Genomic DNA, 47,611 nt, shown 5'->3' on the forward strand with positions numbered 1-47,611 from the left:
TTTGAAATTTTGACAATATGTTCGACGAAGATAGAAAAAACAAAAAGATACTGACCCCCGGTCAGGCTAAGCTAAAAGCTGAAAGCTATTGTGCTTATCAGGAAAGATCCCAGCAGGAAGTAAGGGACAAACTCTACAGCTGGGGGCTACACGAGGCAGACGTTGAAAATTGTATAGCGAATTTAATCGCAGAAAACTTTCTGAACGAAGAACGCTTTGCGATAGCCTATTGCAACGGTAAACTACGCATGAAAGGCTGGGGAAAAATTAAAATCAAACAAGCTTTAAAAGGAAAGCGTGTTTCGGAACAGCTGATAAAAATTGCCTTCAAACAGATCGCCCCAGATGAATATGAGCACATCTTGGAAAATACTATTGACAAGAAAATTCGGGAGATCAAAGACAAAGATTCGTTCATCATCAAGAACAAAGTCTATCAATTTGCTTTGTCCAGAGGATTTGAAAGCGATTTAATTTTTTCTATACTGAATTCAAAGGAGTTATAANNTGGTAGAGCACAACCTTGCCAAGGTTGGGGTCGCGAGTTCGAATCTCGTTTTTCGCTCACCTGCCTAGGTGGTGGAACTGGTAGACACGCAGGACTTAAAATCCTGTTCCCGTTAAGGGAGTGCGGGTTCGATTCCCGCCCTAGGTACAAGAAAGCTCATCAGTCGATGGGCTTTTCTTGTTTATGGCAACAGGTACAGTAAAAATCCGTAAATGAGGCTCAAAAGTATAAGCTGCAACATTCCGATCCGATATCTAAATAAGAGGAAAATTGAAATAGCTACCCAAAGTAACGCCTTCCAGTCCAAATTTGCCAAACCGGACGTTGTTGGAAACAAAATTCCCTGCCCTAGATAAAAAGCTAAATTAACAATCACACCTACTACAGAAGCGGTGACCAAGGAGAGTACATACTGGATGGCTTTATTTTTTTGAGAGCGTTCGATAAGCGGCGCACCGATAAAGATCAATGCAAAATTGGGCAAAAAAGTAAAGTAAGCTGTAGCCGCCAAACCTACCATAGCCATTGCATAGGAGTGGTCAAAATGATTAAATCCGGCCATAAATCCCACATAAGCCAACACGATAACCAATGGCCCCGGCGTTGTTTCGGCCAATGCGAAACCGTCTATCATTTGTGTCTTTGTCAGCCAGAGAAATTTTTCCGTCACCAAATTTGCGACATAGGGAATAACAGTATAAGACCCCCCGATTGTAAAGTACGCCGATTTTGTAAACAAGAAGGAGAGATCTTTCCAAAATGTAGCATCTGGCATAAACAGGTATAGCGCCATAAATGGGCCCAACCACAACAAAAAAAATGCAAGAAACTGAACACAAATCTTACGTACGGAAATTGACGGTACTGTCTCCAGGGAATTGACATGATAAAACCGCTCTTTATCGACCTCTTCTTCCTGTTCAGATTTACCCTTTTCCTCCTTGGGGTTTAAGAAATAAAGTGAAAATCCCAGAACGATAACCCCCAAAATAATCCAGGGCATAGGGACTTTGACAAAATAAGAAAGCAAAAAAGCAAGCAAAGCGACGATATAATGCCATGTACCCAATAATGACTTCTGTCCCACTTTGTAAGTTGCGAACAATATAATCGCCAGCACTGCGGGTTTTAAGCCAGAGAATAGTGCAGATAGAAACGCAGAATTGCCAAAGTACACATACACCAGACTAAGTCCCAATATGATACACAGAGAAGGTAATATAAAAAACAGTCCCGCCAGTACTCCACCCTTTAGACCATGTAATTTCCAGCCGAGATAGATGGTCAATTGATGTGCTTCAGGTCCCGGTAGCAGCATGCAGGCATTCAGCGCCCGAAAAAATTTTTTGCTGCTTACCCACTTTTTCTTGTCCACCAGAAAATCATGCATGATCGTTATATGCCCCGTCGTTCCACCAAAACTTATCCAGCCCAGGATAAACCAAAACCGGATAGCTTCCCGAAAACTAGGCTTAAACAATTCATTTCTCTCAATGGCGACAGGTTTTTCCAAATCTGATTTATATTTATATTATGACGATTATAATTGCAACGATAAGGGTATGAGCTACCCGATTAAACCCGTTAAAAAAGCCGATCAGCTTCCATTTAAGGCATAAAAAAAGCGATATATTTATAAAATATCTCGCTTTCCATTCAGGAAAAAGACCCTGATAATTTTATTTTTTATCCAAGATGGTTACTTCTACTCTTCTATTTTTTTGACGTCCCTCCGGTGTCTTGTTATCACCAACAGGATTTGACTGGCCAAAACCTTTTGCTGTAATACGAGACTCTTGTACACCCGAATCTACAAGGAATTTTTTTACGGACGCAGCACGTTTATCAGAAAGCCATTGGTTATACTCGACGGTACCGGTAGCATCTGTATAGCCGTCAACTTTAATTTTATTGTTGTTCTCTTGCAGGATTAAGGCCAGCTTACTTACTTCAGTCTTTGCCTTTTCAGATAAATAGGAAGAATTTGTTGGGAACAATAGATCCGACGAAATACTGAATTTAATTCCCTCGTCAGTCCTTTTCGCATCATTAAAGTCCTTTTTCACATTTTTCAAACCATCATCAGTTCCATCTTTTGTGACAACAGCTCCAGGATTTACTACAATAGCCTGTTGTTTACAAGAAAATAATGATAAACCTGCACATACGGCCAATAGTCCCAAATTAATTTTTCTAAGCATCGTTTTTAACGTATTTAATGTCGATTTAAACAGGGTAAATATAAGGAAAAAAGACCAAAAAAGGTGCTCCTTTCCGTTCATCGGATCGTAACAAATCTATTTCTTCAAATATACCATATCCAATGTCTTTTTAATTTCAGGAATTTGCTCATACAGCTTCCAGATCATGCCTGAATTGGCATTTTCAATCATTACAGCTATCGTGGCCTGATTTCTCGCCCGGTAACTTTCAGAAACATCATTATTTTTGAGATCGATCCAAGCTCTAAATCCATATTGTGTAAACAGGACATCTGCATACTCCTCATAAAATTTACGCAAAGCTTTCAAACCGATTTCCTTTTCAAAGGGATAAGAGGCTATTGAAATGGCCGGATTCACAAGATATCCCTGGTCCTGGTAAGCATTATCCGCTTGTTCAACACCCCAGATATCCGTAAATCGTGTTCCGATATTCAACTCATTATCTCTTCGTTTATAGGCAAGTATATAGTCTGAGAGATACTTTTTATAGTCCACAAAATTATCCACTTTCCCTTTCGGATTCATGATCAAAAATGGTCTATAAACAGACATCAACGATTCCGTCAGATTACCTCCAGCGATACTTTTAGCAAAAATAACCTTATCGTCCGAATAAATCGAAACGGGTACATTCTCTATGTTACCGATCAGGGGATTGCTACTTATCGTTTGCGCAAGAGAATCATTCAACTTTGTCCTTATCTCCGGTACCAAAGCGTTCAATTCATCACTAAAATCTATTCCGTCCGCATGTTTAGTTGCAAATCCATTTGTATAAGCCGAAGCAGCCAAAGGATGTGTTGGAGACGACATGGCAAGCACATAAGTACTAAGGCTCTCGTTAAACCCGCCCAATTGGCGGGATCTCGCCGTAGTATCTATAGGAGACCACTTGTTCCAAAGGACATCCGAGTTATTTGGATCAGTAAAATACCTCCAATTAATTCGTTCCCATAATGCCGTAATTGATTTCCGTAGCGATTGCTCCTGTGGATCATCTTTGCTAAAGTATTCACGGGCGATCAATAATGACTCCATCAGATGTGAAGTGCCTCTTACATCATAGGTCGGTACAGAATCACGATAGTGAGGTACTCCCGATCTCCCATCATAGAAGGCAGTAAACACGCCCTGATGATTTTGCGCCGCGCTCAAAAATTTCACCATCCGTGTCATCCGGGCCAACAAAGCTTGTCTAGACATCAGTTGGTTTTCAGCAGCAACAAGCAAACCCAGGATAGCATAGCCAGTTTCATTGGTTGAAACTATAGCCTGACGATTCCCACGGTCAGGAAGGTACATCCCACTGTTCACATCATAATTATCAATAAAATAATTCACGTGCGCATTCCGAATAAAACTTAACATTTCCGCATCGGTTCCCTTTTTGGTCTGTATTTCCTTTACATCTGAAAATGGGGATTCTACGTAGTTGTAATCTACCCAGGCTATTTTATAATAATAACTCTTGTTATACTCGTTCACCCTATCGAGACATTTCTGCACATAAATCGGTAAGACTGCGATTGGCTGATAATTCAGCTTATCTTCCGATCTATAAATTTTCACGTAGCGAATACTCGGAGTCAATGGCAATTGCCATACAAGTTCAACCTGCTTGTCCACTGCACCTATTTTAGACAAAATAGCAGCCGATGACAGCTTAACCTTTGGGTAGTTTTTCGGGAGGAACTCGATTTGATCTATAAAAAGCTGATGCGTAATTGTACCGGTACCATTTTGTTCAAGTAACAACGAAGACACAGCCTTTCCTGTGACAATTCCTTCAAATTTTGACACGGGAATAGAAACATTGAGCCAGGTATCATATGCAAAGTCATCAATGTAATAACTAATATCCAATGCATTGGAGCGTACATCATTTTGTTGTAGGGCAACTTTAGGCAACTGCCCCTTTTCAGTATTACTTTGAATGAACAATTTAAAGGTTAAATGATCATCCTTGGCAATCATATACTGAAATTTCTGTTTATCATTTAATATACTGGCCTCCCATTTTCCATTTGGAGAGGAAACGTAACGCAGGGAAAGAGAATTCCCCGGAGTAAAAAACAAGCTATCTGAAACCGGAAGGCTGTGATTCACATTTTGTATCCAGGACTCACCTGTATAATGTGCCATGCTTTTCGCATAACTTCCATTGATTATACTATTATCAAACAGTACCTCCGGATAGCTTTCTGATCTGGCAAGTATAGGTGAAATCAACAGAAATAGAAAGTAAAAGTATTTTTTCAGCATAAGTCAACATTTTTCACAGGCTTACAATCAAAAACTAAGCCACCACAATGATTATAACGCAAATGTAACAAAGGATTTCCAATGATATTGTATGCTCAAATTTTAATTTCGGAAAAAATGCGCTAAATTAGCCCCCTGAATATTTTCATAAAATAGATATATGAAAACCACTTTTGATTTTGAAAAGCCAATTGCAGATTTGCAGTTGCAGATTGAAAAGGTAACACAAGTTGCCGAAAAAACTCAAGTTGATATGAGCGCAACCGTTCGTGAACTTGAGGAAAAACTTGCTTCTACGGAAAAAGAAATATACAGCAATTTAACAGGATGGCAGAATGTTCAAATGTCACGTCATCCGGATCGTCCACAGACCTATGATTATATCGAAGCAATCTGCGATGAGTTTATCGAATTGCATGGTGATCGTACGGTAAAAGATGATAAGGCGATTGTAGGCGGCATGGCCTCCATCGATGGCAATCCTGTCATGATCATTGGTCATCAGAAAGGTAAAAACACCAAAGAGCGTCAATACCATAATTTTGGCATGGCCAATCCGGAGGGTTACCGTAAAGCATTGCGTCTGATGAAAATGGCTGAAAAATTCAATAAGCCCGTCATTACATTAATCGACACCATGGGTGCTTATCCGGGTTTAGAAGCTGAGGAGCGTGGACAAGGTGAAGCTATCGCACGCAACCTAATGGAAATGGCAGTACTTAAAGTTCCTATCATCTGTGTGGTCATAGGTGAAGGTGCTTCGGGCGGGGCCTTGGGTATCGGAGTAGGTAACCGTGTATATATGATGGAACATACTTGGTATTCCGTTATTTCGCCAGAATCTTGCTCTTCGATTTTATGGAGAAGCTGGGATCACAAGGAAAAAGCAGCAGAAGCGTTAAAACTAACTTCCAGTGATATGTTAGGCAATGGATTAATAGATGGAATCATTCCTGAGCCATTGGGCGGTGCTCATCAGGATCCAGCACAGGCAGCCGCTAATCTGAAAGAGCAACTATTGAAAGATCTTGCTGAATTGACGGCAAAAGACAGCGATACATTGATCAAGGAACGCATTGACAAATTCAGTAATATGGGCGTTGTGACAGAATAATGTCATCTCCATATTTATCAAAAATATAAGAAAAGTCGGCAAGGTATGCCGACTTTTCTTATTTAACAGCAACTTATTTTTAAAAAAGGTAAACACTGCCTACACAGAATCGCTCAATTCACGATCAAATTCCTGCCTTTTCAAACAAGAAGCCGTTCTTCTAAAAAAAATAAAAGCGTAATTTATAAACCGTTACAAAATATTTAAACAAAAAGAACAAAAACATTTGGACACAATCACATCTTTTTATACCTTTGCATCACTTTCAAAAACAGAAAGGATTCCGTAGCTCAGCTGGTAGAGCAATACACTTTTAATGTATGGGTCCTGGGTTCGAATCCCAGCGGGATCACAGAGGAAAAGCTAATCGCAAGATTAGCTTTTCTTGTTTAAGGGATTAGGATTCGAACGGAGGGCCGGCCGGGTTCGATCCGTCGGAGGCTCAGGGATGTGAACGGGGACTGTGGGGCTGAGCCAATCCCAGCGGGATCACAAAGGAAAATCTAATCGCAAGATTAGCTTTTCTTGTTTAAGGAATTAGGATTCGAACGGAGGGCCGGCCGGGTTCGGTTTTTAATCATGTGTCAGAACAACCTCCAAAAACTTAACGGCCTCTGCCCCTACAATATTTTTCACATGGAGTTCCACTGATTGCTTTCCGACAGGCAGATCTATTTGTCCGAGCATAAGGGAGTTTCCATGGCTGCTTTTAGGCGATGCCGGATCAATGGCGAAGTTGATTTCTTTTCCGGCTATTTTTAAAACCATCTCCCCGCCTGTGTTTTCCACATCTTTGACATAGCGTACCGAGACTTTAAACCGCGCAGGTTTCAATGCATTGATATCCCATCCAAGATACTGATTGCTATTTCTCCATCCCGATACATAGTAACGGTCTCTTTTTCCATCCCCGAATTTCATCGGTTCTCCATATTGTTTTGCGTAAAATGACAATAAACGATTTTCCGCAATTTGCACATCAACATAAATCAGGTTATTAGATTCAGGCGCAACGCTATCCCGCTTTAACTGAACAGCAATAACTTCGTCTGCCAAATCATCCCCTATTTGATCCAATGGAATATGGAGTCCGGTGGTATCTGAAGAATAACCTTTGATCCTTTTTTTTGAAGACAGCAGAGAAATGGATTTAACCGCCATCGTAAGTCCGCCTACAGTTAATTTCTCTCCTTTCGGCTTTTTAAAGACATGCAAATACAAGGTGCTGTTTCTTTTTGTGATCACTCCCCATTGTTGACGCGGTAAGGACGAAGGCGTCACATCGATGACACTTTCCTTATTCTTTGCCATCCATGTGGCTATTCCTTCCAAAATAATCGCATCAGCTGCATCAATACTACCATCGCCTTTCGGGCCAATATTCATTAAGATATTTCCACCCATAGCAGTCGCTTTGGCCAACAATTGGATAAAATGTGCTGTAGGTTTGTGATTTTTATCCGTCGAGGAATAGCCGTATGAATCATTCGTTGTGGGAATAGCCTCCCAATAAGCTCCTGCAGGGACGGGATAAAACTCTTCCGGTCGGTCAGCAGTATTCAAATAATCACCGTAATTCCGGTCACCTGTACGCGCTAATCGTCCATTAACAACGATAGCGGGGTCAGTATCCCGGATTGCTTGCAGAATTCTTAAATTTTCGGATAAAGGCAGCTTATGTGGTGTATCGAACCAGAGCAAATCGGGATGATACCTATGGATCAGCTCTTTTATTTGAGGAATCGCCTTTTCATCGACGTAGCGTTTTGCTTTAGGCAACCATTCCGGATGACTGTCAAACCAATTTACTCCCCCAAGCAATTTGTCCCCACCCGGGTTATTATAATCCCAGTCATTTCCCGGTGCATCGGGATGCTCCCAGTCAAATGCATGTGAATAATAAAATCCGAATAACAAACCATGTTTATGGCAAGCTTGCGCCAGTTGCATCAATGGATCCTCTTTTAATGCAGTACTCTTTATCGAATAAACACTAGCATATTGTGATGGATACATTGCGAAGCCATCATGATGTTTCGCTGTGATCATAAAATACTTCATACCGGCATTTTTCGCCAAGATTACCCATTCTTCAGCGTTAAACTTTTCGGGATTAAATCTGGCGGCAGAATCCAGGTATTCCTGACGAGGAATTTGCATGACACGCATGAGATGTTCGGCATACCCCCCTCCTTTTTTTCCCTTCCAGATATTGCCATATTGCGAATAAACACCCCAGTGGACAAACATGCCAAAGGTGGCCTTTTTCCATTTTTGAACACGCCGTTTTTGTCCTGTTGCAGCTTGCTTCCACCAGCCGGTCTCCGCAGCCGATATCGCAAGACTATCCCTTGCAGTAGGATCATTAAACATCGCTGCGGCTTCATTTCCCCTATTGGCATTTTTAACCTGCCCTACGCTCACCATAGCAGCTGCCGAAAGCATTAAAACAAGGCAATACCTAGTATTGATCATAAGTTTCGATTTATAATTGTCTCTTTAAGCCGAACGCAAGCACAGAGGTGCATATGGTTCAACTATAATAATGTATACTATTTTCAAAAATAGCTTAAAACGAAAAGAATAAGGTGTAATTTTTGTTCATTTTAGGGTAATAGCACATAAGTCAAAAAAGATAAAACCTATCCAGCCCTGCACTGTTTATCTTATATTATAAACTTAAGGACACATGAGCAATTCTTCAGATTATTGGCATGTTCAAATCGGATCGAAAGTCAACAGCAGTGAAATCTTTATCGAAGTCACCAAAGACGGTCCGTATATTTTACACGGACAAGTACCCTTTCATTTGCAATACATCATTCCGGATCGTCAGGGTGCGAAACCGTCAGAACCTTTGCCATTGTGGGCAATCGGCCAACAAACCATTTTGCGATGGTAAACATGCTTCCATGGAATTTCAGGATGGGTTCAGTAAGTACGCGCAAAAATAGCATCTTGACATTTACTGTTCCCAAGATGCCATCTCATTGGCCTATTTTTATTCCAAGGAGCTACAAGCTATCGGTATTTATATAATATTTGTTTAAAATTTATTTTAAATTCATGGAAAAGCTAACTGCAAAAGCAAGCATTCAGATTCAAAAACCCGTCCGTGAAGTTTTTGAAGCCATTGTTGACCCGAATAAGATGAATCATTATTTTATTAAGTCCGCAACTGGACGATTAGAGACGGGAAAAACCGTAGAATGGACTTTCCCCGAATTCCCTGACAGTTTTCCCGTAACCGGAAAAACAATTCACCCGGACAGTTATATTTCGTTTGACTGGAGCGGTGGGATCGCCAACCAGTTGGTTGAGATCAACCTCTCTGCCTTCGGGGAAGACGCTACCGTCGTCAGAATTACGGAACACGAAATGAACAACGATCAAGATGGCATTTTGATCATGATGCGACAAACGGAAGGATGGGCAAACTTTCTAGCTTGCATGAAGGCCTATCTCGAATATAATATCAATCTTCGAAAAGGTGCGTTTGATTTTATGTTTTAATAGCAATTAGGGAAATGGTGGTAAACAAAACTTCCTACACAGAAAAGAATGTCAATGACTTTATTCAAGAAATATCGGATGTGCAAAAAAGAGAAGATAGCTTCCAGCTTATCCATCTGATGCATTCCGTCTCAGATGAAACCCCAAAGATGTTTGGCGGATCCATCATTGGCTTTGGACAGTATCATTATATATACGCGAGCGGACACGAAGGCTATGCCCCTTTGATAGGCTTCAGCCCACGAAAAGCGGCGATCTCGCTTTATGTGTATACCGGACTCGACGAACATAGGCCATTGGTGGAAAAATTGGGTAAATTCAAACAGGGAAAAGCCTGTATTTACATTAAAAAACTAAGTGACATCAATACGGATCATCTGACCACATTAATGCAGCAGACTATCCAATTTTTATCAACAAAATACACACGGATCAAGGATAAGGAATAATCGTATGACAAGCAGCTTTTCAACAATTGACGCGTATATAAACCAATTCGAGGGAGATAAGAAAGCATATCTCATCCAAGTCTACAAACTTATAGCCGGGGTGGTCCCCACCGCGGCCACAGAAACCATTTCCTACCAGATGCCTACCTTCCGATTGAATGGCAATCTGATTCATTTTGCCATGAATAAGCAGCATCTCGGAATATACCCCGGGCCGGACGCCATTGAACATTTCGCTCCTCGGCTCAAGGCTTTCAAAACAACAAAAGGTGCCATTCAGATCCCGATAGATCAACCCATACCCGAAAAAATCATCCTGGATATTGTTGCATTCAACATCGAAAAACTCAAAGATAAACAAGGTCCCAACTGGCATAAAAACCGTGGAAATTGGCTGGAAGCTGAAGAAATGATGCAACAGATCATGTTAAAAACCACACTGAAAAAAGAATTCAAATGGGGAACTTACGTTTATACACACAAGGGAAAGAATGTTATCGGATGGGGCGGTTTCAAAAACTTTTTCTCCCTCTGGTTTTACAATGGCGTATTTTTAGAAAATAAGGAAAATGTTCTGATCAATGCTTCAGAAGGAAAAACCAAAGCACTTCGCCAATGGCGTTTTAAGGACGTGAATGAGATGGATAGTGCCAAAATTGAAGCATACATCCAAGAATCTATTCAAACTGTTGACGAAGGAAAAGAAATTAAACCAGCTAAAAAAGAAGTTATCCCCCCATCGGGTCTGTTACTGGAAGTTCTTCGTTCAGATGAGGTATTTCATGATCATTTCAATGCCTTAACTCCCGGAAAACAAAAAGAATATATCCAATATATCGACGAGGCAAAGCAGGAAAAAACTAAATTATCCCGTCTCGAAAAAATCAGACCGATGATTATCGCCAACAAAGGACTAAATGATAAATATAAATAATAAATTTCAACTCAAAAATCGACGCTCATGGAAAATTCAATTATACCCGCCATCTGGTTTGATCAAAATGCGAAAGAGGCTTTTGATCTATACTCTCAGACCTTTCCAAACAGCCGTGTAACCCGCAACTCCCCGATCGTTGTCGAGGCTCAGCTCAATGGCGTAAAATTTATCGGCATCAACGGCGGTCCGACGTTTAAACCTAACCCATCCATATCATTTATGGTGATCTGCGAATCAAAAGAAGAAGTTGATCGCATCTGGAGTGCATTTACAGCAGGTGGCAACACATTAATGCCCTTGGACAGTTATCCCTGGAGTCCATACTATGGTTGGATAGCGGATAAATATGGTGTAAACTGGCAATTATACCAAGGCAAACTCAGTGATACGAATCAGCAAGCTATTGTCCCTACCCTGATGTATTGTGGGGCCCAGCAGGGTAAATGTGAAGCCGCGTTAAAGTTTTATGAAGATATGTTCGACGACTTTCATAGCAACGGTATCATGCGTTATGCAACAGGTGACTACGAAGGTTTGGTTCAGCATACACAATTCCTTGTCAATGGATTTACACTAATGGCAATGGATAGTGGTGTCACGCAGAACTTTACTTTTAATGAAGGAATTTCTCTTTCCGTCTTATGCAAAGATCAGGCAGAAATTGACAATTACTGGAATAGCATTACCGCACGGGGACAGGAAGGCTTGTGTGGTTGGTGTAAGGACGAATTTGGAGTAAGCTGGCAAATTGTACCTGCCCAGATTGCCACATATCTTCAAAATCCCGGAGCCGGAGAAGCGCTGATGAAGATGAAAAAAATCATTATAAAAGATTTAATAGGATAAGCTTGTTAGCCGATAACCAAGCGCTTATTGCTTAAAAGATGCATAAAAAAAGGGGATAACGATCATCCCCTTTTCATTATCAGCTAAGCATTGACCTGCAATGCCAGTGCATATAATTTCATTTGTTTGATCATCGACAATAAACCGTTAGCGCGGGTCGGCGACAAATGCTCTTTTAAGCCTATTTCATCAACGAAATACAGGTCTGCATCAACAATTTCTTTTGCCGTATGTCCAGACAATACTTTGACCATCAGACTAACCAGACCTTTGGTGATAATTGCATCGCTATCAGCTGTGAAATACACTTTCCCGTCTTTAACCTCAGGATACAGCCATACCTTGGACTGGCAGCCTTTAATAATATATTCTTCTGTTTTATATTGCTCATCAATTAAAGGAACCTCTTTCCCAAGCTGAATGATGTATTCGTATTTTTCCATCCAATCGGTAAAGAAAGCAAAATCCTCAATTAATTCATTTTGTATTTCATTAATTGTCATAACCATTTTTATTACACCAACATATTGACAGCACGCTGAATGCCCGCTACCAAGATATCTATTTCTTCTTTTGTATTGTAAAGTGCCAATGAAGCCCGGATTGTGCCCGGAATACCAAAACGGTCCATCACAGGCTGTGCACAGTGGTGACCGGTTCGCACCGCTATTCCCAATTTATCCAAAATTACACCTACATCATAGGGGTGCGTACCTTCGATAATGAATGAAATGACGGAACATTTTTGGTCGGCGGTGCCAATAAATTTCATCCCGGGAATCTGGGACAATTTTTCCAAGGCATAGTCCAACAGCTCGTGCTCATAAGCTTCGATATTCTTCAAGCCGATTGAATTGATATAGTCAATAGCTTCATTTAAACAGATTCCAGCTTCGATATTAGGTGTTCCAGCTTCAAATTTAAAAGGCAATTCATTATAAGTTGTCTTTTCAAAAGTCACCTCTTTAATCATATCACCGCCACCCTGATAAGGGGGCATTGCATTCAATAACTCTTCCTTACCATACAACACACCGACACCTGTCGGCCCGTACATTTTATGTCCAGAAAATGCCAAAAAATCAACATCAAGATCCTGCACATCCACTTGAATATGCTGGACAGCTTGTGCCGCGTCAACCAGGACAACCACTCCTTTGTCATGTGCGATCGAGATCATCTCCTTCACCGGATTGATCGTTCCCAATGCATTGGAGACGTAGGTTACGGCAACTAGCTTGGTCTTTTCATTGAATAAATTTTGGTAAGCTTCCATATCAAGCTCCCCTTTGTCATTCATAGGAATAACACGGATTTTACATCCTTTTTCATCGCATAGCATCTGCCAGGGAACAATATTGGAATGGTGTTCCATCGCAGAAATGATGATCTCATCTCCCGCATGTATAAATGCCCTTCCATAACAAGTCGCTACCAGATTGATACTATCAGTCGTACCCTTGGTAATGATCACTTGTTTATCTTCGGGGGCATTGATAAAAGATTGAAGCTTTTTACGGGTAACCTCAAAAGCATCCGTTGATATCTGGCTCAGGTAGTGAACACCCCGGTGTACATTACTGTTCATATCCGTATAATAATGTGCAATGGCATTTATTACTGCCGTGGGTTTTTGTGTCGTCGCACCATTATCCAGATAAACCAAAGGTTTGCCATTCACCTCTCTTTTTAGAATAGGAAAATCTGCCCGTATTTTATCTATGCTATATGTTTCCAAAGTCGTCTCCATAATTTATACAAAGTTAATAGTATTTTATCGAATACGGGCTGAGCAATCTGTTTTTTATGTCATTATCAATTACCCAAGCTGTCTGTCTACCGCGGTATAACGTGGCTCAATCCAGTTGAAGATGCTCCTTTTATCCCCTTTTACCATTTTAAACAATTCTATCTTGCTTTTATAATTTATTGGAGCTATTTATTTACCTTTGTATTGATATGCAAGAATTACCTCTAAATTTACCAGAAGGCTCACGTAAAGAAGTGATGGCCTACTTGGAGCCTTTCATGTTAAATGAAATGAGCGAATACCTGAAGCCTGTAGAAGAAATGTGGCAACCCGCTGATTTCCTTCCAGACGCTTCAAGGGATACGTTTTTTGAGGAAATAAGAGATTTACAGGAAAGTGCCAAAGAACTTTCGTATGACTTGGTCGCTGTATTAATTGGCGATACAATCACCGAAGAAGCCCTTCCGACCTACGAATCCTGGTTGACTATGGTCGAGGATGTCGATAAAAATGAACAAGGTGGATGGATGAAATGGGTTCGCGCCTGGACTGCCGAAGAAAACCGCCACGGGGATCTATTGAATAAATATCTTTACTTATCCGGCAGAATAGATATGCGACAGTTTGAGATGTCCACACAATACCTGATACAAGATGGTTTTGATATCGGGACTGGTGCTGATCCTTACCGTAACTTTATCTATACCTCATTCCAGGAACTTGCCACCAACGTATCCCACCGTCGGGTATCGGGACTTTCCAAAAAAAGTGGTGATAAGCTTCTTGCGAAGATGTGTGGTGTCATTGCATCGGATGAAGCACGTCACGCCAAGGCCTATATGTCTTTCATATCAAAAGCCCTGACTGTGGACCCTAGCGAAGTGATGATAGCTTTTGAAGATATGATGCGTAAGAAAATCGTGATGCCGGCACAGTTTTTAAGAGAAGCAGGCGAACCTCAGGGTGACGCCTTTGCTCATTTTTCAGATGCTGCACAGCGATTAGGCGTATATACCGCTTTAGATTATGTTGATATCTTGAAAGAACTTAATAATGAATGGAAGATTGATCAAGTTTCAGGACTAAATGATCAGGGAGAAAAAGCAAGAGACTATCTCCTAAAATTGCCTGATCGTCTGGCAAGATTAGCAGATCGCATGAAGATTCCCGAAAAAGAATATAAATTCAAATGGATATACGGATAAACAGAAAAGCTTGATTAGAAATAATCAGGCTTTTCTGTTTACTACTTCCCTCCTTAATTTCTACGATAGCCTTATTCTTCTATACCTCAGGCCTTATATACGCTAAAAAAAATTAGAAATCTTAGTACAAGAATCAGTAGGCTTTCCCTAATGTCCACAATACTTTGAAATTTTCATTTGCAATTAATTTCCTGAACAGAGTCCGAGTATCGCGCATGATTCGACTATCTTTCGACTATACTTCGGGACAGGTTCGGCCCTCCTCCACCCCTGAGAGCAGGTAAGAGCGACTTGTCAATGCTGTATTTGTGTGGTGAATCCGTGTTAAACTCGGACTCACCACGGACTCACCACGCTCTCATCACTGACTCACCTCGAAGCTGATACGACTATATCCCGAAGCAGATACGAAGCAGACACGAATCACTACCGTAGGAATGGCGAACCTTATATAATCAGAAATTATTTCACATTTCCCATAAGCTTCCGCACAACAGGCGACAATGCGATGAGCACCACACCCGCAATTAAAGAATACAAACCCAATTGCTTATAACTTTCGGTGTACGTCACTAAGTTATCCGCCAGCGAACTTCCCTCTTTTGCTTCAGCCATACCCGCACCGATCAAGCCCGCCACATATTGTCCATAAGCACTCGCCAAAAACCACATTCCCATCATAATACCCTGTAATCTTGCCGGGGACAGTTTCGTCATAATGGACAGTCCAATTGGCGAGAGACAGAGCTCCCCGACGGTAATCACTAATAGAGCAAGTGTAAAGATATCCAATGAGGTCATCCCATCATGGGCAAAAAGACGCGTAGCAAAAAGCACGTAGTATCCTAGCCCTAGGAAAACAAAGCCCAATCCAAACTTGATAATGGTATTCGGTTCAAGTTTACGTTTTCCCAACCAGATCCAGAATAGTCCAAATAATGGTGCTAAGGCGATAATAAATAATGCACCTCCAGAATTATTGACACCATTTGGATCAAGTGTCACCGCCCCAAGTAAAGAGTCATTCAGATGCTCTGCAGCGAAAATACTCAGAGAGCCACCACTTTGCTCATATATCCCCCAAAAGATAATGGAAAACAAAATAAATACCAGTGCAGCAATTAATTTTTTTCGTTCCTCTCTGGTTACTTGTGACATTTCATAAAACAGATACAACAATGTCAATGGCCCGATAGTATACATAAAATAATCGGTATATTGGGTTTTCGACACCATGATCTGAATTACAGGTATAAAGATCAAGGTCAGGGCATATACCGCATATTCAACCCATTTTGGCAAGGCTTTCGTCTTTACAATAGCATCTGGGTGTCCAGGTTGCAGCCCGATAGGTCCGAGATGTCTTTTGGTAAAGTGAAAATTAATCAAACTTGCCAGCATCCCTATTGCAGCTAAACCAAAAGCAACATTCCAACGGTGAGGCTCGGAGATAACCGAACTCAACATATACCCTTTACCAATAGCGACACAAACATAGCCACCTAAAAATGCACCTAGATTGATCCCCGCATAGAAAAGCGAGAAGCCACCATCACGACGGCTATCTCCATCACGATAGAGTTCTCCCACCATCGTAGAGATATTCGGCTTAAAAAAGCCGGTACCGATAATAATAAATGAGAGACCAAAAAAGAAATATTGATGTGGATCCGCTGCCAGGAAAAGGCTTCCTGCGATCATCAATAAGCCGCCCCAAAACAATGATTTTCTAAAACCTAAAATCTTATCAGCAAAAAGACCACCGATAAATGTAAAAGCATAGACAAATGCCTGAGTAGCCCCATACTGTAAATTAGCTTCTTTCTTTGCAAAATCTAGCTCGGTGATCATAAAGAACACCAACATGCCCCGCATGCCATAAAAGCAAAACCGCTCCCACATTTCCGAAAAGAACAGGCTCCAGATTTGCCGAGGGTACTTGCCCTTAAAATTTTGAATCTCCTCTAACGACTCGCGTTTACTAGCCTCCATACTGTATTTATATTAATCAAAAAAGCTTCTTTCGTAAAAGAAGCTTATATAGTTATTATTTAATTCCGTGCATCAACCTTTTGATCAAAGGATTGAATAACATCACAAGCAATCCGGCAAAAGCTGGAATGGCTGTAAATAAAAAGAAAAAGTGACTTAATGAGTATTCTTGTTGAATTGTCTCCACCTGTCCCCCCAATACTGCTGCGACCTTTTGAGCGATCGCAATAGCAAGATACCAGATACCAAACATAAAAGCCAGCATCCGTGCCGGAACCAGCTTAGAAACATAAGACAAACCCACTGGTGAAATAAACAATTCACCCAAAGTATGGAACAGGTAAGTCAGGACAAGAAATACCATTGAGATTTTCACTCCCGGTGCTATCCCCCATGACCCCAATCCGATAATCAAGAACCCAATTGCAACCAGGATCAAACCGAATCCATATTTAAATGCTGCCGAAGGGTTATATTTCGATTCCCAGATCTTGGAAACTGTAGACGCTAATGCAATAATAAAAAAGGAGTTAAGAATTGAGAACCAGGAGACTTTGATTTCTGAAGCCTCTTTGTTAAACTCCTGATAAAGCATCCAGATCGCCGCACCCCAGATCAGTCCAAAACAGACAAATAAAACGATATTGGATATTGCGATCTTATCCCATGTCACCTTGGCCAATTTAATTAAGACCCAACTGATAATTGACAGCGGTACAATCGTTAATAAACCATTGACCACATTAAATGTCGTCAATGCAGTGCCTGTAAGCGCTCTGTCGATATTATCTCTTGCGACAATGACCAGTGAAGTTGCTCCCTGTTCAAAGCTCATGAAAAAGAAAATAAGGAAAAATGCCAAAAGCACCACGGCAAACATCCTGTCCCGAACAGTTTTGTCATAACGCAAAATCCGGGAAACAATCAAATAAATAAAAAGGATCAATGCGACGATGACCATGATATATTGTCCCCTCAGAAAAGAGGTATCCAGTCCGGCGAAAACATCAATAATACCATTTTTCGACAATGGGTCATTAAAAGCATAGACAAAACCTATAATGGATACGATAGCGATCAGCACATAATCTCTTAATGTAAACGGATTTTTGGTGTCCGTATCGCTAACCGTGACTTCTTTCTTTTCACCGGTCACAGACTTGTCCAAAATACCGAGGTTGCCCATGAGCGGTTTTGCGAAAACAAACTGAAGTGTACCTAAGAGCATAAAAATACCGGCTAATCCAAAACCCCAATGCCATCCATACGTTTCAGCGATATAACCGCAGAGCATCATCCCAAAGAAAGCGCCCGCATTAACGCCCATATAGAATATGGTGTATGCGCCATCCTTCTTTTCAGGAAGGTCTTTATACATCTCGCCAAGGATTGAAGGCATATTCGGCTTGAAAAAGCCCGTTCCGATAACCAGGCAGATCAACCCCAAGAAAAACATAATGGCGGTATCAAAAGCCATTGCCGCATGCCCTAATGTCATGATCGCCGAACCTATAATAACGGCTTTCCGGGATCCGATATATTTATCAGCAATGATTCCTCCGAGGATTGGTGTCAAATAAAGCATCATGGCATAAGTCCCATATAATGCACCTGCCTGTTGAGCAGTCCAGGCCCAGCCAGAGAATGGACTCCCATGGATAACCGCAGCAGTTAAAAATTGCATCAATAGGACCCGCATTCCATAGAACGAGAATCGTTCCCACATTTCTGTAAAGAAAAGTACAAACAGCCCTGAGCGCTGTCCTAGTACATTTGATTTAAAAAAATCATTCGACGGGCTTGTAGTGATTTCCCCGTTTAGTCTCCCCATAAGTAATCAACCTTTATTTTTATAAAATACTTACAAAGAAACAAAAACAAAATCACTTTTGACCAAAATAAAGTTGCATAAACAAAAAAAGGTAACCCTTTTGGATTACCTTTTCAGTAACAATTTTAATATGCCCTATCTTTTGTGCAATTGTTCGTAAAGATCAATGACCTTTTTTTGAAGTTCGATAACTTCGCCATCGCGTTGTTGCAACTTTTGCGTTAACGCATTGACTTCATTAACATACTCTTTATCCTCTTCTGAATCAGAAGTAGATAATAGCTGGACAACTGTCAAATTGAATAATTTTGAGATCTGATTCAGGCGAGACAGATTCACATCTGTAATTCCTGTTTCAATTTTTGAAAATGCCGGGATTGAGATATCCAATCGCTTTGCAACATCCTCTTGACTCCACCCTTTTTGGTGTCTAAGTAATCTAATTTTTTTTCCTAATGCATTCATCTGGTAGATATTTTAAACAAAAATAGCAATTAAAAATTAATTTACATTAAATTATAATTTTTTCTTTAAAAATCCCTAAAAAAACGATCAGCAAGAACGGACAGATTAACCCCGTTATAATTATTTAAACTCATAAGCAGTAAATTGTAACCCCTGGATTTTACTCCATCTAAAAAAGAATACAAGCCATCCAAACTCACAACAACCTCTAAATCAGCATTATTAAAACTCTTCTTGATATTCTCAGGAACACTTTCAATATTCTTGTTCATTTCCTTACAGGAGTTGATATTCACGTAGACAACAGAGAGATCCGACTCACGCATGGAGTCAGCATATTGTAACAAAAAGCTTGAATCCAAACTATCATACGAGTTTATTTCGATAATTGTGACCAATTTCTGATTAGGAAATTGTTCTTTTACGGCGTGAATACTTGATTTAACCTTATCTGCATTACAGGCATAATCTTGGTAAACGACAGACCCCTCAGAACTTGCTACAAATTCCAGATAACGGATGGAGGTATTGAAACTCTTTATCGCATCAAAGAACTCTTTCTTTTTAATACCAAGCCATTCACATACCGTATAAGCGCCGGCAATATTAGACAGATTATGCTTTCCGAATATTTGTAAAGGGACATCTCCATCTGCAGTATTCAGATAAGTAACCCCTTTGTTAATGGTATAATCAGGTATTTTATAACCATGCCTATTGATCTTACAGTCTTTGGTATCCTGTAAAACACCCTGAAGGACAGCGTCTTCTTTATTATAGATCAGCGTACCTTTAGGGGGTATGGTGTCAATAAAATCTTCAAACTGTTTAATATATTCCTCTTTGGATATTTTGGAATTAAATTCATTCCATACAATACCCGAAATTAAGGCGATATTGGGCTTATAATACAAAAATTTGGACTTAGGATCAATTTTGGACGAAACATATTCATCTCCCTCGATAATAATAATCTTATTATTTTTTGTAATATCTACCAACTTATCAAAGCCTCTCAGCTGGGCTCCTACTAAATAGTCAAAATCTTTACCTAAGAATCGCATCACATGCATGACCATGCTCGTGATCGTTGTCTTCCCATAGCTACCTGCGATAACTACACGGATCTTATCCTGCGAGAGTTCTTGAATAAACTCAGGAAAAGAATAGATCTTTAAACCTAGTTCCTGTGCTTTTTTTAATTCGGGATTATTTGCTTCCGCATGTGCTCCCAAAATAACAGCATCAATATCATCCGTCACCTTGCCGGAAAACCATCCCAATTGATCTGGCAATAATCCAGCTTCGATAAGATGGGAACGGGAAGGTTCCACAATCTGATCATCAGATCCAGTAATCTGATGCCCTTGCTTTGCCAATGAAATGGCAAGGTTATGCATCACACTACCACCTATCGCTATAAAATGAATACGCATCGCTCTATTACCGTTTCACAAACTTGGCTGCACACCAATTATTTAAAACTTTTTTGGAGATAAATTCAAACCCCAAAGACTCAGCGGCATCACGCAACATCGCCAAATCTTCCTGTTCATAAAATCCACTTAAGTACAACTCTCCATTTTTATTGATACTTAATGCATATTGCGGCAACTGCTCCAACAGGATATTTCGATTAATATTTGCTAATATCGTATCGAAAAGACGATCTTTTAACACCTCAAAGGATCCACATACAGCCTCGATATTGTCAACATGATTAAGCCCGCTATTTTCAGCGACACTTTCCACGCAGATTTCGTCATAGTCCACTGCCAATATGGTCTTAGCTCCTTTTTTTGATGCCAAAATCGCTAGGATACCTGTACCGCAGCCCATATCCAATACTCGCTTGCCCTCAAAATCATTTTCCAGGATATATTGAAGCATCATTGATGTAGTCTGATGGTGCCCTGTCCCAAAAGACATTTTAGGATCAATGATGATTTCATAAGGGAAATCAGGTTTTGACTCATGAAATGTAGCCCGTACATAACACTGTCCACCGACTTCTATGGGATTAAAGTTACTTTCCCAAAGTTTATTCCAGTTCTGGTTTTCTATTTCCTGAACCTTATAGTCCACTTCAAGTCCAGCATCCAGATTTAGCATTAATGTTTCTAATGCCTGCAAATCAAGATTTGCAGCCGGTATATAAGCTGCAAATCCTGATTCGGTATCTTCAAAAGTATCAAAACCAATGTCTGCCAAATCAGATACCAATAGATCCTTTTGCCATTCCTCTCCTGATAGCATTTGAAAGATAACCTCTATGTATTTCATTTCTAAAAATTAGCCGTTAAACACTTTGGCAATATCAATAAAATCTCTCGATTTCAAAGAAGCTCCTCCGATCAAACCACCGTCGATATCCGCTTGCGCAAATAAATCCTTTGCATTGCCCGGATTACAGGATCCGCCGTAAAGGATACTTGTATTATCGGCTGTTTCCTGTCCATATTTCTCTGCCACAACCTGACGGATAAATTGATGTACCTCCTGCGCTTGTTCCGGACTGGCGGTAAGTCCTGTACCAATTGCCCAAACTGGCTCATAGGCCAATACCACAGCTGCAAAAGCTTCATTGGATAGATGGAACAATCCATCAGTCAATTGTGTTTTAATTATTTCAAAGAAATCACCGGACTCACGTTCTTCTTTCGTTTCTCCAATACAAAATATCGGCGTCAAGCCATGTTTCAAAGCGATATCTACTTTAGCAGCCAACAAAGCATCTGTTTCACCAAAATAAGCACGTCTTTCAGAGTGTCCCAAAATAACATGTGAAGCACCGACCGATTTTACCTGAGCTGCTGAAATCTCACCTGTATATGCTCCAGATTCTGCCTGATGAATATTTTGTGCACCAATATTTACATTTGTCACATTCTTGGATAGTTGTCCAAGACTTGACAAATGGATAAAAGGGCTACAAACAACCAATTCTTGATTTCCGATTACCTCATCTTTGGCCATATTGATAATTTCAGAGAATAAACTTAATCCCGATTGATAGTCTAAATTCATTTTCCAATTACCAGCTACGATTTTCTTACGCATGATTTTTACGATTTAATTATATTTTTTGTTAAGTTGATTCAATTCCCTCTTGTGTCGTTCGGGCAGTTCTTGATTTTTTGACATATATAGCGTTTCCAGATACTCCATAAACTTATCAAAGTTATAGTGTTGCGTATCCCCATTAAACACCCAGGCAAACGACGGTACAAATTTAGCATAAAAACTTGTATCTGCCAGCATACTTGCAATTCCAATTACCGTTCCGGTATTTAAAGAAGAATTAATACCCGTTCGTGTATAATCTCCCATGAAAACGCCGCACTTTAATAAGCCGGTATCTCTAAACCCTTCCAGCTTATAATCATAAATTGAGACCGTTTTCAGATTATTTTTAAGATTCGAATTGGATGTTCCTGCACCGAGGTTACACCAATCGCCGATAACCGAGCAGCCCAGATAGCCGTGATGACCTTTTGCCGAAAAATCACCGATAACCGCATTGCCGACCTCGCCGCCTACGACACTCTTCCGGCCAACCGATACATTGCCGTAGATGGTTGCCCCCATTTTTACGACAGCCCCTTTTCCTAAGTATAAAGGCCCGCGTAAATGCGCTCCCTCCATGATGGTGGCGCCTTCATCAATGTAAATAGGTCCGCAGGTCGAATTGAGCGTGGCGCATTCCATCGTGACCTCTTTCGCAATATAAAACGCCGTCCCTAACAGCTGATTTGTCGGGGAAACATTGGCAATAGATGTCTTAGTTGCCAAAAGCTTGAAATCACGCTCAATTTCAGCCCCTGTCAATAAAAATAAATCCTCCACCCCTTTCAACAGCGCAATTTCTTCGGTTATATCCTTCAATTTAAGCGCACAGCTTCTGTTATACCGCAAGGCAATGATCCTACCGCCGCACCGCAAGACATCTCCTTCCTCCATGGCCAAAACAGCCCGTAAAAGCACCTCAGAAGGAACAACATGTTTGGTCACCCAAACGGCTCCGTCCTCCAGCACTTCGCCTTCAGCAAGTTCCAAATCGAATACTGAGGCCAACCTAAGCCATTTCTCCCTTAGCGTCAGGATACCGACACGTAAGTCAAGACAGGATTTAATAAAGGTAAAAGGATATAAGCTCTTTTTATCAAAAGAAGTCAGCGGGAAAGTAAGCTTATCCAACGGTCGGACAGCATCAAAACAATCTACAAAAAAGATTTTCACAAAATAAAAATAACAAAAAAAACCCGACAAATAACATTTATCGAGTTCTTAATATTGTAATATACAGATCTGCTACAATTATTTTTTGTTGTAACGGCTACGGAATTTGTCGATACGTCCAGCAGTATCAACCAATTTCATTTTACCTGTATAGAAAGGGTGTGATGTATGAGAAATCTCTAATTTTACAACTGGATACTCATTACCATCTTCCCACTGAATAGTCTCTTTCGTGTCAACACAAGATTTAGTAATAAAAGCATAGTCGTTTGACATATCTTTAAATACAACTAATCTGTAATTTGAAGGATGCAAATCTTTTTTCATTATTATATATGATTACGTATATTCAATTATTGAGGTGCAAAGATAATTTATAAAAATGTAATTTGCAACAATTACGGAGAATAATTCTCTGAATTTTTCCACACTTTCAGTTACCGGCACTTAAACAATTGCAAATGTAACAATCTTTATTTACCTCCCAAGAATTATTTTGTATTCCAACTTTTTTCTCTTAACTTAACTTACTACAATTAAATCATTTACGTAATTATGAGCAAATTAGATGAAAAAATTGCTGCATATACTGCAGAATCAAAAAAATTAGGTCTGTCACTAGATGATGCATTTATTGCCAAAGTGACCAAAGGAATGGGCCCCTCCATTTACAATCCAGATTCAGAAACTATTGCAGCATCAGATCCCGAGGAGCTTAAACGTGTCAAGCAAAATTTCCTGATCAAAAAATTAGGTCTTAAAGATGGTCCTGATTTAGACAAGGCATTAGAAGAAGTCATTACCACGATTGGTAAATCCAATAAAAATAAATACCGCGTTTTGGTATATGCTTTATTGGCAAAAAAATTCAAAAAAGAATCCGTTTACCAATAAGCAACAACATTTTATAATCCAACTTCTACCCAAAGACTAATTCTCCAAAGAATTGAGGCAAATGGAAATTAGGAGTTGGATTATCTATTTTATTCCATGACAGAAAATGCGGATTTTTCAGGTTGTCTCCACACTTGTAGAAGTTTCCGTGTATTGTTTTCCCCTTCAGATCACTTGTATCATCAAATTTAAATACAGCTAGCGGAATAACCTGGATCATGCTCCAACGCTTGTCAGTGCCGCTATGGCGCTCAATCATGGAAAATGCCTGTACCGTCTCTATTTCAGCTGCACTAAGTCTGTTTCTCGTTGATTTATCAGGAGATCCATAACCGATCAAACCGGTTCCTATTAAATTAAATTCGATGTTATAATAATGTTTACGATCGTCAAACGAAATAAAAAATTCCACACAACTATCCTCCCAAACATTTTGATTGACATCCGAGTAATTTCCGCGCAATTGCTCCTCTGCGACATCAAACCGCAACAAGAGTTCATTTTTTGTATAACCGATCTTAAATTTCACCTGTGGCTTATAAGGATACGACTCACTCCAATTACTATGGTCTAACGTATGCCATTCGAAATCGCCGACAAGGTCCGAAAGCTGATTAAAATTGAGACTGCCTGTCAAATTTGATGCGATGGGCAGCATGGTTAGTTTCTTCATATGCAATAAAGTTAAGAAAAAGAAGCTTCATCATCCGATGGAAGCTTCTCAAAATATTAAAGGTATAAAATCGTTAAATACAATCAAAAATTACCTTTCTCATAAATTCCTCATTCTTCTCCATCTCCTCCACCAATTTCAACTGTGTATTTGTGCGCACCAAATTATGATCGTCATATTTGGTCTTATAATAATGGTCACCTTCGATATAATCGGTCAGGAAACGTACACCTTGCATATAGGGTAATAAAAAGGCACCGTCGACCAAGGTTTCTTTTTCCAAGGTCGTGAGAAATTCGTTTGCCTCTTCCAAATAGCCCTCTGCATAGGCTTTATACAACGAAAGGTTCAGCACGATCTTCGACACATCTTTCTCATCTTCGGCAACAGGGTTAATAATGGTACGGATAGCATCCCCAAAATCATAGGCAACGTATCCAGGCATTACTGTATCAAGATCGATCACACATTGCATTTTATCATGGACATCCAGCAGTACATTATTAAATTTTGTATCGTTATGGGTAATACGTAAGGGCAATGCGCCTTTATTCCCTAATTCCAGAATCGTCTTCATACGATCTTCACGGCTAAATATAAAATCCAGCTTATCTTTCACCAGACCAACACGTTGGCAAACGTCCAGTGCGATAGCTTTCCTGAGGTTATCAAGCCGGAATTCTATATTATGAAAATTAGGAAGTACTTCAACAATACGGGAAGCATCGAGGTCAGAAAGCTGCTTCTGAAACAGTCCAAAGGCACGTCCACCTTCGGCTGCCTGCACCTCCGTCTCCACGATATCATAGCTCTTTGTATCCTCAATCAGGATAAACATGCGCCAGTAATTCCCCTGACTGTCCTTCGTATATAACTTACCCCCCAGTGTAGGAATGATCGTCAGGACATGATCACTGACCCGTTTTCCTTCAGCAACTTTTACTTTCTTACTAAGATGTTTTGTTACAATTTCTATATTATGCATTAAACCGTCCACATTTGGGAAAACGTGATGGTTAATGCGTTGCAATAAATGCGATATCCCACTATTTATGGAAGTAATTACACGGTAAGTATCATTGATATGACCAGAACCAAAAGGCTGCACTGAAATGATATCTCCTTCTAATGTGAATTGTTTTGCTGCGTTCTCTACTACTAATTGGTTAAAATCAGACATTAAACTATGTTTTTTAAATCATCAATGTGCTTGCAATATCACAAATTGAATTAATAAATGAGAATTTTTATTTCAATCAAACGATTGCATGAAATTTAATAAATTTAAACAATCGTTTGCACTTTCATTTATAGCAAATGAAATAATATATTTGTTGATAAGAGCCAGTCTCATAGATGGTTCTTATCAAGAAGGAATAACTAATATACAAACTCCTCATATCTCAAAACAATGGATAGAAGAAATTTCATTAAATCAACTGCCATCACTACCGCTGGAATAGGCGTTCTTTCAAGCACAGACTTATTCGCCCAAACAAATGGGAAAATAAAAATCGGCTTTATCGGAGTCGGCCTACGCGGCCGTAACCATGTTCAGATTGCCTTAAACAGAGACGATTTAGAAATTGTTGCTGTATGTGATACACAAGAAGAATCTCTTGCACAATGCCGCAAACAGTTCAATGCCAAAGGCACCAAACTTCCAAAAGAGTATACAGGAGGAGTAGATGCTTACAAAAAAATGCTGAGCAGTGAAAAATTAGATGCCGTAATCATCGCAACACCTTGGCAGTTTCACAAAGACCAGGCTATTGATGCCATGAAAGCTGGTTTATATGTAGGCTGTGAGGTTATCGCCGGTCTAACCGTACAAGACCACTGGGATGTCGTAAAAGCATCTGAAGAAACTGGCAAGCCTTACATGACATTAGAAAATGTTGCTTTCCGTCGCGATGTACTTGCTGTTTTAAATATGCACAGACAGGGCTTATTCGGTGAATTGTTACACCTTGAAGGGGGATATCAACATGATTTACGTGAAGTTCTTTTCAATGACGGAAAAAATTATTACGGACACGGTGTTGAGTACGGAACGAAGGCAATTTCGGAAGCTCAATGGCGTACGCAATTCAATATAGACCAAGATGGTGACCTATACCCGACACACGGTTTAGGCCCGATCATGCAATTTGTTGACATCAACAAAGGCAATAGATTTACTCACATTACATCTTACTCAAGCAAAGCGCGTGGCCTGGCAGCGTATGTCAATAAAGTATCACCGGGACATCCAAATAGTAAACTAAACTATAAAAACGGAGATATTACACAAACCATGTTGCAATGTGCAAATGGGGAAACGATGTTATTGACACACGATACGCACTTACCAAGACCTTATTCCATCGGCTTCCGTGTACAGGGTACAGACGGTATCTGGATGGATGTCGCTAAAGGTATCCATATCGAAGGTAAATCCAAACCGCATACTTGGGATCCGGCAGACGAATGGGTTAAAAAATATGACCACCCGATCTGGAAAAAATATGAAGAATTAGCAACTGGTTCAGGTCATGGGGGTATGGACTGGTTTGTGTTCAACGCGTTTATCCAAGCAGTGAAACAAAAAGTTCAAACGCCGATCGACGTTTATGATTCGGTGACCATGAGTGCGGTATTCCCACTTTCTACAGAATCTATCAAAAAAGGAAATAAAACGTTAGCGTTCCCAGATTTCACAAAAGGAAAATGGAGAACAAAGAAAAATACCTTTATGCTTGATGATAGCGGTATGTAAGACCAAAAAAAATAATATAAACGAAAGAAGCTGTATCCCGAAAAGATACAGCTTCTTTCGTTGTACCATTTAATATAATCCCGATAGTTTTACCATTTAGCCTTCCTTTTTCTTAAATTAGCCTTCACAAACAATTTTTCGATAACATTATGCTCACCGAAGCAATTATAATCTTAGTACTAATCATCTTAAATGGAATCCTGTCTGCCTCTGAGATTTCAATCGTATCCAGCAGAAAAGCGCGTTTACAGGCGGAGAGCGACAAGGATAATCCTGCCGCCAAGATTGCACTGCATCTCAAGGAATCTCCCAATAGTTTCCTTTCAACAGTGCAGATTGGGATCACCTTGATCGGTATCTTAACAGGTTTCTTTTCTGGAGGCAGCATCTCTGCGTACCTGATCGAAGTTTTTAATAAATCGAGCCTACTCGCTCCCTACAGTCAACAGCTGGCGGTTATTCTAGTGGTGCTGATCATTACCTATTTTTCATTGGTTCTTGGTGAACTGGTGCCAAAGCGTATCGGGATGGCTATTCCTGAAAAATATGCCATGCTCATTGCCTACCCCATGAATTTGCTCAGCAAGATTGTAAAGCCTTTTGTCTGGTTATTGAGTGCCTCTACTGAATTTATTGTCAAGATCCTCAATATCAAGAGTACGGGAAACAGTGTCACCGAAGAAGAGATCAAAGCAATGGTGGATGAGGGGGTCGATAGTGGCGTGATTGAAGGTATTGAGCATGATATTGTGGATCGTCTCCTAAGTTTAGGCGACAAAAAGGCCATCAATCTGATGACTCACCGTAAAAACATTGTATTTTTGGATCTGGAAGACAGCTTCGAGGAAAATAGACAGATTATCCTTGATAATGACCATTCTATCTATCCCGTCTGCGAAGGTGGGCTTGACAATATTAAAGGGGTGGTCCATGTCAAATCCCTGCTTAGGCAATGTTTTCAGAATAAGCCTTTTAATCTCCGGGAGCTCCTGCTTCCGATCAAATTTGTCAATGAATTCAGCTCTTCCTACAGCATCATGAATACCTTACGAACATCTCGGGTACACCAGGCTGTTGTGATTGACGAATACGGTTCGCTACAGGGTATCATAACGTTACGTGATATCGTAGGCGATCTCGTTGGCAACATCACCGAAAGCGATATCAGTGTACGCCCGACCATCCGTCAACTGGACAGCGGGGATTATGTCGTGGACGGGCAATATCAGATTGAGGACCTCCTGGATGAATTTGAAATAGGACTTTCCGAAGAAGATGAAGATGACATTAATAACGTCACTACAGTCGGCGGATTGGTTTTCCTGCTGTTGGATCACGTACCAGAAGAAGGCGAACGCGTACGTTTCAAAAATATGATTTTTGAAGTATTGGATATGGATGGCAACCGAATAGATAAGCTATTATTAAAAATTGAGGAGTAACAAGGAATCTATCCATTCCATTAATACATAAGGGCCGATCATAAATGATCGGCCCTCTGTCGTTACTATAATATTATGACGGACATCTTAGTTAATGCCGTGCATCATCTTTTTCAAGATCGGATTCAACACGATCAAAATCAATGCAGCAATACAGGGTACAATCGTAAAAATCCCGAAGAAATAAGACATTGAATGAGTCTCCGTAATATTGTCTATATATGCACCTAGAAACCCACCGATAAGATTTGCGATGGCAGATGCACAGAACCAGAAGCCAAATAGCAGTCCCAAAAACTTTTTCGGAGATAATTTACTCACATAAGAAAGTCCCACAGGCGACAGGCACAATTCGCCGCTGGTATGGAAGAAATAAGCCAATATCAACCAGATCATACTTACAGAAGCTGTCTTAGCTCCCTGGGGAATGGAGAGACTCCCGTAAGATAATGCAGCAAAACCAATACCGACCAAGATCAGTCCCAAGGCAAATTTAATCGGTCCCGATGGGTTCCAGACTTTCTCCCAGAACTTACTAAAGCTTGATGCAAGTGTAATGATAAAGAAGGAATTTAAAATTTGGAACCAAGATACTGTTACCTCAGTATTCACTGCTGTAAATTCACGATGTACTTTCCAGATACATAGAATCCAAATGATAGCAAATGAAATTCCCGTAAATATGATCGTCAAAGGATACTTTGAATAAATCTTTTTTGCCAACGAAACAAGCACTCCTGTAATCACCACAATAGGAAATATCGTCAGTGCGGCATCCAGCCAGCGAAAACCTGAAGCCATACTACCACTCAACAGCCGTTGCGTATAATCCTTGGCAAATATTGTCATGGATCCTCCCGCCTGTTCAAAAGCCAGGAAAAATACGATACTCGCGATCATTAAAACAGCAACGACGATCAGACGGTCGCGCACGATATGTGCGGGCGTTTCTTCCTCCTCGTCTTCGTGAGCATTCACTTTTTTGTCGTGATCAGCTTGAATTACTTTAGGTGTCTCACCTATAATTCCGAAAATACGCTGACCAAAGTAGAACTGAACCATTCCGAAGAACATAAATACACCTGCTAATCCAAAGCCATAATGCCAACCGATTTTCTCACCGATATAACCGCAAAGGAGCATCCCCAGAAATGCACCACCATTGATCCCCATGTAAAAGATCGTATAGCCTGCATCTTTTTTCGGACTTGTATCCGGGTATAGTTTACCTACCATCGATGATATATTCGGTTTAAACATACCGTTGCCTAAGATCATCAAAATAAGACCAAGAAAAAAGAAACCCTTCGAAGCGCCTTCCAGCGCCATGGATGCATGCCCGAGGGTCATGATCAAAGCGCCTATTAAAATCGCTTTCTTATATCCTGTCAACCGGTCGGCAATCATTCCGCCAAAAAGCGGTGTGAGATAAACAGCAAATGTATACAATCCGTATAGTTTCATCGCCTCTGCATTCGTCCATTGCCATCCATGTTGCGCAATGGTCGAGATGAGAAAATTAACCAACAGCGCACGCATGCCATAATAGCTAAAACGCTCCCACATCTCGGTAAAGAATAGCACAAATAGTCCGGCAGGATGCCCATTTACCATCTTGTCATCTATCCCCTGCTTGGCCAGATGTGCTACAAGAACTTGATCTTTTTCTTGATTCATATAATTTCAATAATTGTTTTATAACTCAGGTTTTGTTTTTAATTTGATAAAAATCGCATGAAGATACACTATTTTTCTATGAATTAGTCAATTCCATGCATCATCTTTTTTATTTTTTTATTACCAAGCAGCAGAAATACAGCCGCTATCATGGGTATCACGGTAAACACCGCAAAGAAAAATGACATGGAATGTGATTCGGTTATCTTATCAATGTAAGAACCAATAAATCCACCGATAAAATTAGCGATGGCATTGGCGCAAAACCAGAAGCCAAATAGCAGTCCCAAGAATTTCTTTGGCGACAATTTACTTACATAAGACAAGCCCACGGGGCCAATGCACAGCTCACCAACTGTATGGAAAAAATAGGCCAACACCAACCAGATCATACTGACCGAAGCCGTCTTCGCTCCCGTTGGAATCTCGGCACTCCCTATGGAAAGGGCAGCAAATCCAACCCCCACCAAGGTCAAGCCCATGGCAAACTTAATTGGCCCCGACGGGTTCCAGACGCGCTCCCAGATCTTGCTAAAAGAAGTGGCCAGTGTAATAATAAAGAAAGAATTGAGCATGGGGAACCAAGAAACTGTCACTTCTGAATTCATACCATGGTATTCGCGATAGACCTTCCATAGGCACAAAGACCAGATAATCACAAATGAAATACTGGAGAAAAGAATAATTAAGGGATATTTACGAATTATCTTTTTCGCCAAGACAAACAATACAGCAGTAATCACGACAATGGGCACAATCGTTAATGCAAAATCCGCCCATTTAAAAATGGTAGCAGCCTCTCCGCTCAATACACGCTGGGTGTAATTTTTGGCGAATATGGTCATTGAGCCTCCGGCCTGTTCAAAAGCCAAGTGGAATACAATACTTGAAAACATGAAAATCGCAATGACCAACAACCGGTCACGTACAATATGTTTCGGATGTTCATCATCGGGATTCAGTTCCTCCGAAACAGTGTTTTCTTTTTCTGGCGTATCTCCTATTTTTCCAAAAATGCGCTGTGCAAAGTAAAACTGCAACATGCCCAGAAACATAAATATCCCAGCAAGTCCAAAACCATAATGCCAGCCTATTTTCTCCCCAATATAACCGCACAACATCATTCCCAGGAAAGCACCACCGTTGATCCCCATGTAGAAGATCGTATATCCGGCATCTTTTTTCCCGCCCCTATCGGGATAAAGTTTACCCACCATCGAAGAAATATTGGGTTTGAACAGACCATTTCCCAGAACGATAAGTACCAATCCCGCGAGAAAGAAATTTTTGTTGAATCCCTCCATGGCCATCGAAATATGACCGAGGGTCATGATGATCGCGCCTACCATAATGGATTTTTTATAGCCAGTCAGCCGATCTGCTATAATTCCACCAAACAAGGGCGTTAAAAACACCATCCCTGTATATAGACCATACAGTTTCATTGCTTCCGAATTTGTCCAGCCCCAGCCATGTTGAGCAATGGTGGAAACCAAAAAGTTTACCAATAGCGCTCGCATGCCATAGTAGCTGAAACGTTCCCACATCTCCGTAAAAAACAAGACAAATAATCCTGCAGGATGTCCTTTCACCAACACTTGTTCAGCGCCCACTTTATTTAAATGAGATTCCAGAACAGCATCTTTTTCAAAATTCATGTTTTCTAATCGTTATTTTTCAATTTCAGGTAGTGCGATTTCAGCTTATCCATTTTTAGCCAGCCAAATTACGCTATGTTAAGTTAAGAGGGCTGTTACAACACATCCGGCAACCGAATCAGTTTACAAGTTAAATATGGACAAAAATCTAGATTTAATTTAAAAGGGTCTATCCGTTCAAGGAAAAGACTCTTTTTAAAAGCAAAGTTCTTTTCAAATGCATGAAAAGAACTTTGTGTTTTTATATTAGATCAATGGACGCAAGCGCTCCAATAATTTTTTAGTTGCGAAGATTCCTTCTTCTTCACTTAATTTACTTCCTTCATATTCAATGCCCACATATCCTTTGAATTTTGCTTTTTTCACGATCTTTAGCATGCGTTCATAGTCGATCTGGGTTTCATTACCATTAGCATCAAAATCATGTGTTTTGGCACTGACCCCATGCGCATAAGGCATCAAGTCAGTTACCCCCTGGTAACGGTCGTATTCATAGAAATTACCAAAATCAGGTAAGCTTCCACAATATTTGCTTCCTACAGCTTTTAAAGTTTTGGCCAACCAGTCGCCATGTGAAGAAATACCGCCGTGATTTTCCACGATGATACTAATACCTGCTTTTTTTCCGATATCAGACAAGGTTGTCAGACTCTCCACCACACGCTTGCTAACCTCATCGGGAGTTCCCTTGCCGGCAGCATTTACACGGATGGCATGACAGCCCAAAAAGTTCGCTGCAGAAATCCATTTATAGTGATTTTGTACAGCCTGCTTTCTTTTGGTTTCATCTTCATCACCTAGATTTCCCTCACCATCAATCATAATCAAGACATTTCTTACACCATTATCTTTTGCGCGCATGTTGAGTTCAGTCAGATAATTGTTGTCATTAGCCTTGTCTTTAAAGAACTGATTGACATACTCTACACCATAAATACCATATTTTTTAGCCGCTACGACCGGAAAGTCCAAATTGTTCAAATCACCCTTAAACAATGTTTTATGCAATGACCATTCTGCTAAGGAAATGTCAAACCAATCTTTCTTTGCTGCGGCAAAACTCTCCAGCGATGGAGCCAATGCTATACCGGCAGAGGCTAATGCAAGGTTTTTAAGAAAATCTCTTCTAGAATTCATGTGTTTAGATTTAAAGTGTGTTATTTATATATTTCCCCAGCCAGTGGTCAGTACATCCACAAGGTGCATGGTCTGGATAGGTAATTTATGTTTATCAATATAAGCTTGCAGCTGCAACAAGCAGGACGAATCCGTCGAAATAATATAGTCTGCATTCAATGCCATGGCATTTCTGACTTTTTGTTCTGCCATGGCGGCCGATATCCCTTCAAACTTAACGGCAAAACTTCCACCAAAACCACAACAGGTTTCACTGTCCTTTACTTCCAGCATTTCCAATCCCAGCACCTTGCTCAGCAACTTCCGGGGTTCATCCTTGATCTTGCATTCACGCAGGGCCGAACAAGAGTCATGATATACCCCAACACCCTCCAACTCAGCTCCGAAATAATCCTTTTTCAGCACATTGACCAAAAAATCGGAAATCTCCATGACCTGCTGTTGTATTTTATGGCATTGGTGAGAATCGGCCGAATTCGCGAACAGGTCGCTATAACTATTTCTGACCATACCGGTACAGGAAGCCGAAGGAGAAATAATGACATGATCGCCCGAAAAATCTTCTAGAAACTTCTTTCCTACCTGCTTTGCATCATCCCAAAAACCAGCATTATATGCAGGCTGTCCACAACAGGTCTGATCGGGGTTATAAAGCACTTCACAACCTACTTTTTCCAATAAACGAATCGTATTAAAAGCGGTCTCCGGATAAAGCTGATCTATAAAACAAGGAACAAAAAGTTCTACCTTCATATTTAATTCAATCAATAAAATTAAGATTTATTGGATATTAATATCCGTACCAAAAGTAACAATCCAATTACAAAAAATAAAGAAAGTACCAGTGCAGAATAACGAATATTGTGTGTGATCTGTTCAATCAGGCCAAAGGAGAACAGACCGATGACGATTGCCACTTTTTCTGTAACATCATAAAAAGAGAAAAAGGCCGTCGTATCCTTGATATCCGTTGGGATCAGTTTAGAGTACGTTGATCTCGACAAGGACTGTATTCCCCCCATGACCAGACCGACCAATGCGGCAATAATATAAAATTGCATCGGAGTGGACAGATAAAATGCGGCAATACAAATTGAGATCCAAATCATCACAACGACGATCAACACTTTAATATTTCCAAAAAGCTTTGATAAATAGGACATCAAAAAAGCTCCTAAAATTGCGACAAGCTGGATTAAAAGAATGGTTGCAATGAGTCGTTCGGCACCAAGATGAAGAATTTTTTCACCAAATGATGAGGCGACAATCATCAGTGTCTGCACCCCGATCGCATAAAAGAAAAAAGCGGGCAAAAACTGTTTAATCTCAGGGATGCCTTTGATTTCATGGATCACGTGGTTAAATTCGTCCCGCACATTCTGTACAAAACTTTTCCCTAAATTATTGCCCGTGGGTTCAATTTTAGGTAAATGCTTAAATGGGATCATGGAGAATCCCAACCACCACAACCCTACCATCAGAAAAGATATCCGCGCTGGCAGCGATGGATCGGTAATTCCAAACCATTCCGGCTTCAGGACCACGATAAAACAAAGAATCTGTAAAGTTACACAACCGATATAGCCAAAAGCAAAGCCCTGTGCGCTCACACGGTCCTGCTGATCTACCGTCGCTAACAGGGGCAGGTATGAATTATTGAACAACACACCGCCAATATAGCCCATTGCAGCCAAAGCAAAACAGACAATACCAATCTCCAACGTTTCGAGCTTAAAGAAAAACAGACACATACATGCGATTGCACCAACATAGGTAAAGAGTTTCATGATCTGTTTCTTTAAACCCTTCGCATCTGCATAGGATGATATAAAAGGCAAAGAAAATGACATCAATAGATAGGCTGCAGCCAGTGAAAAATTGGAAAGCGCTGTATTGACAATCTCGAAACCAAAGAAATTAACCACATCCCCATGCTCTTTTGTCGTCGTTATTGCGGTATAGTATACCGGAAAAATAGTGGAGGTAATAACAAGGTTGTAAGCGGAATTGGCCCAATCAAACATCGCCCAGGAACGAATCAGTTTTTTATTGTTTTTTGCAATTGCTTCCATTTAAATTGGCTTAATAAGTTTGACGAATATAAGTAATTATTTTAGCCATTTCTTTACGAATTGCAGCTGCTCGATCATCAATATAATTATTATTCATAAAAGAGAAAGCAAGCCGGCGCCCAGATCTTGTGATCAGATAACCACTTTGATTATACACTGACGTGATTGTTCCGGTTTTTGCGAATACAAAAGGTACGCCTTGGTCTTTACTGTAGGTTCGTTTCAATGTACCATCCACTCCACCTGCGGGAAAAATTCGAAAACGCAGCTGCTCATCAGGTATCTTATTCTTCAAAAGAACCAGAAGATCAATATTATTCTGTGGCGTGACTTTGTTATACGAAGATAATCCCGACCCATCGAAAATCGCGACTTCATCCGAAAAAAAGGTGTAGACCTTATTTTTCATCCAATCCCGAACCAGATAGGTATCGAACTGGCCAAATTGTTTCCACGAGCACATGATCAAAAATTGCTCAGCAATAAAATTATCACTAGGCAGCATCATTTCCCGGATAAGATTTCTGGTCTCTCCAGAGTACACTATTTTTGTATCATTCGGCTTTTTATAAGCTATTAGATTTACTTCCCTCCCCAATGTATCCGACAGTAATTTCACAAATAAACTATCGGAATAGATAAAAGGCACCTCATTGACGTAATCATTTGGAACAGGGCGTTTTGACATCCAGAAAGTATTGCTCCGAAACGAGCGTGAAAGTTCAAAGTCACCCGATTTAGGTTCCGGTAAAAAATCCAGATCCTTTTGAAAAACCATCGGAGACGTGTTTAAATGGTTGTATCCCTTTTGACGAAAAGTAACCACATTTCCATAGATCGGGAAGGTACTTATTTCAGGCTGATAGTATGCCTCAAAATCTTCCATAGCCCAACCATGGGCATAGAACTTATTTTTCATCGTCCCCGGCACCACGTAGATGGTCTTATTCGTTTTTTTCAAAAAATTATAGACCACCCGTGTATCCAGCCGATTATGCAAAAAAGTTGGATCCCCAGTACCCCAGATCAATAAAGAATCCCCGCGTTCGACGTACTCCAACCCGGGTATGGAATCTCCCAAAAGCTCCAGTGCGGCATAAGTCGTGTACATTTTAGTATTCGAAGCTGGTGTAAAATGTTTATTGCCATTGACATCCATGACAAACTTATTTGCCGTTAAATCATATAATGAAAATCCATAAAAATGGTCATTCAATATTTTGGATTCCTGAAGCATCCGGTAGACGTCTTCAAAATCTTGTGACTTTACTATGCGGGTAGAAAATAGGACAAGCCAAAGCAGTAATATCGCGCGCAGAAATTTTTTCATTGGTTCAAACATACAAAAAAGAGCAGCAACTCCTTTTCTCCTATTGCCAAAATTCAGATACAAATTGCTAAAAACGGCAAAAGGAGGAATTAATTCCTCCTTTTGCATTATTTAATCAACTATTAGTAGCCCGGGTTTTGTTTTAAGGCGCCACCACTTCGATCAATTTGAGCTTGTGGAATTGGCAGATATTCATTTTGAGGCTTAAAGTTTAAACCTTTATACCGCGCCATAAAACCTCCCTCAAAATCAGCGTAACTTTCCAAAACAGTTTTTGCTTGGCCCCATCTTACTAAATCATAGAATCGGTGCCCCTCCATCGCTAGTTCAAGACGACGTTCAAAACGCACAGCCTTACGTGCAAAATTTTGATCTGGAAAAGACGGATAAGGTTTTACGTCATAAACGGCTGCAGGAACATTGTCACCTGTCAGTTTTGGAGGCAACTTGGACGCCCTTTCACGAATGGCGTTTACAGATTTTAAAGCACCATCTAAATCCCCAAGTTCAACCTCACATTCTGCGGCCATAAGAATAACATCAGCTAAGCGGATAATATTTACATCCAAGTCAGTTATATATGCCGCTCCTGCCGCTGTATGGCCGCTGTGTAGGCTTTTTGGGATCATCGTTTTTATTCCTACAAAAGGTCCGGCTGAACCTACTTCACGGATCCAGGCATCTCCGGGCATTACACCATAATCATAGAAATGTACACCTCTACGACCTACCGTATAATCCAAACGAGGATCAAAATGCAAAGTCACATCTAATTTATATTTTTCTTTATCTGCAGCAGACAAACCAAAGTCAGACTTATAGGGATTATTGCGATAGGTATCTAACAACGGTAAACCTTTTGCGTCTACTTTATAAGCGTTCACCAAATCAATCGTTGGTTGATAAAATCCGCAACAGCCTACTGGATTATTTCCGTTCAATCCCGACAACATATCCCCAACATTGGCATTGTCACCGCTTCCATCCGGATTAATAACATGCTTTGATACTAAAAGTGCTTCTGGGCCGTCTTTTGTAAGTACATCGAAGTTATTTTGATAAGGCATGGTACGAATATCCTTACTTCCGATGACAGCTTTAAATAATACTAATGCATCAGCATACTTTTTTTGGTATAGGTACACTTTACCCAGGTAAGCCTGCGCGATGCCTTTATCCATGCGTCCTGATTGTTTATTTATTTTTTCCGCTGGCAGGTTATCAATTCCAAATTTCAGGTCATCGATAATTTTGGGCATTACATCGTCTGTGTTTGGCTTTGTTTTCGCCTCATCAAGTGGAGTATTTTCGTCGACATAAGCCAGATTTTTAAACACTCGCCACAGAAAGAAGTAATAATGTGCGCGTAACACTTTTGCCTCGGCTTCTATTTCTTTGGCTCGCGAGGCAGTAACCGTTTTTCCACTAGCCTGATCCATTTTCAGAATGCGCAACGTATTATTGGCACGTAATACCCCTTCGTAATAAACTTCCCACATTTGGCTCAGATTATCATTAGAGCTATTTGGCGTATGAAATTCGATCATATTCATATTAGGCTGATCGGTCGCTTCAGAGCCTTTATGTGCATTATCTGCAGCTACTTCACCAAACAGCCATTGACTCGGAGCTGAAGAATAGTTTCCCCAAGTACCATTCACATTGCCATTCAGGATTCCATAAGCACCTATCAAAGACGCTTCGACCCCTTTTGCATTGATGATCTGTGACTCAGGCAACTCGGCCTGGGGGTCCCTTTCTAGAAAAGACTTACCACATGAGCTCAATAACATCAATGATATACCTAGAACTGTAATTATATTTCTTTTTTTCATTTCAATCAAATTTTATCTTAATCGTTCCATTTCTAAAATCCAAGACTCACACCTAGCATGTACTGACGCGCCTGAGGATATACGCCAAAGTCAACACCCAATGCGGAATACGTTGATGGCGTAGCACTCACTTCAGGATCTAGACCTTGATATTTCGTAATGGTGAATAAATTCGTAACTCCTATATAAGCTCTCAATTTCGATATACTTGTATTATTGCCAAAAACCTTATTTGTATTAAAATTATACCCGACTTGAAGGTTTTTTAACTTTAAGAAACTTGCGTCCTGAACATAATAACTTGAAGAAGCATATTCATAAGCTGAGGCATTGTTTACCTGAGAAGGTATCATACTTGAAGGATTTGTCTTTTGGTCCCATGCATCCAATACGCGTTCACTTTTCTGTCCTCTAAACACGCCAAAATCAGTGAAATATCTTGTAGCTTCATAGTTTTGGTTTCCTTTTGAACCATAGAAATAAGCCATAAAATCAAAATTCTTATAACCTGCATTGATGTTGAATGAATAGACAAAATCAGGATGAGGACTTCCAATTATCGTACGGTCTGCAGCATCTATTTTACCATCACCATTAACATCCTCAAATTTAAGCGCTCCGGCCCTTGACTTCCCATCTTCGTACTTAGCAACAGCTGTATTGGCCATATCCGCTTCAGAATAGATTCCGATTACCTTATAACCGTAGAATGCACCTATAGCTTCGCCTGGTTTAAGTATGGAAGTTTCCATACTTCTAAAGCTTCCGTACACCTGTTGACTTACGGACGGTGCCAATGATACGATCTTATTCACATTGCGTGAAATAGTACCAGAAACATCCAAAGTAAATGCACTCTGCTGACGTCTACCATAATGGTAATTTAAGGATAATTCTATCCCCTTATTTTGCATATCTCCAATATTGACATATGGTGACCCGGCGCGTCCAGCGGCAACCGCTGGTAAAGGAAGCAGATACAACATATCTTTCGTCTTTTTATTGTACCAATCAAAGGATCCATCGAAATCACCTTGCAATAAGGTAAAATCTAAACCAAGGTTCAACGCAGACACCTGTTCCCATTTTACATCCGGATTGCTATAGGCATTATGCCACATTCCTGATGTCAGGCTTCCGTCTATTGGGTAGGATGACGAATTGACCGCAACCTGATAACGATCTAAATATTGATTGGCAGGGATACGTTGATTACCCGTAACCCCGTAACCAGCCCTGATTTTCAGATCAGAAAGCCATGATATATTTTTCATGAATTCCTCTTGTGACAAGCGCCAAGCCGCACTGGCGCCAGGGAAAGTTCCGTACTTATTGTTCGGACCAAAATTAGACGATCCATCCCGGCGTACAGTAGCGCTTAAGATATACCTGTCTTTGAACGAATAGTCAACTTTTCCAAAAATAGAGAATAATGAACCTACAGATCCACCACCTTCACTCACACGACCCGTTGATGCTGCATCCAAATAAAGGTAATCAAGGGTTGACATCGTAAAGAACCCATTTCCTTTACCCCTGATCTGTCTATTTCTATTTTGGATTGCCTCTGTACCAGCTAAAATAGCTAAAGTGTGATCTTCAAATGTTGCCTTATAATTTAATGTATTGGTCCAGGTCCATTCTTTATTTAAGCCAAAGAATTCATTAATTCCATTATTGAAACTTCCTTCCGTAAATTCAGGGTTCGGGTAAGTATATGAAATACCGTTATAGTTTTCATACTTCATACCAAAACTACTACGAAAAGTTAGTCCAGAGAAAATATCATACTCACCAAATACGTTTCCGAAAAACATATTGCTTTTGTTCTTGTTGTCTTTTGCACGATATGCAATAGCAACAGGGTTTTCTCCGTTACCAAATTGCCCCCCAACAGAGCCAGCAAAATTTCCGCCCATATCATATACTGGGATAATATTATGGATACGATAAGCAAAACCAAGTGCACTTCCTTCGCCAATGTAGTCACCCGCTGTATTGGTATTTACCCCTACCCCAAAACCTTCCGTAAAACTATATTGCATGTTTTCTCCGAAACGCAACTTATTATTGAAGGCGGAAAACCGTGTATTTGAGCGAAGATTATATTTTTCAAAGCCCGTATGGATAATAGTACCTTTCTGCTTAAGATAACCTCCAGAAATCGCATATGAAGCATTCTCACCTCCACCAAGCACACTTAATTGATGTGATTGTGTCGGCGCGTTTTGGGACAATGCGTCAAACCAATTGGTACCCGCTTTATTTGCTTTTGTTATCTGGAAAAAATCAGCGCGACTACTTGCGTCATACTTATACTTTGACATGTCGATATCAGCATCAGTAATCTGGTCTTTCCCCCCTACTTTAGGACCGTTTATCAGATAATCCGGTAATTTTTTATTTTCACCGTTCAGTCTATTTTCGATATCCAACGTTTGTTGTGGAGACAACATTTTTGGAAAGCGTGAGCTATTAGGTACTTGTACACCATAATATGAATCAAGGTTAAATTGAGGTTTTCCTTCCTTTCCGATCTTTGTGGTAATGATAACAACACCGTTATTCGCCCGTGAACCATAAATAGAAGCTGCGGAAGCATCTTTCAGCACCTGCATGGATTCTATATCACTTTGATTAAGCCAGCTTAACTTTCCTTCATAAGGAACACCATCGATAATATAAAGCGGTTCATTGTTGTTAATTGTACTATAACCCCGAATCTTAATTTGTGGAGTTGATCCTGGCGCGCCATCCACGACAATCTGAACCCCTGTCGCTCGTCCTTGTAATGATTCAACAGCACTGGCAGCAGGTGTAGTTTTAAGCTCTTTAACGTTAACAACAGCAACAGCACCAGTCAAATCTTTCTTTCGTTGAGCGGAGTAACCCGTTACAACAACTTCTTCGAGAGCATCTTCTGCAGAATTTAACGAAATCGTCAAATCAGCCTTTCCCGTGACCGTAACTTCGGAGCTTGTGTAACCGATGTAGCTCACAACCAATACATCACCGACCTTCCCCTGGATCGTAAATGCGCCGTCCGCATCTGTTGATGTACCTTTGCTGGTTCCCTTGATCTTAACGGAGACACCCGTGATGGCCTGGCCGGTAGTGGCGTCCTTCACCACACCTTTAATGGGTATTTCTTGTAACCCTTTGGATTTCGTTAACGAAACGACTTCAATTCTGCCATGGGCAACTACTCCATTGGCTGACACTTGAGCGGTCATTCCTCCTGCAATGAGAAGAGAACTCATAAGCAGAAAACTCTTATTGAACTTTTGGCCCAATATGAGATCAAAACAGCGTTTTTGGTCCGTTTTTTTCATCATAATTTTATAAATAGGTGGTTTAAAAAAATTTATGTTTATTTCTCTGTTTGTTTTTAATTTGATATTGGTTGTTAAGTTATTGGTCATTCTGCTCTAGCGGAAACAATATGCATTGTTTCAGGCAGCGAGCCCTTTGGTTATCATTTTTTCCTTTAGTTTGGTTATTCGTAGAAATGTTAAAATCTGTTAAATAAATGTAAAGAATAATAAATGTAAAAAAAAAGAAAAATCTTAATTAAATTACAAACCACTATAAATCAAGTTATTGTAATTAATACACTAAGTCTTACCGCTATACTTTTGTTACAAAAGAGGACTCATGGGTTTTCTTTGATCCGGTTTCTCCTTATATCAAGCCTGAATGTCAAATATTCGCCAAATACATTTAAATACGCTAAAAGGTACTTATATTTGTTCTGATGAATGTAAGTAGTTTATTAGAACGGGCGCTCCGATTTGAGTTCCTTTCCAAGGAAGAAGGTGTTTTTTTATATCAAAATGCACCGACAGCTGATTTGACTTTCGTAGCCAATGAATTGCGTAAGATACAAGTACCACACGGCAAGGTAACCTGGCAGATCGACAGGAATGTCAATACGACCAACGTCTGTGTTGCAAATTGCAAATTTTGCAATTTCTTCCGTCGTCCGGGTCACGAAGACAGTTACATCACCGATATTGAGAGCTACAAACAGAAGATTGAAGAGACCTTTAAATATGGCGGAGATCAACTCCTGTTACAAGGCGGCCACCATCCTGATTTGGGTATTGAATTTTACAAAAATTTATATAGGCAATTAAAGGAGCTTTACCCTAACTTAAAACTACATTCACTCGGTCCGCCCGAAATCGCACATATTTCCAAGTTAGAGCATATGAGTCATATCGACGTATTGACGCAGCTGAAAGAGGCGGGGTTAGATTCGTTGCCCGGAGCCGGAGCAGAAATCCTCAATGACCGCGTCCGCCGTTTGATATCCAAAGGAAAATGTGGTGGCAAAGAATGGCTTGATGTGATGCGTGCCGCGCATAAGATCAATTTGCCTACTTCTGCCACCATGATGTTTGGCCATATCGAAACCATCGAAGAACGATTCGAGCATTTGGTCTGGATCAGAGAAGTACAAGATGAAAAACCACAGGATTCGTATGGCTTTATTGCTTTTATTCCATGGCCTTTCCAAGATGACGGTACGTTACTGAAAAGATTACGCGGCATTACCAATGATGTGACGGGAGAAGAGTATATCCGTATGATTGCCTTGAGCAGAATTATGCTGCCCAATATTAAAAATATTCAAGCATCTTGGCTTACAGTTGGAAAACGTACAGCGCAGTTGTGCCTGCATGCCGGAGCCAACGATTTTGGATCCATCATGATTGAAGAAAATGTTGTTTCGGCAGCCGGTGCTCCCCATCGATTCACTTCTAAATCTATACAGGAAGCGATTTTGGAAGCAGGCTTTGCCCCACAGCTGAGAACACAAAAATATGATTTTAGAGAACTGCCTGCTCACATGGTCGAGCAAGTCATTAACTATTAATACCCGACATTGAAAGACGTTATCAGAAATATTGAAGCAATTATTTTTGCTTCTGCGGAAGGAATAGATCTTGCGGATATCAAACAGATCTTGCAGGAGGCACTTGCCATTGAAGTATCCAGAGAGGAACTGCGTGAATTGATTAAAAAGATCGAAGATAAATATCGGGATGAAGAGCATGTTCTGGAATTACGGTATATCAATAATGCTTATCAGTTTTTGACCAAAGCAGTTTATCATGAGGCAATACAGCAATTGCAAAATCACAACAACAAACGTAAGCTCAGTCAGTCGGCACTTGAAACACTTGCCATCATCGCCTACAGACAGCCGATTACAAAGCTTGAGATCGAACAGATCAGAGGGGTCAGCTGCGACTATTCTATCCAGAGACTTTTAGAAAAGAAACTGATCAAAATAGCCGGAAAAGCCGATACAATTGGTAAACCATTGCTGTATGCGACCAGCCAACAGTTTATGGATCATTTCGGAATCAATGGCGTTCGCGATCTTCCGCAGCTAAAAGATATCGTCACAGAAGACAACGCAATTGGCGAAACAAATGAGTAAATAAAATAAAATAAATTTTTATTTTCAAAAAACAATCCAACATACTGATTAACAGAAAAATAAATACCAATATTTTTTTTAAAAAAAGTTTTAAAAAATAGTTTTCTTCTCTAATTTTACAACATTGAATAAGAAACAATAAAGTATTATTTTATGAACACGGCAATATTAGCTACCGAAGATCTTGAAGAAGTAAAATTCGCATCTTTCAATGGACCTGATGACGATGAAGATGATTTCGATAACGATGATTTCGAAATCCCTGAAATTGAAGGATTGGATGACTTCGATGATGATGATGAATTTTAATATTTAGTGCGATATAACACTACCTATTAAAATCAGAGAATCATTTAAAAAAAATAAGGCGTTCAATTTGATTGAACGCCTTATTTTTTTAGCCCACCGATTTACTTCGCTTGGTCTATCAGCTTATGCAATTCCATTTTTGGGATCATCCCGCTTTGGCGCCACACTTGTTGACCATTTTTAAATAAGATAAATGTAGGCACACCACTTACTTTATAAATGGAAGCGATTTTCGGATTTTTATCCACATCAATCTTTATGATGGAAAGATCTTCCTGATAAAATTCCTTCACATCCTGTAATACCGGCGCCATCGTCTGGCATGGACCGCACCATGTCGCAAAAAAATCCACTAAAACCAGCGAATTTGATTGAATAATCTGGTCAAAAGTTGCCATTATTAATTCTCCTTTATTTCATCTTTCAATGCCTTATATCCACCCTGAATATTGCACACATTTTTAAATCCCTTTGCACGCAAGATAGACACGGCGACCGCACTGCGATAGCCTGACTGACAATGCACATACAACTGTGTGCCATCTTTTTTCAGCGTGTTACCAAAATTAGCGAAATCCGACAACGGAATGTTCATTGCATTGTCAATATGTCCTTTATCAAATTCTTTCTCCGTCCGTACGTCAACAATATGACCTGGATCTGATCTTTCTCCAAATTTCTGTGCTGTCAGGTTAACAACCGAATCTACCGTTTCTCGCTCTTTCCAGCGCTCCATGCCACCGTCCAATACACCAATCGCCGCAGTATACCCTAATTGCACCAGACGTTCCCCCACTGCCATATGATCCTCCTGCTCAATCACAAGCAAAAGCTTCTGATTTCTATTCGGAATGACTTCTGCCAAAAAGGTATCAAAAGGACCTTTAAAACCAATGTTGATCGCTCCCGGAATAAATCCTTTTAAGAACTCATCAGCAGATCGCGTGTCCAATACAACCACATCACCCTGAGCACGTAATTTTTTAAATTGCTTCAGGGAAAGTACGGGTAAGCCTGTTACAGTAGATTGGGGCACTTCCTGTCCCAGATGTGATTTTGTTTGAGCGGGCAGGACGCTACTGCATGTCAAGATACCCCATATAATCGTGGTTATTAAAACTTTGTTCATCTTATTTACTATTTAAAGGGAATAAGCAATTTTTCCAATTCCGTTATTTTTCCGTTGTAAATATTCAGATCGACATTTCCACGGATACCGGTTACTGTTCCTTTTTCCGAAAATTGCCAAAATGCCCAATGCTCTTTTGGGTTTTCGATCCAAAAATTATAGTTCGCGATCCATAGGGTATAGTTCGCGAATTCTTTCTCTAAAAAATCACTATAGAATTTATCTCCGGAATACAGGATGGGCTTGACTTTATAATGCACTTCCACCTCTTCGAGCCAACGTTTCAATCCTACTTTAAGGCTATCCATGGACTGTCGCTTCGGATGCTCCTCGATATCCAGTACCGGCGGAAGGTCCCCCGGATGAAGCTGTACCTTACGGATGAAATTTTTGGCTTGTTTAACCGAATTTTCATTTGGTCGAAAGTAATGATATGCTCCCCTTAGGATTGCACGATTTTGTATTTTGGACCAATTCCGGCTAAATTTATCGTCTATCCCCTTCTCCCCCATTGTCGCACGGATAAATACGAAATCTATTGGAAATTGATCGTTGATCGTATTCACTTTCTGCCAATCTATATCTTCCTGATAAGTCGAAACATCAATACCAAACACTTTATCATCATGCTTACTCATGATTTCGATATTACGGATCTCATATTTAGCATCCTTCGTTAACGCTTTATTTTTTGATGTCGCCACGCGGAAATAATACATGATTCCAGCTTTATAGTGCCATGCAACAAGACATAAGAGAAACATAAGCATCCCTGCCATCACCCAGATCCATCTGGTCTCTCGAGACTGCTGCTGCTTCCTCCCAGTTTTTGTTCGTTTTGTTTGCTGTTGCGCCATACGATGATGAAGTTACGGGAATCACAATTAACTCGCAAAATTTTCGTAACAATTTATATTTTTGTATATGATCGTATACAATCCTAAAGACTGGCTGTCAGCAACTTTCAAATTGCATAAATCAGACACCTTCAAAAAGCTGTTTCCCTTTCTTATTTTTATCGCTATCTATTCTTGGGGTATTGCTTACCTCGAATTGGAATACCTCAAATTGAGCGAAAGGAGCTGGGTCAAGAATATCACTATCGTCCATAATCTTTTAGGTTTCGTTATCTCCTTATTGTTGGTCTTTAGGACCAACTCGGCTTATGACCGTTGGTGGGAGGCGCGCAAACAATGGGGTACATTAACCAATGTCAGCCGGGCTTTTGCCTATAAGCTTAACGCGATTCTTGATGAAGAAGACAAGGTCAATCGCAGCTTCTTCCGAAAAAGTATCCCGCTTTTTGCTGAGACCCTATATGACTTTTTACGGTCTGACTATACCAAGTTTATGCTGGATGAAAATGAACATCCTGAGCTTAAATCATTGGATAGCAAAAAGCATGGTCCAAATCAGGTTTCCAATATGATTTTTCAGAAGATAAACCAGCTCTATAAGGAGCGTATAGTCAGCGGAGACCAATTGATTATACTCAACGAGGAAATTGTGTCGATGACCAACGTCTGTGGCGCATGTGAGCGGATTAAAAATACACCGATTCCCTTAGCCTACAGTGCATTTATCAAGAAGTTCATTATCTTCTATACGATGACATTACCTGTAGGCTACGTTTTCTCGATCGGATACTTTGTCGTTGTTGCCGTTCCGTTCATCCTATATGTACTCGCTTCACTGGAATTAATCGGGGAGTCCATCGAGGAGCCTTTTGGTATAGACCAGGACGACCTACCGATTGACAAAATCGCGGCTAATATTAAAAAACACTGCCACGAGATTATTCTGGCGTAGCGTTTTGAAAATAAATCAGCTCATTTTCAAACCATAAGACATCATTACAAAAATAAGTTTTGCAAATCTATACAGAATTTCTACTTTTGTCGCGGAGAGTTGG

Annotated in this window: 43 protein-coding genes and 2 tRNA genes; 18 read left to right on the forward strand and 27 right to left on the reverse strand. The window is 40.2% G+C overall.

Annotation, left to right across the window (positions count from 1 at the left end):
* The first annotated feature begins 17 nt into the window (after window positions 1–17).
* Window positions 18–506, forward strand: coding sequence for a regulatory protein RecX (locus tag B4G94_RS19615; protein ID WP_286861252.1), 489 nt, complete (start codon window positions 18–20; stop codon window positions 504–506).
* Window positions 507–570: 64 nt separating this feature from the next.
* Window positions 571–655 (forward strand) — tRNA-Leu (locus B4G94_RS19620).
* Between the two features lie 34 nt (window positions 656–689).
* Here the strand turns inward: B4G94_RS19620 and chrA are convergent.
* The 3 genes from chrA to B4G94_RS19635 form a co-directional block, all read right to left on the reverse strand.
* Window positions 690–2,021, reverse strand: coding sequence for a chromate efflux transporter (gene chrA / locus B4G94_RS19625; protein ID WP_286861254.1), 1,332 nt, complete (start codon window positions 2,019–2,021; stop codon window positions 690–692).
* A 166-nt stretch (window positions 2,022–2,187) separates the two neighbouring features.
* Window positions 2,188–2,709, reverse strand: a complete 522-nt coding sequence (locus tag B4G94_RS19630) for an OmpA family protein (protein WP_108637006.1) — start codon at window positions 2,707–2,709, stop codon at window positions 2,188–2,190.
* A gap of 96 nt (window positions 2,710–2,805) precedes the next feature.
* Complete coding sequence (locus tag B4G94_RS19635) at window positions 2,806–4,995, reverse strand: glucoamylase family protein (RefSeq protein WP_286861257.1); 2,190 nt, start codon at window positions 4,993–4,995, stop codon at window positions 2,806–2,808.
* Between the two features lie 160 nt (window positions 4,996–5,155).
* On the opposite strand from B4G94_RS19635, the gene B4G94_RS19640 reads away from it, so the two are divergent.
* On the forward strand, window positions 5,156–6,109 hold the full coding sequence (locus tag B4G94_RS19640) for an acetyl-CoA carboxylase carboxyltransferase subunit alpha (RefSeq protein WP_108636971.1): 954 nt from the start codon (window positions 5,156–5,158) through the stop codon (window positions 6,107–6,109).
* 279 nt (window positions 6,110–6,388) lie between these two features.
* A tRNA-Lys gene (locus B4G94_RS19645) sits at window positions 6,389–6,461 on the forward strand.
* Window positions 6,462–6,682: 221 nt separating this feature from the next.
* On the opposite strand, the gene B4G94_RS19650 is transcribed toward B4G94_RS19645, so the two are convergent.
* Window positions 6,683–8,584 carry an alpha-L-fucosidase gene (locus tag B4G94_RS19650; RefSeq protein ID WP_286861262.1) on the reverse strand — a complete coding sequence of 634 codons (1,902 nt, stop codon included), beginning with the start codon at window positions 8,582–8,584 and terminating at the stop codon, window positions 6,683–6,685.
* A 239-nt stretch (window positions 8,585–8,823) separates the two neighbouring features.
* Between B4G94_RS19650 and B4G94_RS19655 the strand changes: the two genes are divergently transcribed.
* From B4G94_RS19655 to B4G94_RS19675, 5 genes are all read left to right on the forward strand, one after another.
* A complete protein-coding gene (locus B4G94_RS19655; protein WP_376786664.1) occupies window positions 8,824–9,063 on the forward strand; it encodes a CDGSH iron-sulfur domain-containing protein in 240 nt (79 codons plus the stop codon).
* A gap of 112 nt (window positions 9,064–9,175) precedes the next feature.
* Complete coding sequence (locus B4G94_RS19660; RefSeq protein WP_165305726.1) at window positions 9,176–9,622, forward strand: SRPBCC domain-containing protein; 447 nt, start codon at window positions 9,176–9,178, stop codon at window positions 9,620–9,622.
* A 14-nt stretch (window positions 9,623–9,636) separates the two neighbouring features.
* The gene (locus B4G94_RS19665) at window positions 9,637–10,071 is read left to right on the forward strand and encodes a DUF1801 domain-containing protein (RefSeq protein WP_286861267.1); all 435 of its coding nucleotides are present in this window, start codon (window positions 9,637–9,639) and stop codon (window positions 10,069–10,071) included.
* A 4-nt stretch (window positions 10,072–10,075) separates the two neighbouring features.
* Window positions 10,076–11,005: a DUF1801 domain-containing protein gene (locus B4G94_RS19670; protein ID WP_286861269.1), complete on the forward strand. Its 930-nt coding sequence runs from the start codon at window positions 10,076–10,078 to the stop codon at window positions 11,003–11,005.
* Between the two features lie 27 nt (window positions 11,006–11,032).
* Window positions 11,033–11,854 (forward strand): VOC family protein, encoded by an 822-nt coding sequence (locus tag B4G94_RS19675; protein WP_286861272.1) that lies wholly within the window; start codon window positions 11,033–11,035, stop codon window positions 11,852–11,854.
* An 83-nt stretch (window positions 11,855–11,937) separates the two neighbouring features.
* Here B4G94_RS19675 and B4G94_RS19680 read toward each other — a convergent pair whose 3' ends face one another.
* Window positions 11,938–12,357 (reverse strand): SufE family protein, encoded by a 420-nt coding sequence (locus B4G94_RS19680; protein ID WP_108636977.1) that lies wholly within the window; start codon window positions 12,355–12,357, stop codon window positions 11,938–11,940.
* 11 nt (window positions 12,358–12,368) lie between these two features.
* Window positions 12,369–13,604, reverse strand: a complete 1,236-nt coding sequence (locus B4G94_RS19685; protein ID WP_286861274.1) for a cysteine desulfurase — start codon at window positions 13,602–13,604, stop codon at window positions 12,369–12,371.
* Window positions 13,605–13,813: 209 nt separating this feature from the next.
* On the opposite strand from B4G94_RS19685, the gene B4G94_RS19690 reads away from it, so the two are divergent.
* On the forward strand, window positions 13,814–14,809 hold the full coding sequence (locus tag B4G94_RS19690) for an acyl-ACP desaturase (protein ID WP_108636978.1): 996 nt from the start codon (window positions 13,814–13,816) through the stop codon (window positions 14,807–14,809).
* Between the two features lie 462 nt (window positions 14,810–15,271).
* Here the strand turns inward: B4G94_RS19690 and B4G94_RS19695 are convergent, their stop codons facing one another.
* The 8 genes from B4G94_RS19695 to B4G94_RS19730 form a co-directional block, all read right to left on the reverse strand.
* Window positions 15,272–16,801 (reverse strand): peptide MFS transporter, encoded by a 1,530-nt coding sequence (locus B4G94_RS19695; RefSeq protein ID WP_108636979.1) that lies wholly within the window; start codon window positions 16,799–16,801, stop codon window positions 15,272–15,274.
* Between the two features lie 55 nt (window positions 16,802–16,856).
* Window positions 16,857–18,632, reverse strand: a complete 1,776-nt coding sequence (locus tag B4G94_RS19700; protein ID WP_286861279.1) for a peptide MFS transporter — start codon at window positions 18,630–18,632, stop codon at window positions 16,857–16,859.
* A 135-nt stretch (window positions 18,633–18,767) separates the two neighbouring features.
* Complete coding sequence (locus B4G94_RS19705) at window positions 18,768–19,097, reverse strand: helix-turn-helix domain-containing protein (protein ID WP_070566095.1); 330 nt, start codon at window positions 19,095–19,097, stop codon at window positions 18,768–18,770.
* 65 nt (window positions 19,098–19,162) lie between these two features.
* On the reverse strand, window positions 19,163–20,533 hold the full coding sequence (locus B4G94_RS19710) for a Mur ligase domain-containing protein (protein WP_286861282.1): 1,371 nt from the start codon (window positions 20,531–20,533) through the stop codon (window positions 19,163–19,165).
* A gap of 7 nt (window positions 20,534–20,540) precedes the next feature.
* Complete coding sequence (prmA, locus tag B4G94_RS19715; RefSeq protein ID WP_165305722.1) at window positions 20,541–21,380, reverse strand: 50S ribosomal protein L11 methyltransferase; 840 nt, start codon at window positions 21,378–21,380, stop codon at window positions 20,541–20,543.
* A 9-nt stretch (window positions 21,381–21,389) separates the two neighbouring features.
* A complete protein-coding gene (tpiA, locus tag B4G94_RS19720; protein WP_108636983.1) occupies window positions 21,390–22,157 on the reverse strand; it encodes a triose-phosphate isomerase in 768 nt (255 codons plus the stop codon).
* Window positions 22,158–22,169: 12 nt separating this feature from the next.
* Window positions 22,170–23,336 carry a putative sugar nucleotidyl transferase gene (locus B4G94_RS19725; RefSeq protein WP_286861287.1) on the reverse strand — a complete coding sequence of 389 codons (1,167 nt, stop codon included), beginning with the start codon at window positions 23,334–23,336 and terminating at the stop codon, window positions 22,170–22,172.
* 78 nt (window positions 23,337–23,414) lie between these two features.
* Window positions 23,415–23,663, reverse strand: coding sequence for a type B 50S ribosomal protein L31 (locus tag B4G94_RS19730; RefSeq protein WP_077437478.1), 249 nt, complete (start codon window positions 23,661–23,663; stop codon window positions 23,415–23,417).
* Between the two features lie 228 nt (window positions 23,664–23,891).
* Here B4G94_RS19730 and B4G94_RS19735 point away from each other — a divergent pair, with 228 nt between their 5' ends.
* Complete coding sequence (locus B4G94_RS19735; RefSeq protein ID WP_108636985.1) at window positions 23,892–24,230, forward strand: DUF2853 family protein; 339 nt, start codon at window positions 23,892–23,894, stop codon at window positions 24,228–24,230.
* Window positions 24,231–24,255: 25 nt separating this feature from the next.
* On the opposite strand, the gene B4G94_RS19740 is transcribed toward B4G94_RS19735, so the two are convergent.
* Window positions 24,256–24,903, reverse strand: coding sequence for a carbohydrate-binding family 9-like protein (locus B4G94_RS19740; RefSeq protein WP_286861290.1), 648 nt, complete (start codon window positions 24,901–24,903; stop codon window positions 24,256–24,258).
* A gap of 73 nt (window positions 24,904–24,976) precedes the next feature.
* The gene (locus tag B4G94_RS19745; RefSeq protein ID WP_286861292.1) at window positions 24,977–26,083 is read right to left on the reverse strand and encodes a phosphotransferase enzyme family protein; all 1,107 of its coding nucleotides are present in this window, start codon (window positions 26,081–26,083) and stop codon (window positions 24,977–24,979) included.
* Window positions 26,084–26,171: 88 nt separating this feature from the next.
* Here B4G94_RS19745 and B4G94_RS19750 point away from each other — a divergent pair, with 88 nt between their 5' ends.
* From B4G94_RS19750 to B4G94_RS19760, 3 genes are all read left to right on the forward strand, one after another.
* Window positions 26,172–26,366 carry a hypothetical protein gene (locus B4G94_RS19750; RefSeq protein ID WP_146191160.1) on the forward strand — a complete coding sequence of 65 codons (195 nt, stop codon included), beginning with the start codon at window positions 26,172–26,174 and terminating at the stop codon, window positions 26,364–26,366.
* A complete protein-coding gene (locus tag B4G94_RS19755) occupies window positions 26,315–27,661 on the forward strand; it encodes a Gfo/Idh/MocA family protein (protein ID WP_108636988.1) in 1,347 nt (448 codons plus the stop codon). Before B4G94_RS19750 ends, B4G94_RS19755 begins: the two co-directional genes overlap by 52 nt.
* 149 nt (window positions 27,662–27,810) lie before the next feature.
* On the forward strand, window positions 27,811–29,103 hold the full coding sequence (locus B4G94_RS19760) for a hemolysin family protein (protein WP_108636989.1): 1,293 nt from the start codon (window positions 27,811–27,813) through the stop codon (window positions 29,101–29,103).
* Between the two features lie 87 nt (window positions 29,104–29,190).
* Here the strand turns inward: B4G94_RS19760 and B4G94_RS19765 are convergent, their stop codons facing one another.
* The 8 genes from B4G94_RS19765 to B4G94_RS19800 all read right to left on the reverse strand — a co-directional run bounded on the left by B4G94_RS19765 (window position 29,191) and on the right by B4G94_RS19800 (window position 42,147).
* Entirely contained in the window at window positions 29,191–30,780 is a 1,590-nt protein-coding gene (locus B4G94_RS19765) for a peptide MFS transporter (RefSeq protein ID WP_286861297.1), read from the reverse strand.
* Between the two features lie 83 nt (window positions 30,781–30,863).
* Window positions 30,864–32,438, reverse strand: coding sequence for a peptide MFS transporter (locus B4G94_RS19770; protein WP_286861300.1), 1,575 nt, complete (start codon window positions 32,436–32,438; stop codon window positions 30,864–30,866).
* A gap of 246 nt (window positions 32,439–32,684) precedes the next feature.
* A complete protein-coding gene (locus tag B4G94_RS19775; protein WP_108636992.1) occupies window positions 32,685–33,575 on the reverse strand; it encodes a TIM barrel protein in 891 nt (296 codons plus the stop codon).
* Between the two features lie 24 nt (window positions 33,576–33,599).
* Complete coding sequence (locus B4G94_RS19780; RefSeq protein ID WP_108636993.1) at window positions 33,600–34,328, reverse strand: (Fe-S)-binding protein; 729 nt, start codon at window positions 34,326–34,328, stop codon at window positions 33,600–33,602.
* A 20-nt stretch (window positions 34,329–34,348) separates the two neighbouring features.
* Window positions 34,349–35,647 (reverse strand): MFS transporter, encoded by a 1,299-nt coding sequence (locus tag B4G94_RS19785; protein WP_108636994.1) that lies wholly within the window; start codon window positions 35,645–35,647, stop codon window positions 34,349–34,351.
* A gap of 10 nt (window positions 35,648–35,657) precedes the next feature.
* Complete coding sequence (locus tag B4G94_RS19790; protein ID WP_286861303.1) at window positions 35,658–36,977, reverse strand: D-alanyl-D-alanine carboxypeptidase; 1,320 nt, start codon at window positions 36,975–36,977, stop codon at window positions 35,658–35,660.
* A 122-nt stretch (window positions 36,978–37,099) separates the two neighbouring features.
* A complete protein-coding gene (locus B4G94_RS19795; RefSeq protein ID WP_286861306.1) occupies window positions 37,100–38,812 on the reverse strand; it encodes a RagB/SusD family nutrient uptake outer membrane protein in 1,713 nt (570 codons plus the stop codon).
* A 32-nt stretch (window positions 38,813–38,844) separates the two neighbouring features.
* Complete coding sequence (locus B4G94_RS19800) at window positions 38,845–42,147, reverse strand: SusC/RagA family TonB-linked outer membrane protein (RefSeq protein ID WP_286861307.1); 3,303 nt, start codon at window positions 42,145–42,147, stop codon at window positions 38,845–38,847.
* A gap of 419 nt (window positions 42,148–42,566) precedes the next feature.
* Here B4G94_RS19800 and mqnC point away from each other — a divergent pair, with 419 nt between their 5' ends.
* From mqnC to B4G94_RS19815, 3 genes are all read left to right on the forward strand, one after another.
* Window positions 42,567–43,691: a cyclic dehypoxanthinyl futalosine synthase gene (gene mqnC / locus B4G94_RS19805; RefSeq protein ID WP_108636996.1), complete on the forward strand. Its 1,125-nt coding sequence runs from the start codon at window positions 42,567–42,569 to the stop codon at window positions 43,689–43,691.
* Window positions 43,692–43,700: 9 nt separating this feature from the next.
* Window positions 43,701–44,261 carry an SMC-Scp complex subunit ScpB gene (gene scpB, locus B4G94_RS19810; protein ID WP_108636997.1) on the forward strand — a complete coding sequence of 187 codons (561 nt, stop codon included), beginning with the start codon at window positions 43,701–43,703 and terminating at the stop codon, window positions 44,259–44,261.
* Window positions 44,262–44,414: 153 nt separating this feature from the next.
* The gene (locus B4G94_RS19815) at window positions 44,415–44,570 is read left to right on the forward strand and encodes a hypothetical protein (protein WP_165305717.1); all 156 of its coding nucleotides are present in this window, start codon (window positions 44,415–44,417) and stop codon (window positions 44,568–44,570) included.
* Window positions 44,571–44,671: 101 nt separating this feature from the next.
* Here B4G94_RS19815 and trxA read toward each other — a convergent pair whose 3' ends face one another.
* The 3 genes from trxA to B4G94_RS19830 are packed head-to-tail and all read right to left on the reverse strand — an operon-like array spanning window position 44,672 to window position 46,556.
* A complete protein-coding gene (gene trxA / locus B4G94_RS19820) occupies window positions 44,672–44,968 on the reverse strand; it encodes a thioredoxin (RefSeq protein ID WP_108636998.1) in 297 nt (98 codons plus the stop codon).
* 2 nt (window positions 44,969–44,970) lie between these two features.
* The gene (locus B4G94_RS19825; protein ID WP_286861313.1) at window positions 44,971–45,699 is read right to left on the reverse strand and encodes a rhodanese-like domain-containing protein; all 729 of its coding nucleotides are present in this window, start codon (window positions 45,697–45,699) and stop codon (window positions 44,971–44,973) included.
* 8 nt (window positions 45,700–45,707) lie between these two features.
* Entirely contained in the window at window positions 45,708–46,556 is an 849-nt protein-coding gene (locus B4G94_RS19830) for a glycoside hydrolase family 25 protein (RefSeq protein ID WP_286861315.1), read from the reverse strand.
* Window positions 46,557–46,623: 67 nt separating this feature from the next.
* Between B4G94_RS19830 and B4G94_RS19835 the strand changes: the two genes are divergently transcribed.
* Entirely contained in the window at window positions 46,624–47,508 is an 885-nt protein-coding gene (locus tag B4G94_RS19835; protein WP_108637001.1) for a bestrophin family protein, read from the forward strand.
* Window positions 47,509–47,611: the final 103 nt, after the last annotated feature.

Source organism: Sphingobacterium sp. UBA7625 (assembly GCF_002484085.1).
Lineage (GTDB): Bacteria > Bacteroidota > Bacteroidia > Sphingobacteriales > Sphingobacteriaceae > Sphingobacterium > Sphingobacterium athyrii.

Coding starts and splice junctions, on each gene's coding strand:
- B4G94_RS19615 (WP_286861252.1), top strand. CDS start 18: ATGTTCGACGAAGATAGAAAAAACAAAAAGATACTGACCCCCGGTCAG.
- B4G94_RS19630 (WP_108637006.1), bottom strand. CDS start 2,709: ATGCTTAGAAAAATTAATTTGGGACTATTGGCCGTATGTGCAGGTTTA.
- B4G94_RS19635 (WP_286861257.1), bottom strand. CDS start 4,995: ATGCTGAAAAAATACTTTTACTTTCTATTTCTGTTGATTTCACCTATA.
- B4G94_RS19640 (WP_108636971.1), top strand. CDS start 5,156: ATGAAAACCACTTTTGATTTTGAAAAGCCAATTGCAGATTTGCAGTTG.
- B4G94_RS19650 (WP_286861262.1), bottom strand. CDS start 8,584: ATGATCAATACTAGGTATTGCCTTGTTTTAATGCTTTCGGCAGCTGCT.
- B4G94_RS19655 (WP_376786664.1), top strand. CDS start 8,824: ATGTTCAAATCGGATCGAAAGTCAACAGCAGTGAAATCTTTATCGAAG.
- B4G94_RS19660 (WP_165305726.1), top strand. CDS start 9,176: ATGGAAAAGCTAACTGCAAAAGCAAGCATTCAGATTCAAAAACCCGTC.
- B4G94_RS19665 (WP_286861267.1), top strand. CDS start 9,637: ATGGTGGTAAACAAAACTTCCTACACAGAAAAGAATGTCAATGACTTT.
- B4G94_RS19670 (WP_286861269.1), top strand. CDS start 10,076: ATGACAAGCAGCTTTTCAACAATTGACGCGTATATAAACCAATTCGAG.
- B4G94_RS19675 (WP_286861272.1), top strand. CDS start 11,033: ATGGAAAATTCAATTATACCCGCCATCTGGTTTGATCAAAATGCGAAA.
- B4G94_RS19680 (WP_108636977.1), bottom strand. CDS start 12,357: ATGACAATTAATGAAATACAAAATGAATTAATTGAGGATTTTGCTTTC.
- B4G94_RS19685 (WP_286861274.1), bottom strand. CDS start 13,604: ATGGAGACGACTTTGGAAACATATAGCATAGATAAAATACGGGCAGAT.
- B4G94_RS19690 (WP_108636978.1), top strand. CDS start 13,814: ATGCAAGAATTACCTCTAAATTTACCAGAAGGCTCACGTAAAGAAGTG.
- B4G94_RS19695 (WP_108636979.1), bottom strand. CDS start 16,801: ATGGAGGCTAGTAAACGCGAGTCGTTAGAGGAGATTCAAAATTTTAAG.
- B4G94_RS19700 (WP_286861279.1), bottom strand. CDS start 18,632: ATGGGGAGACTAAACGGGGAAATCACTACAAGCCCGTCGAATGATTTT.
- B4G94_RS19705 (WP_070566095.1), bottom strand. CDS start 19,097: ATGAATGCATTAGGAAAAAAAATTAGATTACTTAGACACCAAAAAGGG.
- B4G94_RS19710 (WP_286861282.1), bottom strand. CDS start 20,533: ATGCGTATTCATTTTATAGCGATAGGTGGTAGTGTGATGCATAACCTT.
- prmA (WP_165305722.1), bottom strand. CDS start 21,380: ATGAAATACATAGAGGTTATCTTTCAAATGCTATCAGGAGAGGAATGG.
- tpiA (WP_108636983.1), bottom strand. CDS start 22,157: ATGCGTAAGAAAATCGTAGCTGGTAATTGGAAAATGAATTTAGACTAT.
- B4G94_RS19730 (WP_077437478.1), bottom strand. CDS start 23,663: ATGAAAAAAGATTTGCATCCTTCAAATTACAGATTAGTTGTATTTAAA.
- B4G94_RS19735 (WP_108636985.1), top strand. CDS start 23,892: ATGAGCAAATTAGATGAAAAAATTGCTGCATATACTGCAGAATCAAAA.
- B4G94_RS19740 (WP_286861290.1), bottom strand. CDS start 24,903: ATGAAGAAACTAACCATGCTGCCCATCGCATCAAATTTGACAGGCAGT.
- B4G94_RS19745 (WP_286861292.1), bottom strand. CDS start 26,083: ATGTCTGATTTTAACCAATTAGTAGTAGAGAACGCAGCAAAACAATTC.
- B4G94_RS19750 (WP_146191160.1), top strand. CDS start 26,172: ATGAAATTTAATAAATTTAAACAATCGTTTGCACTTTCATTTATAGCA.
- B4G94_RS19755 (WP_108636988.1), top strand. CDS start 26,315: ATGGATAGAAGAAATTTCATTAAATCAACTGCCATCACTACCGCTGGA.
- B4G94_RS19760 (WP_108636989.1), top strand. CDS start 27,811: ATGCTCACCGAAGCAATTATAATCTTAGTACTAATCATCTTAAATGGA.
- B4G94_RS19765 (WP_286861297.1), bottom strand. CDS start 30,780: ATGAATCAAGAAAAAGATCAAGTTCTTGTAGCACATCTGGCCAAGCAG.
- B4G94_RS19770 (WP_286861300.1), bottom strand. CDS start 32,438: ATGAATTTTGAAAAAGATGCTGTTCTGGAATCTCATTTAAATAAAGTG.
- B4G94_RS19775 (WP_108636992.1), bottom strand. CDS start 33,575: ATGAATTCTAGAAGAGATTTTCTTAAAAACCTTGCATTAGCCTCTGCC.
- B4G94_RS19780 (WP_108636993.1), bottom strand. CDS start 34,328: ATGAAGGTAGAACTTTTTGTTCCTTGTTTTATAGATCAGCTTTATCCG.
- B4G94_RS19785 (WP_108636994.1), bottom strand. CDS start 35,647: ATGGAAGCAATTGCAAAAAACAATAAAAAACTGATTCGTTCCTGGGCG.
- B4G94_RS19790 (WP_286861303.1), bottom strand. CDS start 36,977: ATGAAAAAATTTCTGCGCGCGATATTACTGCTTTGGCTTGTCCTATTT.
- B4G94_RS19795 (WP_286861306.1), bottom strand. CDS start 38,812: ATGAAAAAAAGAAATATAATTACAGTTCTAGGTATATCATTGATGTTA.
- B4G94_RS19800 (WP_286861307.1), bottom strand. CDS start 42,147: ATGATGAAAAAAACGGACCAAAAACGCTGTTTTGATCTCATATTGGGC.
- mqnC (WP_108636996.1), top strand. CDS start 42,567: ATGAATGTAAGTAGTTTATTAGAACGGGCGCTCCGATTTGAGTTCCTT.
- B4G94_RS19815 (WP_165305717.1), top strand. CDS start 44,415: ATGAACACGGCAATATTAGCTACCGAAGATCTTGAAGAAGTAAAATTC.
- trxA (WP_108636998.1), bottom strand. CDS start 44,968: ATGGCAACTTTTGACCAGATTATTCAATCAAATTCGCTGGTTTTAGTG.
- B4G94_RS19825 (WP_286861313.1), bottom strand. CDS start 45,699: ATGAACAAAGTTTTAATAACCACGATTATATGGGGTATCTTGACATGC.
- B4G94_RS19830 (WP_286861315.1), bottom strand. CDS start 46,556: ATGGCGCAACAGCAAACAAAACGAACAAAAACTGGGAGGAAGCAGCAG.
- B4G94_RS19835 (WP_108637001.1), top strand. CDS start 46,624: ATGATCGTATACAATCCTAAAGACTGGCTGTCAGCAACTTTCAAATTG.